This window comes from Terrimonas pollutisoli (assembly GCF_029360765.1).
Lineage (GTDB): Bacteria > Bacteroidota > Bacteroidia > Chitinophagales > Chitinophagaceae > Terrimonas_B > Terrimonas_B pollutisoli.
Genome location: NZ_JARKNA010000028.1, coordinates 1 through 40824, shown reverse-complemented (window position 1 = coordinate 40824; position 40824 = coordinate 1). Strand labels below are relative to the sequence as shown.

The 40824-nt window shown below is 40.2% G+C and carries 37 protein-coding genes; 16 read left to right on the top strand and 21 right to left on the bottom strand.

Going from position 1 to position 40824, the window contains the following annotated elements:
* Positions 1-329 precede the first annotated feature (329 nt).
* From P2W73_RS25185 to P2W73_RS25170, 4 genes are all read right to left on the bottom strand, one after another.
* The gene (locus tag P2W73_RS25185) at positions 330-764 is read right to left on the bottom strand and encodes a response regulator (RefSeq protein ID WP_276504875.1); all 435 of its coding nucleotides are present in this window, start codon (positions 762-764) and stop codon (positions 330-332) included.
* Between the two features lie 248 nt (positions 765-1012).
* On the bottom strand, positions 1013-2713 hold the full coding sequence (locus tag P2W73_RS25180; protein WP_276504874.1) for a sensor histidine kinase: 1701 nt from the start codon (positions 2711-2713) through the stop codon (positions 1013-1015).
* Complete coding sequence (locus P2W73_RS25175) at positions 2713-3834, bottom strand: sensor protein KdpD (protein WP_276504873.1); 1122 nt, start codon at positions 3832-3834, stop codon at positions 2713-2715. The genes P2W73_RS25180 and P2W73_RS25175 overlap by 1 nt, the downstream gene beginning before the upstream one ends.
* 93 nt (positions 3835-3927) lie before the next feature.
* Positions 3928-4482: a K(+)-transporting ATPase subunit C gene (locus P2W73_RS25170; protein WP_276504872.1), complete on the bottom strand. Its 555-nt coding sequence runs from the start codon at positions 4480-4482 to the stop codon at positions 3928-3930.
* A gap of 33 nt (positions 4483-4515) precedes the next feature.
* Between P2W73_RS25170 and P2W73_RS25165 the strand changes: the two genes are divergently transcribed.
* Positions 4516-4755, top strand: coding sequence for a hypothetical protein (locus P2W73_RS25165; protein ID WP_276504871.1), 240 nt, complete (start codon positions 4516-4518; stop codon positions 4753-4755).
* Between the two features lie 67 nt (positions 4756-4822).
* Here the strand turns inward: P2W73_RS25165 and kdpB are convergent, their stop codons facing one another.
* From kdpB to P2W73_RS25135, 6 genes are all read right to left on the bottom strand, one after another.
* Positions 4823-6877 (bottom strand): potassium-transporting ATPase subunit KdpB, encoded by a 2055-nt coding sequence (kdpB, locus tag P2W73_RS25160; protein WP_276504870.1) that lies wholly within the window; start codon positions 6875-6877, stop codon positions 4823-4825.
* A gap of 90 nt (positions 6878-6967) precedes the next feature.
* A complete protein-coding gene (gene kdpA, locus P2W73_RS25155; protein ID WP_276504869.1) occupies positions 6968-8686 on the bottom strand; it encodes a potassium-transporting ATPase subunit KdpA in 1719 nt (572 codons plus the stop codon).
* Between the two features lie 4 nt (positions 8687-8690).
* The gene (gene kdpF, locus P2W73_RS25150) at positions 8691-8768 is read right to left on the bottom strand and encodes a K(+)-transporting ATPase subunit F (RefSeq protein ID WP_276504877.1); all 78 of its coding nucleotides are present in this window, start codon (positions 8766-8768) and stop codon (positions 8691-8693) included.
* A gap of 547 nt (positions 8769-9315) precedes the next feature.
* The gene (locus tag P2W73_RS25145) at positions 9316-10650 is read right to left on the bottom strand and encodes a sigma-54-dependent transcriptional regulator (RefSeq protein ID WP_276504868.1); all 1335 of its coding nucleotides are present in this window, start codon (positions 10648-10650) and stop codon (positions 9316-9318) included.
* 284 nt (positions 10651-10934) lie between these two features.
* Positions 10935-11351 (bottom strand): response regulator, encoded by a 417-nt coding sequence (locus tag P2W73_RS25140; protein ID WP_276504867.1) that lies wholly within the window; start codon positions 11349-11351, stop codon positions 10935-10937.
* Positions 11352-11361: 10 nt separating this feature from the next.
* Positions 11362-13164 carry a PAS domain S-box protein gene (locus P2W73_RS25135; protein WP_276504866.1) on the bottom strand — a complete coding sequence of 601 codons (1803 nt, stop codon included), beginning with the start codon at positions 13162-13164 and terminating at the stop codon, positions 11362-11364.
* 486 nt (positions 13165-13650) lie between these two features.
* Between P2W73_RS25135 and P2W73_RS25130 the strand changes: the two genes are divergently transcribed.
* From P2W73_RS25130 to P2W73_RS25095, 8 genes are all read left to right on the top strand, one after another.
* A complete protein-coding gene (locus P2W73_RS25130) occupies positions 13651-13869 on the top strand; it encodes an efflux RND transporter permease subunit (protein ID WP_276504876.1) in 219 nt (72 codons plus the stop codon).
* Between the two features lie 735 nt (positions 13870-14604).
* Positions 14605-15441 carry a CheR family methyltransferase gene (locus P2W73_RS25125; protein ID WP_276504865.1) on the top strand — a complete coding sequence of 279 codons (837 nt, stop codon included), beginning with the start codon at positions 14605-14607 and terminating at the stop codon, positions 15439-15441.
* 299 nt (positions 15442-15740) lie between these two features.
* On the top strand, positions 15741-16310 hold the full coding sequence (locus P2W73_RS25120) for a chemotaxis protein CheB (RefSeq protein WP_276504864.1): 570 nt from the start codon (positions 15741-15743) through the stop codon (positions 16308-16310).
* 10 nt (positions 16311-16320) lie between these two features.
* Complete coding sequence (locus P2W73_RS25115) at positions 16321-19959, top strand: response regulator (protein WP_276504863.1); 3639 nt, start codon at positions 16321-16323, stop codon at positions 19957-19959.
* 18 nt (positions 19960-19977) lie between these two features.
* Positions 19978-21129, top strand: a complete 1152-nt coding sequence (locus P2W73_RS25110) for a sensor histidine kinase (RefSeq protein ID WP_276504862.1) — start codon at positions 19978-19980, stop codon at positions 21127-21129.
* Positions 21130-21147: 18 nt separating this feature from the next.
* Positions 21148-21594 (top strand): response regulator, encoded by a 447-nt coding sequence (locus P2W73_RS25105; RefSeq protein ID WP_276504861.1) that lies wholly within the window; start codon positions 21148-21150, stop codon positions 21592-21594.
* A gap of 180 nt (positions 21595-21774) precedes the next feature.
* A complete protein-coding gene (locus tag P2W73_RS25100; RefSeq protein WP_276504860.1) occupies positions 21775-21969 on the top strand; it encodes a hypothetical protein in 195 nt (64 codons plus the stop codon).
* A 189-nt stretch (positions 21970-22158) separates the two neighbouring features.
* A complete protein-coding gene (locus tag P2W73_RS25095; protein WP_276504859.1) occupies positions 22159-22791 on the top strand; it encodes a Crp/Fnr family transcriptional regulator in 633 nt (210 codons plus the stop codon).
* 371 nt (positions 22792-23162) lie between these two features.
* Here P2W73_RS25095 and P2W73_RS25090 read toward each other — a convergent pair whose 3' ends face one another.
* The 5 genes from P2W73_RS25090 to P2W73_RS25070 form a co-directional block, all read right to left on the bottom strand.
* On the bottom strand, positions 23163-23438 hold the full coding sequence (locus P2W73_RS25090; protein ID WP_276504858.1) for a hypothetical protein: 276 nt from the start codon (positions 23436-23438) through the stop codon (positions 23163-23165).
* A 116-nt stretch (positions 23439-23554) separates the two neighbouring features.
* A complete protein-coding gene (locus tag P2W73_RS25085; RefSeq protein WP_276504857.1) occupies positions 23555-24274 on the bottom strand; it encodes a LytR/AlgR family response regulator transcription factor in 720 nt (239 codons plus the stop codon).
* 2 nt (positions 24275-24276) lie between these two features.
* Positions 24277-25365: a sensor histidine kinase gene (locus tag P2W73_RS25080; protein WP_276504856.1), complete on the bottom strand. Its 1089-nt coding sequence runs from the start codon at positions 25363-25365 to the stop codon at positions 24277-24279.
* An 11-nt stretch (positions 25366-25376) separates the two neighbouring features.
* On the bottom strand, positions 25377-26510 hold the full coding sequence (locus P2W73_RS25075; protein WP_276504855.1) for a lysophospholipid acyltransferase family protein: 1134 nt from the start codon (positions 26508-26510) through the stop codon (positions 25377-25379).
* Positions 26511-26701: 191 nt separating this feature from the next.
* On the bottom strand, positions 26702-26851 hold the full coding sequence (locus P2W73_RS25070) for a hypothetical protein (protein ID WP_276504854.1): 150 nt from the start codon (positions 26849-26851) through the stop codon (positions 26702-26704).
* A gap of 228 nt (positions 26852-27079) precedes the next feature.
* Here P2W73_RS25070 and P2W73_RS25065 point away from each other — a divergent pair, with 228 nt between their 5' ends.
* From P2W73_RS25065 to P2W73_RS25055, 3 genes are all read left to right on the top strand, one after another.
* Positions 27080-27493, top strand: coding sequence for a hypothetical protein (locus P2W73_RS25065; protein ID WP_276504853.1), 414 nt, complete (start codon positions 27080-27082; stop codon positions 27491-27493).
* 186 nt (positions 27494-27679) lie between these two features.
* Entirely contained in the window at positions 27680-28477 is a 798-nt protein-coding gene (locus P2W73_RS25060) for an SOS response-associated peptidase (RefSeq protein ID WP_338116899.1), read from the top strand.
* A complete protein-coding gene (locus tag P2W73_RS25055; protein WP_276504851.1) occupies positions 28470-28784 on the top strand; it encodes a hypothetical protein in 315 nt (104 codons plus the stop codon). Before P2W73_RS25060 ends, P2W73_RS25055 begins: the two co-directional genes overlap by 8 nt.
* A 208-nt stretch (positions 28785-28992) precedes the next feature.
* Here the strand turns inward: P2W73_RS25055 and P2W73_RS25050 are convergent, their stop codons facing one another.
* From P2W73_RS25050 to P2W73_RS26670, 4 genes are all read right to left on the bottom strand, one after another.
* Complete coding sequence (locus P2W73_RS25050) at positions 28993-29901, bottom strand: anti-phage phospholipase (RefSeq protein WP_276504850.1); 909 nt, start codon at positions 29899-29901, stop codon at positions 28993-28995.
* 25 nt (positions 29902-29926) lie between these two features.
* The gene (locus tag P2W73_RS25045; RefSeq protein WP_276504849.1) at positions 29927-30820 is read right to left on the bottom strand and encodes a nucleotidyltransferase domain-containing protein; all 894 of its coding nucleotides are present in this window, start codon (positions 30818-30820) and stop codon (positions 29927-29929) included.
* Between the two features lie 30 nt (positions 30821-30850).
* Positions 30851-32632, bottom strand: coding sequence for an anti-phage protein (locus tag P2W73_RS26610; protein WP_276504848.1), 1782 nt, complete (start codon positions 32630-32632; stop codon positions 30851-30853).
* Between the two features lie 361 nt (positions 32633-32993).
* Positions 32994-33200, bottom strand: coding sequence for a hypothetical protein (locus P2W73_RS26670; RefSeq protein WP_276504847.1), 207 nt, complete (start codon positions 33198-33200; stop codon positions 32994-32996).
* Between the two features lie 616 nt (positions 33201-33816).
* Between P2W73_RS26670 and ltrA the strand changes: the two genes are divergently transcribed.
* Entirely contained in the window at positions 33817-35046 is a 1230-nt protein-coding gene (gene ltrA / locus P2W73_RS26665; RefSeq protein WP_276504846.1) for a group II intron reverse transcriptase/maturase, read from the top strand.
* Between the two features lie 515 nt (positions 35047-35561).
* Here the strand turns inward: ltrA and P2W73_RS26595 are convergent.
* On the bottom strand, positions 35562-38411 hold the full coding sequence (locus P2W73_RS26595) for an NACHT domain-containing protein (protein ID WP_276504845.1): 2850 nt from the start codon (positions 38409-38411) through the stop codon (positions 35562-35564).
* A gap of 246 nt (positions 38412-38657) precedes the next feature.
* Between P2W73_RS26595 and P2W73_RS26590 the strand changes: the two genes are divergently transcribed.
* From P2W73_RS26590 to P2W73_RS26580, 3 genes are all read left to right on the top strand, one after another.
* The gene (locus tag P2W73_RS26590; RefSeq protein WP_276504844.1) at positions 38658-39023 is read left to right on the top strand and encodes a hypothetical protein; all 366 of its coding nucleotides are present in this window, start codon (positions 38658-38660) and stop codon (positions 39021-39023) included.
* Between the two features lie 86 nt (positions 39024-39109).
* On the top strand, positions 39110-39823 hold the full coding sequence (locus P2W73_RS26585) for a hypothetical protein (RefSeq protein WP_276504843.1): 714 nt from the start codon (positions 39110-39112) through the stop codon (positions 39821-39823).
* Positions 39786-40313, top strand: coding sequence for a Shedu immune nuclease family protein (locus tag P2W73_RS26580; protein ID WP_276504842.1), 528 nt, complete (start codon positions 39786-39788; stop codon positions 40311-40313). The genes P2W73_RS26585 and P2W73_RS26580 overlap by 38 nt, the downstream gene beginning before the upstream one ends.
* 294 nt (positions 40314-40607) lie before the next feature.
* On the opposite strand, the gene P2W73_RS26575 is transcribed toward P2W73_RS26580, so the two are convergent.
* On the bottom strand, positions 40608-40824 hold a 217-nt coding region (locus P2W73_RS26575), incomplete at its 5' end, for a hypothetical protein (protein WP_276504841.1).

Genomic DNA, 40824 nt, shown 5'->3' with positions numbered 1-40824 from the left:
GCCTTGCAACGCAGGCCGGTAGTTTGTTTGTTTTGCATTTGAATATTTTTACAATGAATAATCTTGCAAAACAAAAGCCTCTGACTTTATCAGAGGCTTCACAAACTACCGAAGGTTTAGTACAACAGGTGGTCCTATATATGTAGGCATTATAGAAGGACCATATCGTTCAAATCATTTTCTTTTGAAAGCAAGGGATAACGTGCATGTTACTCGCTATAGAATTTCTATGTAGCAACACATCTTATCCAGGACGGATTACCTGCTATTAATATCCAGGCTTTTTAGATATCTTTCTTGTTGATCGCTCAATGAAAACAGAAAAACTTTTATATACCACTTTTAAGTCTCTCTAATGCTTCTTCTAATACTTCAAGACCATCAAGTTTTGATACATAAGCATCAGCCCCGCAGGCAAAAGCCTTTTGCTGATTCGGCGTCTCATTTTCCAGTGAAAAAATTAGCACCTTAATAAAAGGCCATTTTTGCTTTATATACTCCGTGGTTTTATAGCCGTCCAGCAACGGCATCTTTAAATCAATAATGCAGATATCCGGCAATTGGCCGGCTTCAAGCTTTTCAATTAATGATTGGCCGTGCTCTGCCTCAATGATCACATTATATCCAAACGAGGTTAAAATGCGAAAGAGTGTTTGCCGGATTAATGGATGATTATCAGTGATGGCGATGGAGAAGGGTGGTTTATTAATCATAGAGGATACGGATGGAGTTGCCTGCGTGCAGGGAATATTGGAATCTGGCATCAGTTCATAAGGGTAGTTTCAATAAAATTCATCCAGCAAAGGAATAAAAATAGTGGGGTAGTGTTGCCATCAATTGCCATGAAAAAAATGTCGTTGGCAATACATTTTTTATGTAGCCGTTATTCTACGATGCAGTTGTTATAATAGATGCTGACCATTATTCATGTATTGTCAGCCCAAATCTTATTTTTTACAAATTATTGCAAAAAATAAGAGCGGCTTCGCACCGATGGATAAGCTGTGGTAAATTAATTTAAGCCGAGTGGAATATCGAATCCGAACGTACTACCCTCCCCAATCAGGCTTTTTACCCAAACTTTTCCTCCCATAGCTTCTATGAACTCCTTGCATATAGCCAGGCCAATTCCGGAACCTTTTTTATCTGATCTGCCCGGAATCTGGAAATAGCGTTCAAATATCTGGTTGATATAGACCTGGTCAATGCCAGGACCATGATCGGTAACTGCAAAAGAAACCTGGTTTTTTGCTTTTGCAACAGCAACTATGACGGTGCCTTCAAAAGGAGAATATCGTATGGCATTGGTCAGAAAATTATTCAACACCCAACTAACCTTATCGGCATCAGCCCTGAAATCCGGCAGGTTTTTTTCAATAGTTTGCTCAATAGTTATTTCTTTTTCTTTGGCAGTGGACCTTACCGCCATGATTGAACTCTCAATTACCTGGCTGGGTGAAACGGATTGAATAGTGAGTTGTATTTTACCCGCTTCTACCTGCGACATATTCAGCAATTCGCTTAATATTTTAAGCATTCGCTGGTTATCATTTTTTATTTGCTGAATTAACTCTTTCTGTTCGTCTGTCAGCGGGCCGACGCGGTTATCTTCGAGAAGTTTGAGGCTGAAATCTGAAGAAGCCAATGGCGTTTTGAGCTCGTGTGAAATGGTGGCGATAAAATTAGTCTTGGCTACATCCAGTTCCTTAAAAGAAGTTATATTTTTCAGAACGATTACTTTATTACTGGTTTCTCCCTGGCCAACTTCAATGAGCTCTTTTACAAAATAATTTTCTTTTCCATCCATAACAATTTTAAAAGGGGTATTGTTGTCATTGGTGATCAGGAACCGGAAAAGGTCGTTTTTATCACTTAGCTCCGATACCGATTTGCCGATAGTTTGTTCGCCTTTTAGTCCGAGTAATTGAAGAGCCTGTTCGTTAACGAACAATACCGAATTGTTCTTGTCTATTCCGATACTCGCATCCTTTAGGCTATTAATAACCGCCTCAGCTCTTGTTTTTTCAAAAATGAGTTTATTGAGGTTGCTGTTCTCAAATTCCTCTAGCCGCTCCGTCATGTCATTGAAGGCGCCTGCCAACTGGCCAAATTCATCTTTACTCTCTAAATGAATCTTGTGTCTGTAGTTCTTTTTGGAAATTTCTTTTATGGCTTCTGTAAATTTTTTGATGGGAGTAACAAGAACCCCGGGAAAATTGTAAACAAAAGTTACCCCAATAATAAAGGCAATGGCAGCAATCGCCGTAATGGTGGCGATTGCTGATTCGGATGAACTGGTGGCATAATTATTTTTCTTTTCTATAGCCTGCATATTCAAGCTGAGAATGGCGTGGATAGAATTTTCGATGCGGTTATAATTTAATTCACTTGAGTCACCTTTCACCAGGTTGTCAAATGCTTCCCGTAAACTTTTTGTTGCCTTTCCTTCGCCGGGTTCAGTAATGTTGGCTTCCTGTTTTTTTAAATAGAGATCGAACTCCTGAATAGCAGACGGGGCATGCAAACGAATACCATCCAGTTGCCTTTGCATAGTATGGCAGTAATCAAGTGTTTCATAATTATTCTTAATAATATTCCTGGATTCCGTTTTTAGTTTTGAGAGATAGTAAAGACTAAAACCGCCCAATAATATCAGTAATAAAAAGAGAAACAGCGTTCCCAGCCTGATTTTATTTTTTACACTAATAGCCATTATGATAAAATGATAATATCGGTTTCACTTTTTGACAATGTTGTCAGGAGCTGGTTAAATACATTGGTTTTTAAAATGACCTGGAACAAGTTAAAATGAGGCTTGCCAATGCAAACAGTGGTGATTCCTTTTTTCAAAACTATATCAATAATGGCTTTGGCAACATTTTCTCCTTTTATCTGAATTACTTCTGCTCCCAGTTCCGTGGCATTTTTAAAATTATGAATTAAATGTCGTTGGGCAGCTAATGGAATCTTTTCAAGAGACTCCTTTGAAGTCTGCACATACAACACATACCAATGGCTGTTGTAATAAGAGGCTAACCTTGCCGTTTTCCGGATCACCTTTTGAGCCGTCTCGTGGTTAGAGGATATGCAAGCCAGGAAACGTTCGTGACGATAGGCGTCTTTTTTTGTTGTTACTTCGTAGTCAACCTTCCTCTCCACCTGGCCCGCCACTTCTTTTAAAGCTAATTCCCTGAGTTGTAAAATTTTTTCCGGCTGAAAAAAATTCGTTAGTGCCTGCTGTACTTTGGCATGATCGTATATCTTTCCTTCTTTTAAGCGGGTTATCAGCTCGTCTGCCGTTAAATCAATATTAACGACTTCATCGGCTATTTGCAGAATCTTATCAGGAACCCTTTCTTTAATTTCTATGCCTGTTATTTTTTCAACATCTTCATTAATGCTTTCAATATGTTGGATATTGATGGCTGATATGACGTTAATACCTGCATCAAGAATATCGAGCACATCCTGCCAGCGTTTTTCATTTTTACTTCCGGGAATATTGGAATGGGCCAACTCATCCACAATTACAACAGCAGGATGGAGCAAAAGAACCGCCTGTACGTCTAATTCCTCAAGCCGCTTGCCTTTATAAAAAACTTCGCGGCGTGGAATGACAGGCAATCCTTCCATTAATGCTTCTGTTTCCTTTCGGCCATGTGTTTCAATATAAGCAACACGAATGTTTACACCGCTGGCCAAAAGGCGGTGTGCCTCCTGGAGCATGCGATAGGATTTCCCCACACCCGCACTCATGCCGATGTAAATCTTCAGCTTTCCATTTTTATCCTGCTGAACCTTTGCTAACCATTTATCTGCTTCCTGTGTGGCCATAGGTCAAAATGAAACGGAAATTGATGATGTAATGAAAGTATTATTCTTTGTTGTGCCATTTTCTTTTGTAAAATTTCATCTTTGAAATTATCGTTATCGTAAGCCGTCTAATGCCACATTGAGTTTTAAAACATTAATTACGGAAGGGGCAAAAACTGATTTTTCAATATGCTGCTCCACCAAAGTTCTTACTTTATCTTCTGCCAGGCCACGAACAGTAGCCACACGTTTTACCTGCACATAAGCGGATGCTGGTGAAATATGCGGATCCAATCCGCTGCCGGAAGCAGTGACCATCTCTGCAGGTATCTCTTCCCTTCTCACGCCTGGATTGTGTTTAAGAAAACTATCAATCCTTTCCTGCACAACTTTTAAATAATCAGGATTGGATGGCCCTTTGTTGCTGCCCGCAGAACCATCGGCATTATAATCGACAGCAGATGGCCGCCCCCAGAAATATTTGTCATCGGTAAATTGCTGGCCGATTTTTTCATAGCCAACTACTTTGCCATTTAGTAAAATCGTTTCACCTCTTCCGCCACCCGGTGTTACTTTACCGATAGCTGCAATAAGCAGGGGATAGAATACGGCGCAAAGGGTGATCATTACCAATGTGAGTTTGAAAGATATTAATATATTCTTCTTCATATAATAGAATTAAATTTGAGTAAATAAAAGTTTATGGATGCTGTCTTTCATATTAAAGCAGGTGAATTTGATGAGAATTTTTTCAACCAGTTAAAGTCCCTGCTCAAATCCAAAAAGAATTTAGAAATAACGATTGCCATTAGTGAAGAGCAGTCAAAAGACATTTTGCGAAAAGAAACCAAAGAGGAATATTTTTCCCGTTTGAATAGAGCAATTGACAATCTTAATAAAGGAAAAGCAATAAGTTTTACCAGCAAAGAATTTGATGATTGATCTACCAGGTGCTGAGCGATGGAAGTATTCATATAATAAGCGTACACGTCCATTATGAGCAATAATTTTATAGTAGTAGTCCTATTAAAAGATCAATCAGTTTGATACCTATGAACGGTGCGATAATGCCACCCAAACCGTAGATTAGCAGGTTTCTCCTTAGCAGGGCAGAAGCCCCGATTGGTTTGTAAGCCACTCCCCGCAGGGCCAGCGGTATCAACAGGGGAATAATGATAGCGTTAAAAATAACCGCAGATAGAATAGCTGACTCAGGACTTTTCAGGTTCATGATATTTAACGACTGCAAAGCTGGTATCGATGCAATAAACAAGGCGGGCACGATAGCAAAATACTTTGCCACATCGTTGGCAATAGAAAAAGTGGTCAGTGTTCCTCTTGTGATTAGTAATTGTTTTCCTATTTCCACCACCTCAATCAGCTTGGTGGGGTCATTGTCAAGGTCCACCATATTTCCCGCTTCTTTGGCGGCCTGCGTGCCGCTGTTCATAGCTACGCCAACATCGGCCTGTGCCAATGCCGGAGCATCATTGGTTCCATCACCCATCATGGCTACCAGCTTTCCTGCCACTTGTTCCTTACGGATATAATGCATTTTGTCTTCAGGCTTTGCTTCAGCAATAAAATCATCAACACCGGCTATGCCAGCAATGTATTTTGCAGTGAGTGGGTTATCACCTGTCACCATCACCGTCTTCACTCCCATCTTGCGCAAACGTTCAAAACGCTCCTGTATACCGGGTTTAATGATATCCTGCAATTCAATCACTCCTTTTATCTTATTATTTACCGCAACAACTAAAGGGGTGCCTCCATTGATTGAAATGGCTTTTACTCTTTCTTCGGTTTCTTTCGGAACAGTATTACCGTCAGCGACAGCCATATCCCGGATGGCATCAAATGCACCTTTCCGGATTTTTGTTCCGGAAGCAGTATTTACGCCGCTGCTTCTTGTTTCGGCAGTGAATTTAACAGAGACGCTGCCTGTTTCTATTTTTCCATTGATCCCTTTTTGCGCAGCCAATTCGACAATTGATTTTCCTTCCGGGGTTTCATCGGCTAAAGAACTCATTGCAGACATTTCAATAAGTTCTTTTTCATCCACACCAGGAGCAGGATAAAAATTAGTGGCCTTTCGGTTGCCAATCGTGATCGTACCGGTTTTATCTAATAGCAACACATCTACGTCGCCGGCGGTTTCAACAGCTTTACCACTTTTGGCAATCACGTTTGCCCGCAACGCCCTGTCCATACCTGCAATGCCAATAGCGGATAACAGGCCGCCGATGGTTGTAGGAATGAGGCAAACAAACAGGGAAATAAATGCGGCGATGGTTATCGGCGTGTTGGCATAATCAGCAAATGGTTTCAGTGTTACACAAACAATGATGAAGATAAGTGTGAAGGCAGCCAGCAAAATAGTGAGTGCAATTTCATTGGGAGTTTTTTGTCTCGATGCGCCTTCTACCAATGCGATCATTTTATCCAAAAATGATTCACCGGGTTGAGTGGTTACTTTGACGACGATGCGATCGGATAAGACCTTGGTGCCGCCGGTAACGGATGATTTATCTCCACCCGCTTCACGAATAACGGGGGCGGATTCACCGGTGATAGCTGACTCATCGATGGTGGCGATCCCTTCCACAATTTCTCCATCCATCGGGATAATATCCCCGGCTTCGCAAACAAAATAATCTCCCAGCCGCAATGCTGAAGAAGAGATTGTTTGAACCTGGCTGCTAAATGTTTCTCCAACTGCATTTACTTTTTTCGCAGGGGTGTCTTCTCTTGTTTTGCGAAGACTTTCGGCCTGCGCTTTACCCCTTGTTTCTGCTAACGCTTCAGCAAAATTTGCAAACAAAACAGTTATGAGCAGGATAAGGAAGATGACAATATTATACCATAGGGCGCCCTGGCTGCTATCACCTGTTAACAATTGATACAATACAACGGCCAGCATTACTGCAGTGCCGATTTCAACAGTAAACATTACCGGGTTCTTCACCATCAGCCTCGGGTTCAATTTTGCAAAAGATTGTTTGATGGCCGTGCCCACTAAAGCCGGGTCAAATAATTTTATACTGCGTTTTCTTTTAGACATGATTTTTTCCTGGAAAGCATCTGCCAGGAAAGCAGGATTTATTTCTTAAATGATAATGTATGTTTCATTTTTAATGATTTTAAAGTCCCTTTAGGGATTTAGGGCGAAATACTCAGCCAGCGGTCCCAGGGCCAGCGCTGGGAGGTAAGACAGAGCTGTTATGATGATGATCACTACCAGCGTCATGGCTCCGAACGTTGTAGAATCTGTTTTTAATGTTCCCGGGGATTCAGGAATGAATTTTTTATTGGCCAGTAAACCAACTATAGCAATCGGTGCAATGATGGGTAAGTAGCGCCCCAGCATCAGTACGATGCCCGTTGTTACGTTCCAGAAAATATTATTATCACCCAATCCCTCAAAACCGCTACCGTTATTGGCATTGGCTGATGTGTATTCATACAGCATTTCAGAAAAGCCATGGTAAGATGGATTGTTTAACCATGCAGAAGGCTTTACCTGCCATGCAATATCAGGATGATGCACTACCATATAAGCAGCTAGTGCGGTAAATCCTTTTATAAGAAACGCTGATAACAGCGTTATCAATGCTGCAATCTTTACTTCTCTTGCTTCTACTTTATGCCCCATGAATTCCGGTGTTCGTCCAACCATCAGGCCGGAAATAAATACAGCGATGATGATAAAGATGAAATAGTTTAATAAACCGACGCCAACACCACCATACAGTGCATTGATCATCATATCCAGAGTGACTACACCACCGGAAATGGGAGTAAGACTATCATGCATGCCATTCACCGAACCATTGGAGGTTGAAGTAGTGGCGACGCTCCAGAATGCAGTGGCAGCGGCGCCTAGTCTTACTTCCTTTCCCTCCATGCTCCCTGCAGTTTGTGCTATTCCTAACTTATCAATGGCAGGATTGCCTTTTGTTTCATAATAAATATTGATGCTGCAAAAGATCACAAAAAGAAACGTCATGACTCCGAAGATCACTGTCGCCAGCTTCTTTTTATTGATATAAAAACCAAGTGCAAAAACCAGGGCGATTGGGATAAGGAGAATGGAAATGGTTTCCACGGCATTGGTAAAGTAGTTGGGATTTTCCAGCGGATGTGCAGAGTTCGCTCCAAACCAACCACCGCCGTTTGTGCCTAACTGCTTAATGGCAATCATGCCGGCAGCTGGTCCTTTCGAAACTTGTACGCCGTCACCCTGTAATGTTACAATACTGTCTTTACCATCATAGCTGGTGGGGACACCATTAAAAGCAAGTATTACGGCAACAACTATTGAGAGAGGCAAAAGAATTCTGGTAACAGATTTTACCAGGTAGTTCCAAAAATTACCGAGGTTATTGGTCGTTTTTTCTTTGAAGCCATTGAGCAGGGCAACTAATGCAGCTATTCCGGTGGCGGCGCTGAGAAATTGCAGGAAAGTGATCACAAATAATTGCGTGAAATACGTTAATCCCGATTCACCGGAATAATGCTGCAGATCGCAGTTCACCAAAAAACTGACGGCCGTATTAAAAGCCAGGTCAGGTGTTTGACCACGATTTCCATCCGGGTTCAGCGGCAGCTTATCCTGGAAAATAAGCAGGAACATAGCATACACCAGCCATAGCATATTAACGGTGAGCATTGCCTTTAGAAACTGTTTCCAGTTCATGCCCTCGCTGGGATTGATACCGCTGATGCGAAAAATGAACCGTTCAAAGGGGGCCATAAAATCAGTGAATGTTCTTTCGCCTTTAAAAACTTTGGCAATGTACCGGCCTAGCGGATATGCGAGCAGCACCGCCAACAAAAACATAATTAGTACACCTAAAATTTCGCTGTTCATGCAATCAGAATTTTTCTGGTTTGATCAATACATAAACCAGGTAGCAGAAAACTGCTGTTGATAAAATGAATAATACGGTCATCATCATAAAAGGAATGTTTTATTGCTGCTTATGCAGCGGTTAAATTTTTTCGAACCAGTCAATGGTCTTAAAAAGAAGCCGGAATACAACCAACCCGGTCAGTAATAAGAGGACACTTAACATCTCTTTGAATATTTAAATTTTGAATTTGACATACAGGAAATACGACAATGCCGTCATAAGCAGGGACACGACAACGACCCAAACAAGAACTCTGAACTGATCGTTTTGCTCATTTTTCATAATGAAAAAACTTAAGCGGTGAAATGCCTGATTAATAAACCAGCTACTAACAGGGTGACATACACAATCGGGAAGATGATATGCAACCCGGGCCCATACCTGGTTTCTTCTTTTTTAGTTGGTTCCATGTTTTATGATTTGCCGGGTAAAGGGCCAATGGCATGCCTGTTTAAGCCGGAACCGGGCGGGGAGCCGGGAAGCCAGGCGCAGAGCGGGTTTCGGTGAAATTGAAAAACTGGAACCAAAAAGTTGAAAACAAAAAACCCTTTCAAAATGAAAGGGTCGTTTTCCAAAATGAAAGAGTTTATTTACTGATATGGTATTCCTCCATCTTACGGTAAAGCGTAGTGAGGCCAATACCTAAATGTTCGGCGGCCCTGGTTTTATTGCCCCTGGTATAATGCAGCACTTTTTGAATATGGATCTTTTCAACACTCGCAAGTGTCAGGTTAGTGGCGCTTTGTTCATTTTGTCGTTGAATCTCATAAGGCAAATGTTCAGGGAGCACTTCTTTTCCATCAACAAGGATGGTAGCTCTTTCTATTACATTTCTCAATTCACGAACATTTCCTTTCCACCGGTATCGTTGCAATAGCTTTAAAGATTCGTCGTTAGCATGTAAGCCAGGTTTATTTTCCCGGTTTCCAAACCAGGAAAGAAAATTGTCGACCAATGCGGGTATATCCTCGCTGCGATCATGCAAAGCGGGTAATTGAATAGCAAAAACATTTAAGCGGTAATACAGGTCTTCCCTGAATTCAGCTTCCTCTATCCGTTTGACCAGGTCACGATTGGTTGCAGCTATGATCCTTACATTGACCTTCGTTGTTTTTTCATCTCCCAGTTTGATAAACTCTCCATTTTCAATCACCCGGAGCAGCTTTGCCTGGAGATCGATACTTAACTCGCCGACTTCATCCAAAAACAGGGTTCCCTGGTGGGCTATTTCGATCAGCCCTTTTTTATCTTTTGTTGCGCCTGTATAGGCTCCCGCCTTATGCCCAAACAGCTCACCCTCTAAGAGTTCTTTTGTAAAGGCGCTGCAATTGATAGCGATAAAAGATTGGCCAAACCGCTTGCTGTTGCTGTGTATAGCATTGGCAAAAATCTCTTTGCCTGTTCCGGTTTCTCCCAAAAGCAAAACATTGGCATCTGTAGGGGCTATTTTTTTAGCCAGTGCGATGGCCTCCTTTATTAAAGAGCTTTGACCAATTATCTCATCAAAATGCTGAGTTTCCCTGTTCTTGATTTTAATGGCAGATTTTCGCTGCGCCGCCACCCTATCCATCGCCTGGTAAAGCAGGGGCACGATCCGGTCATTGTCATTTCCCTTGGTGATGTAATCAAATGCCCCATTCTTGATGGCCTGCACGCCATCCGGAATATTTCCGTAAGCGGTAAGCAGGATAATTTCAGCCAACGGGTATTTTAGTTTGACCTCTTTTACAAAATCAACGCCGTTGCCATCGGGCAATTTTACATCGCAAAGCACCACATCTATTTCTTTTTTGTTGAGCAGGTCAAAGCCGGCCCTAAGCGTTCCCGCTTCATCTACATGAAAGCCTTCTAAACCGATGATCCGGCCCAGGAGTCTTCGCAATCCTTCTTCATCATCAATCAGTAAAATATTTCCTGGCATAAGTCAGGCAAAGCTATGAGTTTAACCGAAGTTTAGCTATTGCGTTATTGTTGGGTGGACGTGTTGAATAAATAAAAAGGGAGATGATAGCGTAAGCCATGCAGTCTATTAGGTGGTAGACCTTGAAAAAATATTGAACCCAAATTTTGCAGTAGGCTGCAAAATCTGGGTTGAACGGGAAGCAGTCAATCAACCCGGAGTTCACTCTGCCCTGGCCTGGGCTGTGAGACTCCGGGCGGAAAAAAAGGGGATTCGAACTTTTACAGAATAGAACGAAGCGGGAATTAAAAAAACTTTTCTATAAGTTCATTTAACACTTCCTGGGTAAGGGGTTTGTTTTGGAATGCTTTTATTTCATTTGAATATTTTTCAGTTGCCATTTTTTCATCGCCCGGGTTCAAAGAGCTTGTGAGCATTACAATAATCACAGGCCTGTCTTCCGTAATTATTTTTTCTTCTTTAATTTTTTCTAACAAATCAAAACCATTCATCCCCGGCATATTAATATCAAGAAATATAAGGTCGGGCAAAGGATATTGACCTGGGGCCCGCTTTCCAAGTTCAAAATACTCCAGTGCTTCCTCTCCTGTTTCTGTTGTTTTTATATGTTGAGCCGCATTGGCGTTCCTGATTACACGGGAATGAAAGTAATTGTCATCTACATTGTCGTCAATTAGTAATATGCAATTCAACTGTTTCACAAAATCTGGATTATTGTTTTGGAATAGTAAAATAAAATGTAGAGCCAATACCTGGTTTTGAACTCACCCAAATATTGCCTTCATTTAATTCAACAATCTTTTTGCAGGTAGCAAGCCCAATGCCCGTTCCGGGGTATTGTTCCTCAGTATGTAATCGCTGAAAGATTAAAAATATTTTTTCCAGGTATTCTTCTTTAATCCCCACACCATTATCATTAACCGAAAATTCCCATTCATTGTTTTTCTCCTCACAGTGAACCTGAATTTCCGGTTTTATATTTTTCTTTTTAAACTTAAGTGCGTTGCCTATAAGATTTTGAAACAGCTGCTTTATCTCAATTTTATTGGCATTAATGACTGGCATCTCATTTACCTTTAATTGCGCCTGGGCTTCTTTAATGTTAAAATGCATGTCCGTTAAAACTTCATTTATCACTTTATTGCAGTCTACTGCTTCAATTGATCTGTCTCTTCCTATTCTGGAGAAATTTAAGAGTTCGCGGATGAGAATTTTCATTCTATCTGCCGATTTTATTATAACACTTAAGAAATGATTAGATTCTTCACTCAGATTTTCTTTTGATTGTTCCAGCAAGCCGCCATAATTTGTAATATTTCTGAGCGGTTCCTGTAAATCATGCGAAGCCACATAAGCAAATTGTTCCAGCTCTTTATTCGAAGTTTCAAGGCGGGAAGCATATTCCTTCAATGCCATGGCCGCCTGTTTCTGATCAGTAATATCTCTGATGGCAGCGGAAACAAGCAGTCCTTCTTCTGTTTCGATAGGGCTTAAACTTATTTCTACAGGAAATTCAGTTCCATCTTTTTTTCTGCCATAAAGATCAAGGCCGGCGCCCATCGATCGTGTTCTTGGCGCTGAAAAAAAATTGTGACGGTGACCCGGATGAATTCCTTTGAAACGAACAGGGATAAGTATTTCTACTTTCTGGCCGACGATTTCTTCCCTTTTATAGTCAAATAGTTTTTCTGTTTGTGCATTTATCAATTGAATATTGCCTTCTTTGTTTACTATTACCATTGCGTCAGGAGCTGATTCGAGCAATCCTCTGAATTTAGCTTCAATCTTTTTTCTGATTGTAATATCACGGATAGCGGCCGAAACAAACATTCCTTCTTCAAGTTTCAGCGGGCTTAAACTAATTTCGACAGGAAATTCTGTTCCGTTCTTACGCATGCCGTAAAGTTCAAGCCCCGCACCCATCTCTCTAACTTTAGGGTCTGCAAAAAAATGTTTGCGGTGTCCGGGATGTTTGTCTTTAAAACGCGGAGGAATTAATATTTCCACTTCCTTTCCAAGAAGGTTCGAACGTTCATATCCAAATAGTTTTTCTGTTTGTGCATTAATCAACACAATTTGTCCGAATCTATTTACAATGACCATCGCATCAGGAGCCGATTCCAGCAATGCCTGAAATTTTCCTTCCGCTCTTTTCCTTTCGGTAATATTCCTGATCACTTTGGTAATTCCTATGATCTTTCCTTCATCGTCCTTCAAAGCGGATAAACTTACCGAAACATAAATCAAATTATTATTTTTATCAATTCTTTCGGTTTCATAATTTTCTACCTGTTCGCCCCATAAGATACTTTCTACTAATTTTCTTTCTTCGTTTGCTTTTATGGAAGGAATGATGGCTTCAACATCTTTACCTAATAACTCTTCTGAATCATATCCGAAAAGTTTTTCTGCCGATTTGTTAACAAAAAATATTTTTCCGCCAAGATCCCTTACAATTATAGCATCTTTTATGGATTCTAATACACCTAGATGTGAGTAAGAGTGTTGATTCATGAGTCAGTTAGTTGGATAAGGAGAACTCAAAAGTTAAACTTACAAATTAAAAATTACATTCAGTCAAAATGCATTTGGAAGGTTGGGACAGAGATCTATAAAGGACTGGACTTAAATTGGTGTCGGGGATTGCTAAAAAAAATCATGCCCGGGACGGATATGCATCGGACTACCCAGGCATGATCCATTTATGAAGGGGTTTTCCTTTTCATTTGCCGTGCTTGCTTCATTCAGTTTTTTGGATGGATAAACAACAGGATGGGCCGGTATTTTTATCGCTGGCGGAATACTCTTTTTCCGTATTGTTTTAAGAGGTAAGACTTTTATATCCGCGACATACTGAGTCATTGGTAAGCACTGGAGATAATGCTGTGCGTAAAATTTATTCCTCAGGAAAGTTACTTTGTTTAATTGTTAATTGCGATTGGACTGGATATGAAGTTGAAAGAATTTTTCAACTATTATGATATTCACTAAAACCATTTAATTGATTACCCCTATAGTCATGTATATTTTTTCCAAACCGGATTTATTGGGCTGGCATGTATCGAGGTAAGGATTTCTATTTTACTTGTTGATTTTACCAATCAATTACGTGCAGAGAGAAAAAGCCTCGATGAAGCGATAAAAGAAGCGGTCGAACTCCGGTTCCTGCCCATTGTGCTGACAAGTTTAACAGCTTTGGTGGAACTTGTGAAAAAATGATAGCTGTGCTATTGGTGTCTTTTGCAGCATGAAGTGTAAAGAGACGTTCTACTATCGCAGGTATCGCCATAATTAACTTTGACCGCCTGATCAGTATTCAGTCATTGATAAAGAGCAGAAGAAAAATTATTATCCATCTTTTTCAAACATTTCACACCGGGTTCTTTGTAACGCCAAGGCGTTACAAAGCTGTTCGTATTGACCACCCAAACATGAAAAAGTCAATTATATAAATACGAACCGTTTAAAAAAAAAATAAAAGGGGTAGATAAAAATCTTCCCCTGTTTTAAAAATCCATAATTCAACGAAAATCTGCTAAATGATAAACAATTAATAAGCCATATTCGGGAAAAGGAATTGTCAACCTTTTAAATACTGGAATTATCTCCCTGAGAGGAATGAATACTACAATGAGTATCACATTGTGGTAAGTTTTTCCCCCTTTGAAAAGAAATCAAATCATGAAAAGGGTCTCATATCAACTCATCAGCTTACTCTTCATTCGTGCTAAAAACAATTCTTTATAACCTGCGCTAATCGGACCTGTCAGATACTACTCCTGAAAGCGTTGTTATTATCTACATGGTTTTCTTTCTTCTTTTCTTGCTCCTGTCGGGGTGTCAAATCAGCCATTGGCCATTGCTCAAAGTGCCGCTGACGTTTGAAAGAACCCGTTTATTTGTATCTTTCAATATCGCATTGTACTAATTCTTAGAGTTAGTTTTAAGTGTTTTATGATTGCAAAAAGCACAAATGAAATCGAAATATCGCTGTTACTGGAAGCTGTCTTTCAGAAATATGGATATGATTTCCGGCAATATTCTGAGGCGCATATCAGGCGCAGGATTATGAACAGGATGCTTCTGTCCGGCTTGAAAAATATTCCGGAAGTGCAGTTCAGGATTCTTCATGATGAACTGTTTGCATCCCAACTTCTCCTGGATTTATCCATTACTGTATCGGAAATGTTTCGTGATCCTGATTTTTATAAATCATTACGGGAGAAAGTTATTCCGTTTTTGAAAACTTATTCTTTCATTAAAATATGGCATGCAGGCTGTTCAACCGGTGAAGAAGTTTACTCTATGGCTATCGCTTTAAAAGAAGAAGACCTGTATGATCGGGTCACTATTTATGCCACAGATTTTAACCAGCAGGCAATAAACCAGGCAAAAGAAGGAATTTACTCCTGCGAAGCAATAAAAGAATATACCGCCAACTATCAGGCGTCGGGAGGAAAAGAATCATTTTCGGACTATTATACGTCGAGTTACAATATGGTAATTATGAAACAATCGCTTAAAAAAAATATAGTATGGGCCAATCACAATCTTGTTACTGACAGTGTTTTTGCAGAAGTAAATATGATCTTGTGCCGTAATGTGCTTATATATTTTAACAGGGAACTGCAAAATAAGGTGCATAAACTTTTTTTTGACAGTCTTGTCAACGGTGGAATCTTGTGCCTGGGAGCTAAGGAAAGCTTGCGGTTTAGCAATTTTTTCGATTCTTATACAGAAGTAGAGAGAAAGCAAAGGATTTTTAAAAAAAAGTATGAAACTATTTACTAAATTAGTTAATTAGTGAGGCTCATAACTTTTATTCTTCGTCAGTTATGAGTAACAGTTCATCTTACAGTAATTGCCTCACGATAGTCTAATATTCAAAGAGAAACCTGGTGGGGTAATCATTTTTTGAAAGGGCTATTGTATAAACACGGCAGATATATGCCGGAATAGTAGCGGGATTAAAGATAAAATATCACTAAGAAGAGTATTGTCGTAAGAAGCAAGCCCATATGCCCCGGTCTGTTACAGGCCTTTAGTAGCAACAATAAATCCTCCTGCTTTGCAGCGGGTAATTTAATTGTATGCCATATAAAGCCGTCGTTATAGGTGCATCGTCAGGTGGAATGAATGCCTTGAAAGCCATCTTGCCAGTCTTGCCTGCGGGTTTTAGCATGCCTGTTATCATCGTACAGCATATAAGTGCAACTTCCAACAGTTATTGGATAGAAATGCTGGACAACTTATGTGAGCTTCATGTAAAAGAAGCCGATGAAAAAGAAAAGATACAACAAGGATATGTATATATAGCTCCTCCCAATTATCACCTACTGGTTGAGCGGGATGAAACACTTTCTCTTTCTGCCGACAAACGGATAAACTTCGCCCGCCCTTCTATTGATGTACTTTTTGAATCCGCAGCAGATGTTTATAAAGAAAGGCTTATCGGTGTAATTCTAACTGGTGCAAATAATGATGGTACTGAGGGTGCACAAAGAATAAAAAAGCACGGTGGGCTGATCATAGTCCAGGATCCTGAAACTGCCGAGTCAGCTTTTATGCCGGTTTCTGCCATTGAGAAATCGCCTGTTGACCATATTTTATCGTTAGAAAGAATCGCAGATATCCTCATAGAAATAAACAAGAAACCTTAATTCCAAGAATATGAACCATTCTATTAAAACCAGGCTATTAGGCGGATTTTCAGTTATTGTACTCCTCCTTATTGTTGTAGGGCTTCTTATGTCAAACAAGCTGTCGGAAACAAACGGAAGACTGGAGAATTTAGTAGACGTGTCGTCAAAAAGAATAAATCTTTCACATGAACTGCTGATACTTGTACTCGATGCAGGCCGGCATGAAAAAAATATTATACTGGAAAAAGACCCTGTGAAAAAGGATTACTATAAAGATCGGATCTATCAGCCATTGGGCATAATCGATAAAAAGATGAATGAATTATTTGAACTATCTGACGAAAAAGGGAAAGCGTTCCTGAATGAATTTAATAATTCATGGAGCAGCTATAAAGCAGATCTTGATGAAATAGTTTTACTGGCCCTGAAGAATGAAGATGAAAAGGCATTTAGGATTTCTATTGACAAGGGTGCAAAAGTCAGGGACGCCGCCATTACCCAATTACAAAAAATTGTTGAAAAGAATGAAAAAAGCATGGCAAATGATAAGGCCGTCAGTGATCAGAGTTACAAATCCTCGCTTAACCTGGTGATCACATTGATAATTGCAGCGCTTATTCTGTCTATTGGCATTGCCTACTGGATTATCCAGGGAATCACCAAAAGGATCACATCCATTGCTTTTGAAGCCGAAAAAATTGCAAGCCGTGAGTTTACAAATGAAAAACTTGAGGATAAAACAAAAGATGAATTAAGACCTATTGTCAGTTCATTAATCAACATCAATGAAAGCTTCCGTGAAGTCACCGAAAACGCCAATAAAGTTTCATCCGGAAATTTCGCTGTCGAAATAATTCCCAGATCTGAAAAAGACATTCTTGGTAATGCGTTGAAAAAAATGACTATCTCACTTCGTGAAACTACGGCAGAAAACGAAAAGCACACATGGCTTACTACAGGCCAGAATCGTCTTAATGAAAAATTGCGCGGCGACCAGGGCATAGAGGAACTGGCTTCTAATACGATCGCTTTTTTATGCGGCTATCTTAAGGCCAACATCGGTTCTGTCTATTTGCTCAATGAAAAAGAAAACACTCTTACTCTTTCGGGGCAATATGCATTTTCGTCTGAAAATGGAAATGGGATAAGAAAAAAATTTAATTCGGGTGAAGGGCTGATCGGGCAGGTTGCCCATGAGCAAAAACAAATGTTTTTAACGGATATAAAAGATGAAGATATACGCATTGTTTCATCCGTCCTCGATGCAAAGCCACGGCATCTGATCATTACTCCTTTCATGTTTGAGGGAAAGACACTGGGAGTTATAGAGCTTGGACGGTTAACAGATTTTACCGGGACGGAAAAAGAATTCATCAAATCTTCCATGGAAAGCATTGGAATAAGCATTAATTCAGCTATATCCCGAAAACGCATACAGGAATTATTGGAGGAAACACAGGTACAGAGTGAAGAGCTTCAAAGTCAGCAGGAAGAACTTAGGCAGGTGAACGAAGAACTGGAAGAACAAACACAAAACCTGAAACAACAGCAGGAAGAGCTGCAAATGACCAACGAAGAACTGGAAGAGCAAACACAGGCACTGGAAGTAAGAAATAAAGAAGTTGAATCTGCACGGGGCGATATAGAACAAAAAACCAGGCAATTGGAAATAAGCAGCCGGTATAAATCTGAGTTTCTGGCCAACATGTCGCATGAGCTAAGAACCCCGCTCAACAGCTTACTTATTCTTTCTAAAGACCTGTCAGATAACAAATCTGAGAATCTTACAAAAGAACAAGTGGAGTCTGCCGGCATCATTTATAAAAGCGGTCAGGATTTGCTGACGCTGATAAATGAAGTGCTGGATTTATCCAAAATTGAAGCGGGGAAAATGGTGCTTAATATAGAAAAGTTGGCATTAAAAAAATTGGCAGATGGCCTTTACGGGGATTTTAAGCACCAGGCAGAACAAAAGGGCCTCGGGTTAAATGTAAACATAAGCAAACAGTTGCCGGAGTACATCCATACAGATCCCCAGCGGCTGAACCAAATCTTGAAAAACCTGCTGTCAAATGCAGTAAAATTTACTGAACAGGGAAGCATTACTGTAAACATTTACGGGAACGGAGAAAACAAAATTGCCATATCCGTCACTGATACAGGAATAGGAATTTCCCAGGGAAAACAGTTGACAATATTTGAAGCATTTCAGCAGGGCGATGGAAGTACATCCAGGAAATATGGCGGTACAGGATTGGGACTTTCTATTTCAAGAGAACTTGCCAAATTGCTGAATGGAGAAATTACTCTCACCAGCAAAACAGGTGAAGGGTCAACCTTTACACTTGTTATCCCGCAGGAAATACAACACAAGGAAGCAGTAATTTCTATTGTGCCGGAAGATATTGACCGCTTTAAAAAAGTACCTGTAAACGCTAATGCCTTTCTCAATTATCCTGCAATTGAAGATGATAGAAAAGCAATTGGAGAAGATGATAAGATCGTTCTTGTTATTGAAGATGATTTAAAATTTGCAGAAATTCTTCTGAAGCAGGCTCACAACAAAGGGTTCAAATGCCTTGCTGCAGCAACGGGCGAAGATGGACTGGTACTGGCAGAAAAATACCTGCCTCATGCCGTTATCCTGGATATTGATTTGCCAGGTATCAGTGGCTATAAAGTGCTGTCCCAATTAAAATCGAACCCGTTCCTGCGACATATTCCTGTTCATATCATGTCTGTTGAAGAACGCTCCCTGAAACCTATTAAAGAAGGTGCGGTGGAGTATCTTAATAAACCAATCAATAAAAGGCAATTGGATGAAGCATTTAACAGGATAGAAAATTTTATTGACAGAAAGATGAAGCATCTCCTCATTGTTGAAGATGATGAAAATTCCCGCAAAGCAATACAAAAACTGATTGGTAACGGGGACGTGAGATGTTTTGAAGCAGGAACAGGAAAAGAAGCATTGGCAATTTTTGAAGAAAATCATATTGATTGTATTGTTCTGGATATTGGTTTGCCGGATGTCAGCGGGTTTGAGTTGATCCGGAAATTCGAAAAAAAGAAAGAGAAAATCATTCCTCCTGTAATAGTCTACACCGGTAAGGAACTGACAAGGGAGGAAAATGCTGAATTGCAGAAATACGCCGAAACTATCATTATTAAAGGGGTGAAATCGGAAGAACGGCTGCTGGATGAAACGGCGCTTTTCCTGCACAGAACGATCAGTAACCTGCCTGAAACCAAACAGCGGCTTATTGCCAGCCTTTACGATAAAGATATTATTTTCAAAGGCAAGAAAATATTGTTGGCAGATGATGATATGCGCAACGTATTTGCATTATCAAAGATTTTAAAAGAATATGGAATGGAAGTGATAAAGGCCGAAAATGGAATTAACGCACTGGAAATACTCGATAGGCATGGCGAAATAGATTTGGTATTAATGGACATCATGATGCCGGAAATGGATGGGTTTGAAGCCATGCGCAAAATAAGATTGCAGCCAAAGTTTAAACAATTGCCTGTTATTGCTGTAACTGCCAAAGCCATGAAAGAAGATAAACAGAAATGCATTGACGCCGGGGCCAATGACTATATTTCAAAACCTGTAGAAGTAGATCGTTTGCTTTCTCTTATGCGTGTCTGGCTCAGCAAATAAAACATAAAACAATTTGCAATGGACGCAAAACCGAAAATATTAATTGTAGATGACAAACCTGAAAATTTACGGGCTTTGGAAATTGTGTTGAAAGACCTGGATATTGAATTGATAAAAGCCGCCAGCGGAAATGATGCCTTGAAAGCTACTTTGCATAATGATTTTGCCCTGGCGCTGCTCGATATACAAATGCCCGGAATGGATGGTTATGAACTGGCAGGTATATTAAGAGAGGAAGAAAAAACAGCTCACGTCCCATTTATATTCATATCTGCGGTTTATACAGACAACCTGAATGTTTTTAAGGGATATGAAAAAGGAGCCTTTAGTTTTATTACCAAGCCATTTCAATCAGAAATATTGATTAACAAAGTAAAATTCTTTATCGAAAAACATCAGCAGGAAATAGAATTGTATAAGCTCAACGGAGATCTCAAACGAAAAAATGCTGAGCTGGTACAGATAAATAATGAACTGGAATCTTTTACTTACTCCGTATCACATGATCTGAGATCCCCCTTGCGGGCCATGAATGCCTATGCTCACATTTTAAAGGAGGATTATGAAAAACTATTGGATGAAGAAGCCAAACGTTTGCTTGGCAATATATCTGAAAACGCTCAAAAAATGGCGGCGCTTATTGACAGCTTATTGGATCTTTCCCGCCTGGGGAAAAAGGAACTGGTAAAGCAAACTATTGATTTGAACACACTCGTAAAAGAAGTTATTAATGACCTTGAGCAAAATCCCGCCCTTAATAAAAAACTGCAATGGAATATTGCTGATCTGCCCGAAGTAAAAGGCGATCCTGAATTACTTAAGCGGGTCCTGGAAAACCTGCTGTCAAATGCTGTAAAATATTCCGGCAAAAAGGAGAACCCCGTTGTCGAAGTGGGTGGATATACAAAAGAAGCTAAAAGTGTCTTTTATATAAAAGATAATGGTGCCGGGTTTGATATGAGTTATTATAATAAGCTTTTTGGTGTATTCCAACGCCTGCACAAGCCCGATGAGTTTGAAGGAACTGGTATTGGCCTGGCCATTGTGCAGCGAATCATTTCCAAAAGCGGAGGCGAAGTATGGGCAGAAGCTACAGTGGACAAGGGAGCTACTTTTTATTTTAGCCTGCCTGCTGCATATCAGAACCAGGATTTGGTATACGAACGCTGATTAAAACAATTACAAGATATGAATGAATATAGCCCGGTAGAAATCCTTTTTATAGAAGATAATGATTATGACGCAGAACTGGCCATCAGGACTTTGAAAAAGCATAATCTTGCTGATAAATTAAAACACATTGATGATGGTGCTGAAGCGCTTGATTTCATTTTTTCCAGGGGCGCTTATTCAGGCAGCGACCAGCTATCCGGTCTCAAACTGATTATTCTTGACCTTAAGCTGCCCAGAGTAAACGGTCTTGAAATTCTCACGGAACTAAAGGCTGATGAACACAAAAAGATGATCCCTGTTGTTGTGCTCACTTCGTCCCGGGAGGAAAGGGATGTTATCGAATGTTGCAGGCTGGGGGTAAACAGTTATATCGTCAAGCCCGTCAATTTTGAATCCTTCAACAGGGCTATAGCCGACCTGGGATCCTATTGGCTGCTGCTAAACCAAAGTCCCGGCTCCTGAAAATGAAAAGCTGATAGGATGAAATGAGCCATGACGATGCTCGTCACCAACAGGAGATGATTATTTGGCGAATTCCATATGGCTAAAAAACAATAACAAATAAACATATGAAAAAACTAAAAGCCTTTTTAATGGAGAATCAGCAAGCTGCAAGCCAGCCAAAAAATAGTAAATTTAGTTGTGGTAAAATCTAAAAAAGCGGCCCGCGGTAGCAAGCCCGGAACCGGGCAATCCGAAGAAAAGCTACCTGCAAAGGGCAGCCCTGCGAATAAATTTAAAGTAGTAAAAAAGAACAAAGAGGATAAGAAAAAAGCTGCATCCACCAGCTTTGAGGATCTTCAGGATGATGATAGGGAGTTAGGCGGAGAGGGTTAATAATTATTCTGCTTAATAAATTACAAGACTTAATATATTTGCGCCGATTTTCCGCCCTTTGAATAACGCTTTCTTTCCGTTATAACTTCACTCCTTTGAATTTTTTTCTAAAAGTATAATCCTTGTTAGTACTGGCTATACGATGTTTAATCACACTCGTTGCTGCTTTCTAAACCCATTGACGAATTAATGAACAAAGACACTGTTAGACCACAGTCAGAAATAGCCCATTGTAACGGCATTGATCAACTGGTTGATGGTCTTGGCTATTTTCACCCGATATCCTGCGGCGTCATAGAATATATGCAGGAGTACACCATTCCCCGTACTGTCAGGAATAAAGAGTTGCTTTTAAAAGCCGGGGCTGTTTGTAAATATATCTACTTCATTAAAAAAGGAATCTTACGCGGATTTATCAAACAGGGAAACAAAGAAGTGACGACATGGATAACGGCCGAGAATGAGCTGGTAACCGCTATTCCAAGCCTGAATAAACAATGCACTTCAAAAGAATACATTCAGGCAATGGAAGATTGTGAGCTACTTGCATTGAGCTACGAGGATCTCGAAGTCTTGTACAAAGAATTTCCGGAATTTAACATCACTGTTCGCAAACTACTACAGAAGTATTACGAAGATGCCGAAGGGCGGGCTTTTGTTGTCCGCCTTACCAAAGCAGAAGACAGGTACAATTATTTCCTGGATAAATATCCGCACCTGGCCCATAGAGTTCCCTTAAAGTACATAGCCTCGTTCCTGGGTGTTGCTCAGGAAACCCTTAGCAGAGTACGAAAAAAAGCACTACGCAAACGAAAAACCTGAAAGGACTTCTGACACTATGTAACAACCGTTTTAGGAAAGGTACTTTCTTTCTCCCGGTCACATCTTTCAGTTCCATATCCTCCTTATAATTTAATCCTAACTGGATAAACAATCGCTGATTGCAGGCGTCCTCCTCAATCCATTTTGCCAACTTTTCATGGTCTTCTGCTGATAACTCACCCAGAATGTGCTTACGGATAAGGCAGGATATACTGGCATTAACTTTAGAAATGTCAGGGCTCATAAAATATTGGGTTAAACCGCAAAACTAACAGCAAACCTCATTCATAATTATTGACAATTGTCATCATTTAGGAAAAATGATAAACGGCTGATTTTAGGATGACTGTTGTCGCAAAATTCCCGAATGTTCAGGGAAACAAGGATTCTGCCCTGGCAATGCTATCCGTTTTACCAACATCTGCAAATTTGTCGCCGGCGTGATAATAGCCTAAAATAATATGCTCTTTGGTCAGCTTGAGATACATATCAGTCAATAAAAATTTTCCGGTGAATGGCATCAGCCTGAAAACATCATATTCAAAAACTACCACGCAACTATAGGCCTTTTGAGAAAACGGTAGGTTTTTTAATTTAAGGCTGAAGCCGCCCGTTGTTAATCCACATTCCCTGTAATTTAAATACATAGGATTGTCTCGCTCATTCCTTTATGAATGCATTTACAATTATTAATGAATCCGGCACCTCCTTCCCGCAGATATGTCCGTTATAAACAATAATTCTTAAATAGAGCTGCACATTCTCAACTCATCAGTTTACTCTTCATCCTTTCCAAAAAGGCTTCCTTATAACTGGCGCCAATCGGTATCCGCAAGCCTCCTTTTTTCAGTACCAGTTCATTATTTTCCATCAGCGATATTTGTTTCAGCGCCACGATATACGATTTATGCACTCGTATAAACTGGCTCGACGGTAGCCGTTCTTCCAGTTCTTTTAATGTCAGGTAAGCCATTGTTTTCCTGCCATCGCAGTGAAAGGCTACATAGTTATTTTTGGCTTCAACAATGTCGATATCATCAATATCGATCTTCAGCATCTTCCCCTTTTGTCCCGCTTTCACAAAAATATAATCATTAGGTATAGCATCTTCATACATCGTAGGTTGTGCCGCCATGGTATCAGCCACACGTTGCACCGCTCTTACAAACCGGTTAAACTCGATAGGCTTCATCAGGTAGTCGATAGCATGCAATTCATAGCTCGTTACGGCAAATTCGGAATAGGCGGTACAAAATATTACCAGCGCATCCTTGCCAATGATCTTCATCACGTCGATGCCGCTCATTTCATCCATCTGTATATCCAGGAACACCAGGTCGGGCTTTTCTGTTTTGACCATGTCGATACCTGTTATGGGGTTGGTGGTTTCCCCTATCAGTTGCAGCGTCGGTATTCGTTCGATATACTTTTTTATAACCCGGATCGCCGGTCGTTCATCGTCGATGATAATACATTTGATCATGCTTAATTATTTATGGTGAGTTCAAACGTGTAAAAATCATCTCCGTCATTTACCTTCATTTCATATCTGTTTTTAAACCCTACATCTAGCCGTTTGCCCAGGTTGGAAATGCCGATATTGCCCGACGATAGTTCAGGATTGTCCTTTCGCTTTTTGTTTCGGCAATAAAAATAGATCTGGCGGTAGCGGAGTAACACCTTTATCAGCAGGGGATATTGTGAGTCTTTCAGATCGCCATATTTAAAAGCATTTTCCACGATGGTGATCATAGATAACGGTGGCAGCATCAGTCCGTCAGTTTCTCCTTCGATGGCCAGGTGAACCACCTTATCGTCAAAGCGTATTTTGTTGATCTCGATAAGCAACTGTAGGTTTTCCAGTTCCTTTTTCACGGGTACTTTGTCGGTCTCATGTTCTACACTTTCCATCGAATAGCGCATCATTCTCGAAAGCTTCGAAATATTTTCTGCCAGTTCCTGGCTGTATTCCATGGCTTGGGCAAAAAGAACGTTGAGCGTGTTATGTAGGAAATGCGGGTTCACCTGTGCCCGCATAAAAGCATATTCGAGTTGAAGTTTATCTTGCTGTGATCTTAGCTCCTGTTGTTTCAGCACCGCGTTTTCAAGTTCATTACGCAGTTTATCCTCCTGCAATCGGCGCAACTGCCGTTCTTTATTAAAAGATTGTACTACATAAAAATAAAGCAGGGCATAAGAAAAATATTGCACGTAACCCAGCACAGCATATTTTACAAAATCCCGGAAATTGTCAGAGCTGTATAATTTGATTCCCGACATAGGCAACAGCAGGTAGATATAACCATAACCGATGCTGGCCATGACGATAAATACGATAAAAAAAGAAGCAATGCTCCAGCTGACACCTTTACGCTTATATAGGTTCAGGCAATAAATGCTGGTATAAAACGTAAGGCAGAACGGAACGAGGTAAAAAACGGTGTTAATGATTTTGATATGCGGGTCGGCCAGGTAATTGGCGATATGGATAAAACTGCCATACACGATCCATGCACTGGCATGCGCCAATACAGGAATGGCTTTAGCGGGCTCCCGGGCAAGAGCTTCTCTCATGTCGTTAGATTTTAGGCGCTACTATTCATTGCCTCGTCGACCAAAACCCGGTGCCTGTATAATTGCCTGAAGACAGATGCTTCAAGTCTTGCCTTATTGATAGATCGGGGAGCGGCTGTCAGCAGTTCATACAGCCGCTGATCTATTTCATGAAAAGAATAATCATGTTTCCTGAGAAGGAAAGGAACATTATTCATTTTAAAAATACCGAATAAAGCCGAATTAAAAACGACATCGCTTTTTCGTGGTAATATCTCGTTAGGGGGCCAAACTGGTTTTTTTATTTTAGCCATCCGGTGCAGGTATAGCCATGCCTCCCATTGTGCCGGGTATTGTTGGATGATCGGGGCAGCAAGATCATAAATCGCCTGCGTAGTATGTTCAGCAAAAGCAGCCCGGTCGTCCTTGTCGGGAAAAATCGGATCAAAAAAGCGCAGCGCCACCTTGTCCAGGGCTTTCCGGTAACTGGCTGCGGCCACGATCGGCACCCTGGCTGCATGCGCCAGGTATGCTATACCCTTGCGGGCATAGAGTTGTTGTGTCAGCAGGTCCACAACACAATGATTGGCATTATCACGGGTGTTGGCTCCCGCACCGGTATTACCATCGATATATAGTACAAGACTTCTTCCTTTCTTCAGTTCCCGCAACATCTGTAACCCTGCACCCGGTGCTTCCGCATCGAGCAAATGAAAGGCATCTTCTTGCACACCCGGCAGTTGATGATATAGTTCGCAAAACCTTTGTCCATCCTGTTCAATCACCGCTTTACCTATCACCAGGGTAAACGGTATTCCTTGTTGAGCCAAAAAAAGATTAAGCAGGCGGTACGAGCCCGTATGAAAAGTGCAGATGATACAGGGCTGTTGTAACACTGCTTGTACAGTACAACTCAAATTTTCGGTTGGTGACTCTTGTAATAAAAAATCCGCCGACTGCTCCAGTATACTTAGCTTTTTATGTAGTAGTATTTCTTTGTAGAGGCGTTCATGTTGGCAATAGGGTATGGTAGGAAGGTAATTGCTCAGCGATGCACTCACCAGGTTGAGCTGTGCCTGCATCCGCTCATGATCGTTAAAAGAAAATTGGTTTTGATAATAATGGATCAGTTCATCTCTTTGTTGAATATAATCGCTGCGTTTCATAAAATTGAGTTGAGGTAAAGACAATAAAAAAGCCGCTCCAAAAGCGTTATCGCTGTCACCCTAAACCCTGAGTTCTGAGCTCTGACCCTGCCGAAGAGCGGAAGAGTCGAAGGGTGAGCCTGCCGAAGGGTTAAAGAAACCCCGGCAACGGGCGGCGCCGGGGTCACTTTCAAAGCAGCGGTAGCTCCCGTTTACTTATTGCCTGGTGGCAGTGGTGGCTGGGTATCGATACAACAGCTATCGTCAAAAAAACGAACGATACCGTTCGCGGCTGCTTTAAATCTTGTCTCCAGCCCCTCCAGGTTCATGGGCTTTGAAAAGAGCAATTCAGTTGATTTCATGTTCGTCAGGTTTAAGTTTACTAATTCACTGCATGGTAGCAGCATTCATTTACAACCCAAACATCAGGTCAATGAATGCAATAGAAAAATGGATTACGTGTAACCCCTGATAGTCGTGGTGAAGCCTTAAATAGCCGGGGTATCATTATTCAGTGCGGCTCGTACAATTTCTATAAATGCCTAACTTTAAAAAGTAATGCTTGTTCTTGTTTCAATAAATCTCTTACTATGGAAAAGAATAATCAACTCATTTCCCTGTACCATGCCCGGCTTGTTATGGGTTTTCTGCAAAACAGCCTTACCGAAACACAAAAAGATGAATTGGATGATTGGATTTGTGAGTCGGACGAAAACATGATTGTGTTTGAAGACCTCACCGAAGACTTTGACAATAATGTCTTCAATCCCGAAGAGTTTATGTATGAAACATCCGATGTCATCGAACTATGGGCCATCGCCGGTCTCATTGTTCGCCAGCAGGAAAAGGTCATTACTGTGGAAGAACAGCAAATATTGGATACCTGGTTAAAAGACTCTGCAAGAAACAGGCGGCTATTTAAACACCTGCAAAATCCCCCGGTCCTGCAAAAGTTAATAGAATGGTGTAAGGTTGAACGAAATATTCTTTTAAGGTTAAATTGATTATTCCGCTACGGCGTTGTTCGTTTTTTTCTCTTAATTCTTCGAGGTCGATTTTCGTATGTCAATCCGATTACCTATTTCCTCATCCATCGCTAACACACAAGCTCTGAATAAAATTCGGCCCGGAGTAAATCAATGGTTTCTACGGGGCTTTTTCATTTTCGAAGTAATCACTAACTTGATTTCATGTGTACTTATAATGGATGCAAGGTTTCGAGAGCTGAGTTCATTAGACTAATGAACATTGAGAAGGAATTGAAAAACCTTCGCCTTAATAGACCTGCGCAAAATGGATTTGATTACCGGGACTGGCCTATTATCAAACCATTAGCCGAAGGAAAGGACTTTGAAATCAGGATGACACATTGGGAGTATATCCCCGCTAGTGTTCTCGACGAGTTTGATCTAAAGCGAAGTAGAGAGCTTTATACCTGGCTAAATGCAAGATCAGAAACTTTACTTGTTGCCGAAAGAGGGAAACCATCTATGTTTCGTGAGGGTGCTTTACATGGGCGCTGCCTGGTTCTTTCAACTGGTTTTTATGAATGGTATAATAAAGCAAAAATTGGCAGGGTAGGGAAGTATAGAGGGGAAGTATTAAAGTCGACGGATAAATACCCTTATTACATTACTGTAAAAGATAATCCAAAGGAATATTTTTTTATGGCCGGGGTGTCGAGGGTATGGACAAACTATTTGAGAGGTCAGTCCGCCGATACCTTTGCAATCGTTACAGCGCCGGCAAATGAAATGATGCATGAGATTCATAACGCACAGCATAGAATGCCGACAATCCTGCCTGAAGATTTGGCCTGGGAATGGATCCAGGACGGGCTGAGCGAAGAAAGAATTATGGAAATAGCCTCCTATCAATTGCCCAGTGATAATATGGAGGCATGGACCATATCAAAAGACTTTCTGAAAAAGGAAGACCCGACAGAGCCGTTTGAATATCCAAAAGAACTAAACCTGCCACATGGATAACGAAGCCTTTGAAATATTTATCATTAACTACATCGATGAAAAAAAACATATTTACCGGATGCAGGTAGAGATATTGCATAAATCCGAACAGGTTATCCGGTTCAAAATATTTGCGGGTGAAAAACTCATGATCATGGAAAAGCTATTGACAAAGCATACAGGCCAATGGAAAATAAAAGAAATGAATTTTGAAATGAGCGGAAACATTAAAGACAATGCTCAAAATATAATGAAAATTCAAAACGAACTTGATTACTATTTGGCTGGCCGTCCTAAGCCTGTGAATAAATTTAAGAACAAGCCTTAGCAGTCAAATTCATGGACGAGATTCCAGTAACTCTTGAATATAAGGCAAACAGTTGCGGAGTGTTATCAAAATACGATTTGACCCTAAGTTATCGTTCGTCTGGCCTTACGCAAGAATTGTATCTCAGTTTTAGTCGGGCTAATAATCCGGGAGAAATTCATGAATTAATCGAATAGGCCTGCCATAACTGTGTCGCTGTTTCGAAATGCTAAAACAACTCCTTTATTTGCTTTTCAAATTTTGCGTAAGATTCCCTTCCTAACCTGAATAATGTCCCCAACTTTTTTGGATCAGACTCCACCATATTTGTACCGTATTGAGGTTGATTAAAGGATTCATTAATTCTTACCATTTTCAAAGTTGGGTACAGGAATTTTATCAGAATTTCTGTAGTGGTTGAATTAGCTTTTAGTGTGCGATCGAACAGCTCGACAAATTTCAACCGCTTCAACAAAGCTGTTATTCGACTGATACGCTTCTCTACGAAATTACCGGTCCCTACACTCAGCACCCTTAAATCATCCAATGAATGTTTCAGTGCGCCTGTAGCATCGGTTATGGCAAAGAACAAAGGGTTATTGGCAATAAAACCACCATCGACGGCGAGGATAGTCCCTTGGTTTTCCGTTACCACTTCTTTCATTTTAAAGATCGGGTAAGCAGCGGAGGATGCCTGTACGGCTGTAGAAATTGTACACCCAAAACCCGGCTTAAAGGTTGCCTGCCGAGAATAAGTCTGCTTCACATCCGCTTTAAATATCAAGGGCTTGGTATCGTTGTAATTCATGGCAACTATCCCTATTCCGGTCTTTACGTCATTAAAGGTCGCCTCTCCAAAGATATTATCGCAGTGTTCCTGCAAGCTATTTGAGCGTTCCGCCCTTCCGGAACCTCTCATGATTTTTGGGATGAGTTCGCAATACAATTTATTGATCTCGTCCACAGGTATACCGAGTGCAATCAGCGCAGCTATAATGGCACCGGTGCTCGTGCCGAATATAAGATCAAAATGATTATGCAGTGGGGAACCGAGCGTCTTTTCCACCTCGTTCAAAGCGCCGAGCGAATACACTCCTCTCGATCCGCCGCCATCCAATGATAGTATTCTAAATGGCATACTATTTAATTTGCGTTACGACATTTTATTCTAACTCAAGATAGTTCCATAAAATCACCAGAAACTCGTTCACACCTTCAACCGTCCATTTTCTGCCTGAATGAAAGAGATACAGTAACTCAGAAACCTCTCCCCACTCCTTACAGGTCTCTTTCGCCTTCGTCGCATTATAAAGGTAAATTATAGATTCTCGGACAATACCAGACCAGGTGGTTGACTCATTGTAAATCTTATTGGGCACATTCCACATCAGGCATTCAATGAGAAAGGAGGTTATCGAATCCGGGAACGCAACATTATCACTCTTCATTTTATGCCTAAGGCGCTTGAAAATGCGGGTAGCCCGTTTGAAACTTCGCCCGGTCAGCTTGTTTTTCTCGATTGCATTGGCCGTGTGTTGTTTTGGAAAACCTTTGATTGCTTTTCCTTCATCGCTAACGAATCGAACGCCCGTTACAAAATTTCCGTTCTCCGAAAATCTTCTAAACTCAAAAGTAGGTACTACATCACATTCTTCCCGCGTATCTGTAGCCAAAACCCTCAGACACTTGTTCTGTCTTTTTACGAAGTCTCGTCCAAATTCATTCACCAGAGCCCGCTCGATCATGTCCTTATAAGCCCCAAATGCCAACTTATCTGAAAGCTCAAAATTGAAATCCTTATTTGTCTTTCCAGTTGGAAGTTCATAGAAAAACTCATCCCGATACATTACGTTCAGATCAATATCACTGTTAAGCCTGACATTCGTATCATTTGCATAAGATCCCTGCCCAAATACTTCATATTTTATTTTTGCCAATTCGGCACTATTATCAAGCGCCTTATTAACAAGTTGACGAGCTGACTCCAGTTTGACCTCCTCGTGGTCACTTGCCGGTTTTCGCCAGGCATCAAAGTTAGTTTCGGTGAATTTTGCCATATGATAAGTTTATATTTTTAACACAACAATTCATAGTTGTACTTCATCCTCATAGTAGGAATTGTTCATCTCCGGATGAGGCGAGTAGTCCTCGTATATTATCCTTATTGCGTCATCTTTTTGCTTTCCCTCAATTACCTTTTGAAGTTCATTTACCCGTATACACTCTTCCTTAGCTAAATAGAATCTCGTGCTGTTAAAGTAGCTCATCAATTTGTTATATAAGGCAACCTCCGGATTTTCCTGCGTTGATAACTGCCGCAACAAATCTAGATTATGAAGAATATTAGAATGTTTGACTCTTGGCCTAAGCGATGGCAGGATGTCTACAAAACCATCTTCAGACACAACAATAATGAAGGTAGGCTTAGCATTACCCCTGTATTCAAGGTAAGTAATAGCAGAGTTGTACCGTGAGCCCCGCGATGAGTCTCCCTTCGTTCCTACGATTCCATCCAGAATAACACCGTATGCAAAAGCGGTTCCATCAGTGTTTAACAATACTGCTCCATCGATAGAAGTTAGTTGCATCACTGAATCCTCACTTAATGAAACGGGCTTAACAGGAAGGCATTGAATATTCAGCCGTTCCGCCTCCTGGGCTGCATCATTAACCACCACCAGCATTGACCCATTCGCCTGCTTGGTTGCTGCAATGGCAAGTTTGTACAGATTTTCTATTTGATCGTTAGATGTGTTTACAAATATTCTTTTGATATCAGAACCAAATTTATTTCGAGGAATTACCTCAGTTGTAAATTCCGGCAAACCATATCTCATTTCCAAAACCACATTGTCATGATGCTTCACTCTCCAGCAATGTGTAGCTATAAAATGAATATCAAAAATTGACTCACTTGATTTCGCGTATTCAGTGTGAACGCGTCCCAAACCAAAGATATTGTACGAGTCACAGATAACACCCAACTGTTCATTTGATAACTGAAGGAGCTTTCGCGTCTTTCGAAGATCATTAATTTCAAATGATTCTTTTAACTCAAATACCATTTCAATTTCCTTATCCGACTTGTCCGCTATAATTAAATGACCCGTATTCTGAGAGCCTTCATAAGAATAGGTTGAGATTTTATCGCAGATATCAAACAATCCGTGCAATCCCATAAATTCCTTTCCTTTACTGGAGACCGTATACATAAAATTCCTCGCGGCCTCACGCAACAAATCTTCGGTTGGCCTAGAGTCCATACTCAAATTCTTACCCGCCTCCGGCATATTCAAGTTTTTCCATTTCTCTTTCAAATACGCTTCTACCGCAGTTTCCAGTACTGATTGATAAATGCGAAGTCTCCGGTCGTCCAATAATGTTTTCATGAGAAATGTGTAGCTATCATATACTTCTTTTACTAGGCCCAAAACAACATAAACATGATATCCTCCAATTTGTGCTGCATCTGAACAATGATACCAGTAGCCCGACTTGTTTTCAACTGACTCACTTAAGATAATTTCAACACCCTTTCTGACTGCCTCCCTCCTCCGTCTTACATCCATCACTTCTTGCATGCCAGGACCAGAGTAAAGCATGTCCTTATCGGGATCTGTATCAAGGATGTTATTGACCACTTCACTTAACCTGGCAAAATCACCGGCAAATACATCCTGATCTTCAGGTTCAAAACATAGTACAGGATTCTTATCGCTTTTATTTGCAATGCCCACCATGAAAACATGTGGTTTCAATCCTCGATCAAAATGATTAAACAGACTTTCAGCATTTGTTTTACAAGATATCCGGAAATGAACTTGCCATCCCCACATATAATATGTCAATGTTTTTGGATACTTACTCATACTTTGTGATATGGGTTTAGCTTCTTGCCATTCATAAATACTACCTGCTCGTTAACGTCAATTAAGAGATAAGCCGTTTTAGGATACAGTAATTGCGGTTTAAGTACGTCGTTGCTCATTTTATAACCACGGATATATGTATGATCCGAAAACTTGCGGTAAAAATTCTGCAATGAGTCGAGCCATTGAGTAGCGTTATTGTTCTAATCAGCCAGAACAATTTGTTGAGGTTCTTTCACCGAAACTTGCTCTTTCCCCTTATACAACTCAATCTTCCCCGTCACAAAAATCTCCTTATCCTTAAACAACTCCTCAGACATCTTTTCAAACTTCTTCCTTACATCTCCCCATATCACAATCGTTAATAGTTGATTTGGATAAGCACCCCAACATTAATAAACGTCGGGCTATTCTTCGCTTGTTCCAGGTATCGTATACCATATACTTTGCCGCATACTTTTACACTATCGCCTACATGTTTGCTTACGTCATCTAGCTTAATGATCTCTTGGCCAAAGGAAGCAAGTGCAACGCCAAAAAGTAATAAGAAGGAAATTAAATATTTCATGTCGTTCATTTTTTTAATAAAGAACCCCGGCAAGTATATGCCAGGGGCCCTAATCAAAAACCATTAACCATTAAACCTTATCCTATGTTGTGCCTTGAAGGCTTCACAAATATAGTAAGCCATGCTGTTAATGTGATGGTGGTAGAACACCGCCGGGTCTGACAGACAGCCCCGGCAAACCGCTTGCTGGTGCTGCTATCCGAAAGGAAGTGGTATTGAACGAGCAAGAAAAGGCGGAATCAAATCCGTCAGGTAAGAAACAGAGAGCTGAACGCAAGTGAACCACCGATGACGTATCGTTATAAGGTAAAGACGCTGTTCAAACCGAAACTTTCATAGGAGTTCGGGAATAAGGCTTAGGAGCGGTAAACTGGTGCGGACTAAGCAACAGCCGGTATATAGGTGGCAGGAATCTGTTTCAGGCACGTTAACGGAACAAGGGAACTTGCATGAAAGACGATTGAGGGAAAGCACAAGCAGTGAACCTGCAAGGCAAATACCGATGTATTCATGCAGGGGCGGATCAGCCCGTAATAGCGATGATGCCCTGTGAAAACAGGGAGTAGCGAAGGGGCTGAACAAGTTAGTTTCATTTAACCGACAACTGTAAAAAGGGATGATTGATTATTATGAAACAAAGGCGCATCCAATCACAAAGAAAATGGTGCTGGATGCCTTCAAAGAAATCAAAGCCAATGGCAAAGCTGCCGGAGTAGATGGTGTAAGTCTTGAAGAATACGGAGTGAAGCTGTCTGCAAACCTGTACAAACTCTGGAACCGGCTCACTTCCGGGTCATATTATCCTGCCAATGTGCGGGAGAAATTGATACCAAAGAAAGATGGCGGTTACAGGTCATTGGGGATAGCGACAGTAGAAGACCGTATCGCTCAACAGGTGGTTAAAGCGTATCTGGAACCAAAGGTGGATCATACATTCCACCCGGACAGTTATGGTTATCGCCGGAATAAAAATGCACATCAAGCCTTACAGAAAAGCTTGGAGCGGTGCTATCGGCATAACTGGGTACTGGACTTAGACATTAAGTCATTCTTCGATACGATAGACCATGAGTTGATGCTAAAGGCACTTCGCCATTATACAAACGACAAATGGATATTGCTGTATGTGGAACGCTGGCTGAAAGCAGGAACTCTGAAGGAGGATGGCAGTGTTGAAACACGAACCGAAGGCTCCGTTCAAGGATCGGTAATCAGCCCTTTGTTGGCGAATATCTTCTTACACTTCACATTGGACAAATGGATGGAAAAGTATTTTCCAAATATTCCATTTGAACGATACTGCGATGATGCAATTATCCATTGTAAAAGTGAAAAGCAGGCAATCTTTATGAAGGAAAAGATAGCAGAGAGAATGAAAGAATGCCGGCTGACATTAAACATGGAGAAAACACATATTGCTTATTGCAGAAGCAAGAATAGAATGGAGAAGCATAAGAACGTAAGCTTTGATTTCTTAGGGCATACCTACCGGCCTAAATGGTGCAAGACAAAGAATGGAAACATGCTACTGTTTACACCTGTTATGAGCCGCAAGGCTAAGAAAAGTGTAACAGCCAGGATCAGGGAAATGGAGATATACAAGTTCAGTGGTAGAATCCAGGAACTGGCGAAGAAGATAAACCAGAAAACAAGAGGATGGATAAACTACTATTGTGTATTTAACAAATGGGAAACCGTACACCTTTGGTGGCGCTTGAATTTACGTCTTACCAAATGGGTAGCCAATTACAGGAAGATGAATATAAGAAAAGCGGAGAAGTGGCTTAGCGGCATCTACAAAACAAATCCCGGTCTTTTTGAGCATTGGAAGTTGTCGCACCCATAAGCAAAATGTGAAAGATTGAAAAGTAAGTCGCCTATATAAAGGCACTTATCGTCTGACTTGTAAGAGCCGTGATAATGCGAGAGTATTATGTCCGGTTCTGTGAGAGGCTTGGGCTGAAACGCCCTTGCCTACTCGGCAAGGCGCTAATCTAATACCATTTGTTTATAAATCCAATAGACTTATTTCACCTTTTATTTTGTACAATAAAAAAAGCCCGGTCATAACACCGGGCAATTTTCTAAAAATATTGATTCCTTATACTGACAACAGGAATCTTTCTAATTTTTTCCAGTCAGTATAATTATAAACAGGCACTTTTTCATAATCTCTGTCCCTTTATTCTGCGTCCTTGCTACTGTTTGCAACATATAAATTACCTCGTCGTTTGCATTAGTCATGACAATAGCTTTACCTTGCTCCTTGGCAAAATTCGTTTTATCTGCATGAACTGGTCTGCAAACCACAGAATGTCTCCAAAAGCATTCAAGGTAGTCAAGGAACGATGTGGTTTTTGTCTATGCTAACTTAAGCCACTTCTCTTCCATTTGTGTTAATAAAGAACTGGCTTCATCATCTCCTGTATTGGGAAGTGTATGATCATTCCAATCTCCATCGGCAACTACGGAAAAATCATACAGTGCCCTAACATACAAGTATCGAAAACGGGATAATTTAAACTTGTAAAAGTTTTCTTCAATGTAACTCCGGTTAAGCATAGTATCTCTTATTAAGTGTGATTTCAACATTCTGTATAGCTTGTAATCCCTGGCTATTGATGTAACCAACTTCAATAAATAAAACAACGCTATTCCAGCCGCAATTATCAAAAAGGGTATAACCACCCATCTAAATATACCAGCCAGTATCCCCCTTGCAATTTCATAGCGATTAATATATAAAATAAGAATTGGAAAGGATATCATCGCTACAAAAATGAGTAACGTCTGGAGATCTGGCCATTTAAAGTGTTCTTTATTTCGCCGTATGAAGAAAAACAAGTCCCAAAAAGGGAAGATGAACAGATACATGGAAATCGTACCGTAATAAACAACCTGTTTTACCATGTCGCTTGAATAGCTCATAAACCAAAAGAATTCATAGTAAATTCCTGGGTCGGCAATGCCAGCGAGGAAGGTACAGGCCATAACTCTGCTTACCGCTACGATCACATTCCGGCCGGTTCGGCCAGCCGGATCAAAGAAAGAGACCAATCGTGAAATTGTTATATAAACGCCAACCCCTAAAACCGCAAGGATTGGTTGAAAAAAGAACAAAATAGTAGCCCCCACAATTAATGACCGGTAATCTATACACCTGTAACTTAAATGCTTCTTTATATTTATAAAAGCGTCCGACAAACTCAGGGAAAAGGTTAGCTCCTTTTCTTTTTTAAGCAACGGTAGCACTTCGTATGACATCACAAAATCGATAATATTATTTTCTATCTTCTTGTTGAACCTGGGAAGGTACCGGCTCGATTTGAAGGCAATTTCTTGAAGCATGGAACTTTTCTGGCCAAAAGCCATCAGCACTATCTCCTCCAGATCATCTGTCGGAAGCAGCCCTGTTGCTTCTAAGCAATACTTCTTGACAAGCAAACTCTGTTTCGAATCAAGACTGGATCTGATTAATGCTTTCAGATCGACAAGATGAATGTCCAAAATTGACCTACGAATTTTAAACGCTTCCGCAAGGAACCGTAATGAGTGCATTGATCTGAGAAATTGTTTTACATCCCTGGAGATACCTTCGCCTTGCAAGTGAATAATCTCCGACCAGCAATATTCTGCGATCTTTCTTACCGAATCATCGTCCCCTATTTCACAAAACAACACTAAGGCGTCACGCCATCTGCTATCTTCCGGAATACTGTTTAGTGGGATTAATTCCGGCATCGTCTTCAGATACATTACAGCAAAATACTCATGAAACCGCCTGTGAACAAAACTGAACCGTCGTCCCGGTCCCAATCGTGCAATTTTTGCAAATGTCAAAAGTTCAATTATTGAATCAAGCTTCTCTGTTTCAAACTCATGATAATTGTGAATTAATTCAGCCGTTTCTATTTCAAGACCATACTTTTCGGAAGAAAACAAGAAGTAGGATACATTCTTACAAAAATATAGTATCTCATCTTTCGTTAACCCTACCAGCTTGACCTTATCTTGTACTTGATCCAACCTTTTATCCAGATAACTTTCAAAAATTTGAGCCTGGTTCTTAGGAAATGACATTTTATTGTCCTTGCAATAACCGATCATGAGATTGGATAAGAAAGGATTTCTAGCAATGGGAACTAAATGAGGCCTGTTTTTGAAAAGCTCCACAAAAAATTTCGGATCGATCCCCTGAATACTACGGTTAAAAGTTTGTTCAATCTTTAGTTCTGAAAAAGGCCTGAGCTCGAAAGTAGTTTTTGCCTTGAATTTGGCTGTGGGCTTTCTAAAAACCCTTGATGCAAGTATACCACGGGAATCATGTGCACCTGCGAGAAATTTATATATCACATCCGATAACTCATCCAGCACCCATGAAGATTCACTAGCATCCAAAACTCCTGGTATTTCATCGAAAGAATCTAACAGAAAAAAAAGCCTGCCATGATCATACATCTTAACAAAGTATGTATCTAGAAATTCATAGGCAAATACATCGCTTCTGTCTTTCAAGTTTTTCAATACAAACTCCAGAAGAGCTGATACAGTCGGAGGATTTTCAGCAGTCCATCTTTTGTCAACAATCCATTCCTTCAAGTTTATATAAATTGGAATTTTCCCGGACTTGGGAACCTCTTTTAATAGGTCCCTGGCTAATTTTCTTAAGGCAACGCTTTTACCCGAACCCGGATCTCCAAGTACCAGAAATGACTGACTTTTACGATCAGCACGAATTCCCTTCATCAAATCTGAAATCTTTTTCTTTCGGCGAGACTCACTTATGACTTCCACTTCTGCTTCTATCGGTGTAAAATTATAATCACTCCAATTCGTGTCTAAGTCAATATTGTTTAAATGATTGTCCAATACTTTGACATACTGAGTTAGTCTTGCCTGAAAATCTTTCTCGGGGAAATCCTTGTCTATGGCTACGCTGTGTGTAACCATTGCGGTTCTATCCCTAATAAAATAATTGACGATAATTATTGCAAGTAATCCTGCAATCAGCGTTATGGCTGAAGGCTGGTTGTCCGCATCCCCTCCTGCTAACGTAATTGGTAAAAATTCAGCCGCATAGTTATTTATTAATCCATCCCACCAGGAATAAGTTCCCAACAATGAGAAGAACAGAACTAACGACAACGTTCTAATTCCATTTTTGCCATGATCAGCGGGCAACCATATTCCTTTGGAAATATAAAAGATCATGCATAAGGCTATCGTTACAACTACCGTTAATGCAGTACCATTAATGAAGTAAGCAAGGCAAATACCAGTGATTGACAAGAAAACAATACTAATAAGCAGCTTTCCCTTAGGTGAAATATTATCGAAAAAGTTCATAGTTGGGAGTTGTATCGCAAAATGAATGTTTTTTTCAAAAGAAACAGATTAAATACACATCTTTCTTTTAGTCAAAAGTTTCTATATTTACGATACACCATTACCTTATCAATGAAGCAAGCTCTCCTTTCTTTTATATTATTGCTAGCCGCTGCGGCCACCTTTTCCCAAACGACTATTAAGTTAGAACAAGCCAAAGACCATATTGGTGATAGTGTGCACGTTTGTGGCCTGGTAGCATCGGCTCGTTATATCAGTTATACCGACAATGCTCCCACCTTTTTAAACCTGGGCGCAGCTTATCCAAATCAGTTGTTGACCGTTCTAATCTGGCAGAATGTGCGGGATAGAATGCAGTTTAAGCCCGAAAATTTCTATCTAAAGAAGGAAATCTGTGTGATTGGTAGGTTGGAGTTGCATCGGGAAAAACCACAGATCGTCATTAATGACACATCTCAAATCCGACTAAAAGAATAAATATACTGCATTCATTTTATGTTAAAATGGTGCCGCTAATTGGGCCATTGAATTCTTTTGCAGCCTAATTCAACATTCTACCTATTATGGCACTTCAGACAGAATACAAGTTTTTAGCTAATGAGGTAAAAGAAATTTATGTTTTTGACGAAGAGAAAGATGACGAAAAACAATTGGTCTTTCGCATTGACAAAAGGGGTCTAGTGATTAAATTTTTCCCTTCTGACTTTTGCCTTAAAGAAATCACACTTAATGGCTTTAAGACATTGCCGGAGGAATTTTCTGAAAACGGTTATATTAAACAAGGATTACTCTATTACATTAATAAAAAAATCGAGCACTTTAAACCAGCCTCTTTCATAATTGATAAATCCTTAGACAGCAGCATAAAAAAAACAGGCAAGAAAACAGTTATCACTTTGAAATACTCAGATCTTGAATATTTCAAAGAAAAAATGACTAACCTCTCTAATGAAAACAAAAGAGATAGAAGTTATTTTGCCGACGAATTTTTCTATACAACATTTCCAGCTCACTACCCTGAAACAAAACTTTCGTCTCAACAAAGGCTAAATAAATTACTTTCAAATTTAGACAAAGATGTAATTGAAAGAATTGGGCCAGCCGATCTTGAAAAGATTGAGAATTTCTATGAGACATTATTAAAAACAAAGTATAAATCTGATGCTTATAAAACCAAGCTTATAACACGAACGAAAGTTAAAATTGATACGATCACAGTTGACGGCATTATAAAAGAATTTGAAGAAAAAGCTTGCCAAAAATACTTTAGAGAGTGATTGGGGTGAATTTCTTGAAAGAAATCTATTCCTTATTGACTCAAAATATGTAAAAACAATACCCGAATTAAACGTTGTATTAGCAGGAGCAAGAAAAGTGGATTTTGGCTTAATTGATTCACAAGGCTACTTAGATATGTTTGAGATTAAAAAGCCTCAAACGGAATTAATAGCTCCGAAGCAGGACAGAGGAAACTACTATTGGCACCCAAATGCAACTATGGCGTTAACACAAGCGGAAAAGTATCTTTACTATGCCGAAAGCAGGAGAAAAATATTAGAAGAAGATATCGAACGTCAAAAAAGGCATAAAGTAAATGTAATAAAGCCAAGAGCTTATATTATAATGGGACACACAAAGCAACTTGATACCAAAGAAAAGCAAGAAGATTTTAGAATATTAAGGTCATCCTTAAAAAATTTAGAAATCATTCTTTATGATGAATTATTAGAAAGGTTAAAAAATCAAAAGAATAAGGTTTTTGAGTAAGAACGGCTGCATACAGCATTTCATCCTTTGCTCATGTGGGGAAGATTTTTAATTCCAATAGGCAAGGAATGGAACTGTTAAATGGGAATATCAATCTTTTCTAAATATGGTTCCAATGGCGTTGTGCTACTAAAACTTCTAAACTTAAGGATACTGTTTTCTGCGGGATTGTACCAAACTTCTACATAGAAAGACTCGATTTGATAAAGTATGAGTTTAAATGCTCCCTCAATTCTATCAGCTATGTGCACTCCATGCTCCCAGATAGCCTCAGCTTGCATCTTTTCATCTAAGCTATTGAAATGGTATAGTATCATAATATTTTAACAATAAACGAGCTGGTACCAATCTAGCAAATGGACGAAGATCTATAACTCTGTCTAATGTAGATTCTTGCCATGTTGACCCAGGATTCCTGCATGTTGACCCACCCTGGTTGTCGGCAATAAGAGTAAGAGCTTGATGTGGGTTTAAAAATACTAATAAAGAGCTATTGACTGGTTTTGGATTT

What these genes read in the sequence shown, in the direction of transcription:
- P2W73_RS25185 (WP_276504875.1), bottom strand. Translation starts at nt 764, where the DNA reads ATGCCAGATTCCAATATTCCCTGCACGCAGGCAACTCCATCCGTATCC.
- P2W73_RS25180 (WP_276504874.1), bottom strand. Translation starts at nt 2,713, where the DNA reads ATGGCTATTAGTGTAAAAAATAAAATCAGGCTGGGAACGCTGTTTCTC.
- P2W73_RS25175 (WP_276504873.1), bottom strand. Translation starts at nt 3,834, where the DNA reads ATGGCCACACAGGAAGCAGATAAATGGTTAGCAAAGGTTCAGCAGGAT.
- P2W73_RS25170 (WP_276504872.1), bottom strand. Translation starts at nt 4,482, where the DNA reads ATGAAGAAGAATATATTAATATCTTTCAAACTCACATTGGTAATGATC.
- P2W73_RS25165 (WP_276504871.1), top strand. Translation starts at nt 4,516, where the DNA reads ATGGATGCTGTCTTTCATATTAAAGCAGGTGAATTTGATGAGAATTTT.
- kdpB (WP_276504870.1), bottom strand. Translation starts at nt 6,877, where the DNA reads ATGTCTAAAAGAAAACGCAGTATAAAATTATTTGACCCGGCTTTAGTG.
- kdpA (WP_276504869.1), bottom strand. Translation starts at nt 8,686, where the DNA reads ATGAACAGCGAAATTTTAGGTGTACTAATTATGTTTTTGTTGGCGGTG.
- kdpF (WP_276504877.1), bottom strand. Translation starts at nt 8,768, where the DNA reads ATGACCGTATTATTCATTTTATCAACAGCAGTTTTCTGCTACCTGGTT.
- P2W73_RS25145 (WP_276504868.1), bottom strand. Translation starts at nt 10,650, where the DNA reads ATGCCAGGAAATATTTTACTGATTGATGATGAAGAAGGATTGCGAAGA.
- P2W73_RS25135 (WP_276504866.1), bottom strand. Translation starts at nt 13,164, where the DNA reads ATGAATCAACACTCTTACTCACATCTAGGTGTATTAGAATCCATAAAA.
- P2W73_RS25125 (WP_276504865.1), top strand. Translation starts at nt 14,605, where the DNA reads ATGATTGCAAAAAGCACAAATGAAATCGAAATATCGCTGTTACTGGAA.
- P2W73_RS25120 (WP_276504864.1), top strand. Translation starts at nt 15,741, where the DNA reads ATGCCATATAAAGCCGTCGTTATAGGTGCATCGTCAGGTGGAATGAAT.
- P2W73_RS25115 (WP_276504863.1), top strand. Translation starts at nt 16,321, where the DNA reads ATGAACCATTCTATTAAAACCAGGCTATTAGGCGGATTTTCAGTTATT.
- P2W73_RS25110 (WP_276504862.1), top strand. Translation starts at nt 19,978, where the DNA reads ATGGACGCAAAACCGAAAATATTAATTGTAGATGACAAACCTGAAAAT.
- P2W73_RS25105 (WP_276504861.1), top strand. Translation starts at nt 21,148, where the DNA reads ATGAATGAATATAGCCCGGTAGAAATCCTTTTTATAGAAGATAATGAT.
- P2W73_RS25095 (WP_276504859.1), top strand. Translation starts at nt 22,159, where the DNA reads ATGAACAAAGACACTGTTAGACCACAGTCAGAAATAGCCCATTGTAAC.
- P2W73_RS25090 (WP_276504858.1), bottom strand. Translation starts at nt 23,438, where the DNA reads ATGTATTTAAATTACAGGGAATGTGGATTAACAACGGGCGGCTTCAGC.
- P2W73_RS25085 (WP_276504857.1), bottom strand. Translation starts at nt 24,274, where the DNA reads ATGATCAAATGTATTATCATCGACGATGAACGACCGGCGATCCGGGTT.
- P2W73_RS25080 (WP_276504856.1), bottom strand. Translation starts at nt 25,365, where the DNA reads ATGAGAGAAGCTCTTGCCCGGGAGCCCGCTAAAGCCATTCCTGTATTG.
- P2W73_RS25075 (WP_276504855.1), bottom strand. Translation starts at nt 26,510, where the DNA reads ATGAAACGCAGCGATTATATTCAACAAAGAGATGAACTGATCCATTAT.
- P2W73_RS25070 (WP_276504854.1), bottom strand. Translation starts at nt 26,851, where the DNA reads ATGAAATCAACTGAATTGCTCTTTTCAAAGCCCATGAACCTGGAGGGG.
- P2W73_RS25065 (WP_276504853.1), top strand. Translation starts at nt 27,080, where the DNA reads ATGGAAAAGAATAATCAACTCATTTCCCTGTACCATGCCCGGCTTGTT.
- P2W73_RS25060 (WP_338116899.1), top strand. Translation starts at nt 27,680, where the DNA reads ATGTGTACTTATAATGGATGCAAGGTTTCGAGAGCTGAGTTCATTAGA.
- P2W73_RS25055 (WP_276504851.1), top strand. Translation starts at nt 28,470, where the DNA reads ATGGATAACGAAGCCTTTGAAATATTTATCATTAACTACATCGATGAA.
- P2W73_RS25050 (WP_276504850.1), bottom strand. Translation starts at nt 29,901, where the DNA reads ATGCCATTTAGAATACTATCATTGGATGGCGGCGGATCGAGAGGAGTG.
- P2W73_RS25045 (WP_276504849.1), bottom strand. Translation starts at nt 30,820, where the DNA reads ATGGCAAAATTCACCGAAACTAACTTTGATGCCTGGCGAAAACCGGCA.
- P2W73_RS26610 (WP_276504848.1), bottom strand. Translation starts at nt 32,632, where the DNA reads ATGAGTAAGTATCCAAAAACATTGACATATTATATGTGGGGATGGCAA.
- P2W73_RS26670 (WP_276504847.1), bottom strand. Translation starts at nt 33,200, where the DNA reads ATGAAATATTTAATTTCCTTCTTATTACTTTTTGGCGTTGCACTTGCT.
- ltrA (WP_276504846.1), top strand. Translation starts at nt 33,817, where the DNA reads ATGATTGATTATTATGAAACAAAGGCGCATCCAATCACAAAGAAAATG.
- P2W73_RS26595 (WP_276504845.1), bottom strand. Translation starts at nt 38,411, where the DNA reads ATGATCTTTTATATTTCCAAAGGAATATGGTTGCCCGCTGATCATGGC.
- P2W73_RS26590 (WP_276504844.1), top strand. Translation starts at nt 38,658, where the DNA reads ATGAAGCAAGCTCTCCTTTCTTTTATATTATTGCTAGCCGCTGCGGCC.
- P2W73_RS26585 (WP_276504843.1), top strand. Translation starts at nt 39,110, where the DNA reads ATGGCACTTCAGACAGAATACAAGTTTTTAGCTAATGAGGTAAAAGAA.